The organism is Saccharopolyspora sp. NPDC045941 (assembly GCF_056431445.1).
In genome coordinates, this window is the sequence record NZ_JBWKKU010000047.1 from 1 (window position 1) to 56,314 (window position 56,314).

Annotated in this window: 57 protein-coding genes (1 of these 57 cut by a window edge); 33 read left to right on the forward strand and 24 right to left on the reverse strand. The window is 67.5% G+C overall.

The annotated features are described in order from the left end of the window. Positions 1-200: 200 nt before the first annotated feature. Positions 201-1,436 carry a CynX/NimT family MFS transporter gene (locus AC07FN_RS30910; RefSeq protein ID WP_478398775.1) on the reverse strand — a complete coding sequence of 412 codons (1,236 nt, stop codon included), beginning with the start codon at positions 1,434-1,436 and terminating at the stop codon, positions 201-203. Between the two features lie 284 nt (positions 1,437-1,720). Continuing rightward, entirely contained in the window at positions 1,721-2,428 is a 708-nt protein-coding gene (locus tag AC07FN_RS30915; protein WP_478398776.1) for a FadR/GntR family transcriptional regulator, read from the reverse strand. Between the two features lie 191 nt (positions 2,429-2,619). Here AC07FN_RS30915 and AC07FN_RS30920 point away from each other — a divergent pair, with 191 nt between their 5' ends. Further along, positions 2,620-3,324 (forward strand): GntR family transcriptional regulator, encoded by a 705-nt coding sequence (locus AC07FN_RS30920; protein ID WP_478398777.1) that lies wholly within the window; start codon positions 2,620-2,622, stop codon positions 3,322-3,324. Here AC07FN_RS30920 and AC07FN_RS30925 read toward each other — a convergent pair. Next, entirely contained in the window at positions 3,321-4,061 is a 741-nt protein-coding gene (locus AC07FN_RS30925) for a maleate cis-trans isomerase family protein (RefSeq protein ID WP_478398778.1), read from the reverse strand. The genes AC07FN_RS30920 and AC07FN_RS30925 overlap by 4 nt on opposite strands. Positions 4,062-4,118: 57 nt before the next feature. Here AC07FN_RS30925 and AC07FN_RS30930 point away from each other — a divergent pair, with 57 nt between their 5' ends. After that, complete coding sequence (locus AC07FN_RS30930) at positions 4,119-4,802, forward strand: GntR family transcriptional regulator (RefSeq protein ID WP_478398779.1); 684 nt, start codon at positions 4,119-4,121, stop codon at positions 4,800-4,802. Here AC07FN_RS30930 and AC07FN_RS30935 read toward each other — a convergent pair. The 5 genes from AC07FN_RS30935 to AC07FN_RS30955 are packed head-to-tail and all read right to left on the reverse strand — an operon-like array spanning position 4,750 to position 9,891. After that, positions 4,750-5,412 (reverse strand): SRPBCC family protein, encoded by a 663-nt coding sequence (locus tag AC07FN_RS30935; protein WP_478398780.1) that lies wholly within the window; start codon positions 5,410-5,412, stop codon positions 4,750-4,752. The two genes, AC07FN_RS30930 and AC07FN_RS30935, sit on opposite strands and share 53 nt — an antisense overlap. Positions 5,413-5,422: 10 nt before the next feature. Further along, positions 5,423-5,917: a (2Fe-2S)-binding protein gene (locus AC07FN_RS30940; protein WP_478398781.1), complete on the reverse strand. Its 495-nt coding sequence runs from the start codon at positions 5,915-5,917 to the stop codon at positions 5,423-5,425. Next, the gene (locus AC07FN_RS30945; RefSeq protein WP_452614891.1) at positions 5,910-6,743 is read right to left on the reverse strand and encodes an FAD binding domain-containing protein; all 834 of its coding nucleotides are present in this window, start codon (positions 6,741-6,743) and stop codon (positions 5,910-5,912) included. The genes AC07FN_RS30940 and AC07FN_RS30945 overlap by 8 nt, the downstream gene beginning before the upstream one ends. Then, entirely contained in the window at positions 6,740-9,109 is a 2,370-nt protein-coding gene (locus AC07FN_RS30950; RefSeq protein ID WP_478398782.1) for a xanthine dehydrogenase family protein molybdopterin-binding subunit, read from the reverse strand. Before AC07FN_RS30950 ends, AC07FN_RS30945 begins: the two co-directional genes overlap by 4 nt. A gap of 32 nt (positions 9,110-9,141) precedes the next feature. Beyond that, a complete protein-coding gene (locus AC07FN_RS30955; protein WP_478398783.1) occupies positions 9,142-9,891 on the reverse strand; it encodes an SDR family oxidoreductase in 750 nt (249 codons plus the stop codon). 304 nt (positions 9,892-10,195) lie between these two features. Between AC07FN_RS30955 and AC07FN_RS30960 the strand changes: the two genes are divergently transcribed. The 9 genes from AC07FN_RS30960 to AC07FN_RS31000 all read left to right on the forward strand — a co-directional run bounded on the left by AC07FN_RS30960 (position 10,196) and on the right by AC07FN_RS31000 (position 17,952). Next, positions 10,196-10,843, forward strand: a complete 648-nt coding sequence (locus AC07FN_RS30960; protein WP_478398784.1) for an isochorismatase family protein — start codon at positions 10,196-10,198, stop codon at positions 10,841-10,843. A 142-nt stretch (positions 10,844-10,985) separates the two neighbouring features. Next, positions 10,986-12,074, forward strand: coding sequence for a zinc-dependent alcohol dehydrogenase (locus tag AC07FN_RS30965; protein ID WP_478398785.1), 1,089 nt, complete (start codon positions 10,986-10,988; stop codon positions 12,072-12,074). Beyond that, positions 12,071-13,294, forward strand: a complete 1,224-nt coding sequence (locus tag AC07FN_RS30970; protein ID WP_478398786.1) for an aromatic ring-hydroxylating oxygenase subunit alpha — start codon at positions 12,071-12,073, stop codon at positions 13,292-13,294. Before AC07FN_RS30965 ends, AC07FN_RS30970 begins: the two co-directional genes overlap by 4 nt. Then, on the forward strand, positions 13,287-13,748 hold the full coding sequence (locus AC07FN_RS30975; protein ID WP_478398787.1) for an aromatic-ring-hydroxylating dioxygenase subunit beta: 462 nt from the start codon (positions 13,287-13,289) through the stop codon (positions 13,746-13,748). The genes AC07FN_RS30970 and AC07FN_RS30975 overlap by 8 nt, the downstream gene beginning before the upstream one ends. A gap of 160 nt (positions 13,749-13,908) precedes the next feature. Further along, a complete protein-coding gene (locus AC07FN_RS30980) occupies positions 13,909-14,775 on the forward strand; it encodes a DUF3891 family protein (protein WP_478398788.1) in 867 nt (288 codons plus the stop codon). Further along, positions 14,754-15,050, forward strand: coding sequence for a hypothetical protein (locus tag AC07FN_RS30985; RefSeq protein WP_478398789.1), 297 nt, complete (start codon positions 14,754-14,756; stop codon positions 15,048-15,050). The genes AC07FN_RS30980 and AC07FN_RS30985 overlap by 22 nt, the downstream gene beginning before the upstream one ends. A 10-nt stretch (positions 15,051-15,060) precedes the next feature. After that, positions 15,061-15,246 (forward strand): rubredoxin, encoded by a 186-nt coding sequence (gene rd, locus AC07FN_RS30990; RefSeq protein ID WP_478398790.1) that lies wholly within the window; start codon positions 15,061-15,063, stop codon positions 15,244-15,246. Position 15,247: 1 nt separating this feature from the next. After that, complete coding sequence (locus AC07FN_RS30995; protein ID WP_478398791.1) at positions 15,248-16,444, forward strand: NAD(P)/FAD-dependent oxidoreductase; 1,197 nt, start codon at positions 15,248-15,250, stop codon at positions 16,442-16,444. 191 nt (positions 16,445-16,635) lie between these two features. Next, positions 16,636-17,952 carry an MFS transporter gene (locus AC07FN_RS31000; RefSeq protein WP_478398846.1) on the forward strand — a complete coding sequence of 439 codons (1,317 nt, stop codon included), beginning with the start codon at positions 16,636-16,638 and terminating at the stop codon, positions 17,950-17,952. A 164-nt stretch (positions 17,953-18,116) separates the two neighbouring features. Here the strand turns inward: AC07FN_RS31000 and cuyA are convergent, their stop codons facing one another. The 4 genes from cuyA to AC07FN_RS31020 form a co-directional block, all read right to left on the reverse strand. Continuing rightward, positions 18,117-19,133: a D-cysteate sulfo-lyase gene (gene cuyA / locus AC07FN_RS31005; RefSeq protein ID WP_478398792.1), complete on the reverse strand. Its 1,017-nt coding sequence runs from the start codon at positions 19,131-19,133 to the stop codon at positions 18,117-18,119. Positions 19,134-19,555: 422 nt separating this feature from the next. Continuing rightward, positions 19,556-20,326: an amino acid ABC transporter ATP-binding protein gene (locus tag AC07FN_RS31010; RefSeq protein WP_478398793.1), complete on the reverse strand. Its 771-nt coding sequence runs from the start codon at positions 20,324-20,326 to the stop codon at positions 19,556-19,558. 74 nt (positions 20,327-20,400) lie between these two features. Continuing rightward, positions 20,401-21,255, reverse strand: a complete 855-nt coding sequence (locus tag AC07FN_RS31015; protein WP_478398794.1) for an amino acid ABC transporter permease — start codon at positions 21,253-21,255, stop codon at positions 20,401-20,403. After that, positions 21,252-22,055: an ABC transporter substrate-binding protein gene (locus tag AC07FN_RS31020; protein ID WP_478398795.1), complete on the reverse strand. Its 804-nt coding sequence runs from the start codon at positions 22,053-22,055 to the stop codon at positions 21,252-21,254. Before AC07FN_RS31020 ends, AC07FN_RS31015 begins: the two co-directional genes overlap by 4 nt. Positions 22,056-22,273: 218 nt before the next feature. Between AC07FN_RS31020 and AC07FN_RS31025 the strand changes: the two genes are divergently transcribed. The 5 genes from AC07FN_RS31025 to AC07FN_RS31045 all read left to right on the forward strand — a co-directional run bounded on the left by AC07FN_RS31025 (position 22,274) and on the right by AC07FN_RS31045 (position 26,765). Next, positions 22,274-23,185, forward strand: coding sequence for a LysR family transcriptional regulator (locus tag AC07FN_RS31025; RefSeq protein WP_478398796.1), 912 nt, complete (start codon positions 22,274-22,276; stop codon positions 23,183-23,185). A 101-nt stretch (positions 23,186-23,286) separates the two neighbouring features. Continuing rightward, complete coding sequence (locus AC07FN_RS31030; protein ID WP_478398797.1) at positions 23,287-24,438, forward strand: cystathionine gamma-synthase; 1,152 nt, start codon at positions 23,287-23,289, stop codon at positions 24,436-24,438. Positions 24,439-24,502: 64 nt separating this feature from the next. After that, positions 24,503-25,057: a cysteine dioxygenase family protein gene (locus AC07FN_RS31035; RefSeq protein WP_478398798.1), complete on the forward strand. Its 555-nt coding sequence runs from the start codon at positions 24,503-24,505 to the stop codon at positions 25,055-25,057. A gap of 82 nt (positions 25,058-25,139) precedes the next feature. After that, the gene (locus AC07FN_RS31040; RefSeq protein WP_478398799.1) at positions 25,140-26,393 is read left to right on the forward strand and encodes a pyridoxal phosphate-dependent aminotransferase; all 1,254 of its coding nucleotides are present in this window, start codon (positions 25,140-25,142) and stop codon (positions 26,391-26,393) included. A gap of 120 nt (positions 26,394-26,513) precedes the next feature. Continuing rightward, positions 26,514-26,765: a glutaredoxin domain-containing protein gene (locus tag AC07FN_RS31045; RefSeq protein WP_478398800.1), complete on the forward strand. Its 252-nt coding sequence runs from the start codon at positions 26,514-26,516 to the stop codon at positions 26,763-26,765. A 103-nt stretch (positions 26,766-26,868) separates the two neighbouring features. On the opposite strand, the gene AC07FN_RS31050 is transcribed toward AC07FN_RS31045, so the two are convergent. The 4 genes from AC07FN_RS31050 to AC07FN_RS31065 all read right to left on the reverse strand — a co-directional run bounded on the left by AC07FN_RS31050 (position 26,869) and on the right by AC07FN_RS31065 (position 29,447). Next, positions 26,869-27,000: a hypothetical protein gene (locus AC07FN_RS31050; protein ID WP_478398801.1), complete on the reverse strand. Its 132-nt coding sequence runs from the start codon at positions 26,998-27,000 to the stop codon at positions 26,869-26,871. A gap of 281 nt (positions 27,001-27,281) precedes the next feature. Further along, positions 27,282-27,743, reverse strand: a complete 462-nt coding sequence (locus AC07FN_RS31055) for a GreA/GreB family elongation factor (protein ID WP_478398802.1) — start codon at positions 27,741-27,743, stop codon at positions 27,282-27,284. A 333-nt stretch (positions 27,744-28,076) separates the two neighbouring features. After that, positions 28,077-28,259, reverse strand: a complete 183-nt coding sequence (locus AC07FN_RS31060; protein ID WP_478398803.1) for a hypothetical protein — start codon at positions 28,257-28,259, stop codon at positions 28,077-28,079. A gap of 369 nt (positions 28,260-28,628) precedes the next feature. Then, positions 28,629-29,447 (reverse strand): SAM-dependent methyltransferase, encoded by an 819-nt coding sequence (locus tag AC07FN_RS31065; RefSeq protein ID WP_478398804.1) that lies wholly within the window; start codon positions 29,445-29,447, stop codon positions 28,629-28,631. 452 nt (positions 29,448-29,899) lie between these two features. On the opposite strand from AC07FN_RS31065, the gene AC07FN_RS31070 reads away from it, so the two are divergent. Both AC07FN_RS31070 and AC07FN_RS31075 read left to right on the forward strand, forming a co-directional pair. Further along, the gene (locus AC07FN_RS31070) at positions 29,900-30,595 is read left to right on the forward strand and encodes a response regulator transcription factor (protein WP_478398805.1); all 696 of its coding nucleotides are present in this window, start codon (positions 29,900-29,902) and stop codon (positions 30,593-30,595) included. Further along, positions 30,588-31,679 carry a sensor histidine kinase gene (locus AC07FN_RS31075; RefSeq protein ID WP_478398806.1) on the forward strand — a complete coding sequence of 364 codons (1,092 nt, stop codon included), beginning with the start codon at positions 30,588-30,590 and terminating at the stop codon, positions 31,677-31,679. The genes AC07FN_RS31070 and AC07FN_RS31075 overlap by 8 nt, the downstream gene beginning before the upstream one ends. Here AC07FN_RS31075 and AC07FN_RS31080 read toward each other — a convergent pair. The 6 genes from AC07FN_RS31080 to AC07FN_RS31105 all read right to left on the reverse strand — a co-directional run bounded on the left by AC07FN_RS31080 (position 31,650) and on the right by AC07FN_RS31105 (position 36,573). Then, a complete protein-coding gene (locus AC07FN_RS31080) occupies positions 31,650-31,874 on the reverse strand; it encodes a GNAT family N-acetyltransferase (protein WP_478398847.1) in 225 nt (74 codons plus the stop codon). The two genes, AC07FN_RS31075 and AC07FN_RS31080, sit on opposite strands and share 30 nt — an antisense overlap. Positions 31,875-32,004: 130 nt before the next feature. After that, positions 32,005-32,589 carry a hypothetical protein gene (locus tag AC07FN_RS31085; RefSeq protein ID WP_478398807.1) on the reverse strand — a complete coding sequence of 195 codons (585 nt, stop codon included), beginning with the start codon at positions 32,587-32,589 and terminating at the stop codon, positions 32,005-32,007. 58 nt (positions 32,590-32,647) lie between these two features. Beyond that, entirely contained in the window at positions 32,648-33,256 is a 609-nt protein-coding gene (gene vanX / locus AC07FN_RS31090; RefSeq protein WP_478398808.1) for a D-Ala-D-Ala dipeptidase VanX, read from the reverse strand. Then, positions 33,253-34,293, reverse strand: coding sequence for a D-alanine--(R)-lactate ligase (gene vanA / locus AC07FN_RS31095; protein ID WP_478398809.1), 1,041 nt, complete (start codon positions 34,291-34,293; stop codon positions 33,253-33,255). The genes vanX and vanA overlap by 4 nt, the downstream gene beginning before the upstream one ends. Continuing rightward, positions 34,290-35,279, reverse strand: coding sequence for a D-lactate dehydrogenase VanH (gene vanH / locus AC07FN_RS31100; protein WP_478398848.1), 990 nt, complete (start codon positions 35,277-35,279; stop codon positions 34,290-34,292). The genes vanA and vanH overlap by 4 nt, the downstream gene beginning before the upstream one ends. A gap of 310 nt (positions 35,280-35,589) precedes the next feature. Further along, positions 35,590-36,573, reverse strand: coding sequence for a helix-turn-helix transcriptional regulator (locus AC07FN_RS31105; RefSeq protein WP_478398810.1), 984 nt, complete (start codon positions 36,571-36,573; stop codon positions 35,590-35,592). Between the two features lie 284 nt (positions 36,574-36,857). Between AC07FN_RS31105 and AC07FN_RS31110 the strand changes: the two genes are divergently transcribed. From AC07FN_RS31110 to AC07FN_RS31120, 3 genes are all read left to right on the forward strand, one after another. Then, the gene (locus AC07FN_RS31110) at positions 36,858-38,306 is read left to right on the forward strand and encodes an amidase (RefSeq protein ID WP_478398811.1); all 1,449 of its coding nucleotides are present in this window, start codon (positions 36,858-36,860) and stop codon (positions 38,304-38,306) included. Positions 38,307-38,394: 88 nt separating this feature from the next. Next, positions 38,395-40,050: an amidohydrolase gene (locus AC07FN_RS31115; RefSeq protein ID WP_478398812.1), complete on the forward strand. Its 1,656-nt coding sequence runs from the start codon at positions 38,395-38,397 to the stop codon at positions 40,048-40,050. Between the two features lie 349 nt (positions 40,051-40,399). Continuing rightward, positions 40,400-41,194, forward strand: coding sequence for an SAM-dependent methyltransferase (locus AC07FN_RS31120; RefSeq protein ID WP_478398813.1), 795 nt, complete (start codon positions 40,400-40,402; stop codon positions 41,192-41,194). A gap of 94 nt (positions 41,195-41,288) precedes the next feature. Here AC07FN_RS31120 and AC07FN_RS31125 read toward each other — a convergent pair whose 3' ends face one another. Continuing rightward, positions 41,289-41,738 (reverse strand): MarR family winged helix-turn-helix transcriptional regulator, encoded by a 450-nt coding sequence (locus AC07FN_RS31125; RefSeq protein WP_478398814.1) that lies wholly within the window; start codon positions 41,736-41,738, stop codon positions 41,289-41,291. Between the two features lie 121 nt (positions 41,739-41,859). On the opposite strand from AC07FN_RS31125, the gene AC07FN_RS31130 reads away from it, so the two are divergent. From AC07FN_RS31130 to AC07FN_RS31175, 10 genes are all read left to right on the forward strand, one after another. Next, positions 41,860-42,282, forward strand: coding sequence for an SPW repeat protein (locus AC07FN_RS31130; protein ID WP_478398815.1), 423 nt, complete (start codon positions 41,860-41,862; stop codon positions 42,280-42,282). A 164-nt stretch (positions 42,283-42,446) separates the two neighbouring features. Further along, positions 42,447-42,644, forward strand: coding sequence for an STAS domain-containing protein (locus AC07FN_RS31135; protein ID WP_478398849.1), 198 nt, complete (start codon positions 42,447-42,449; stop codon positions 42,642-42,644). A gap of 81 nt (positions 42,645-42,725) precedes the next feature. Continuing rightward, positions 42,726-44,522: a thiamine pyrophosphate-requiring protein gene (locus tag AC07FN_RS31140; protein WP_478398816.1), complete on the forward strand. Its 1,797-nt coding sequence runs from the start codon at positions 42,726-42,728 to the stop codon at positions 44,520-44,522. A gap of 47 nt (positions 44,523-44,569) precedes the next feature. Beyond that, positions 44,570-45,628: an enolase C-terminal domain-like protein gene (locus AC07FN_RS31145; RefSeq protein ID WP_478398817.1), complete on the forward strand. Its 1,059-nt coding sequence runs from the start codon at positions 44,570-44,572 to the stop codon at positions 45,626-45,628. A 13-nt stretch (positions 45,629-45,641) separates the two neighbouring features. After that, on the forward strand, positions 45,642-48,581 hold the full coding sequence (locus AC07FN_RS31150; protein WP_478398818.1) for an FAD-binding and (Fe-S)-binding domain-containing protein: 2,940 nt from the start codon (positions 45,642-45,644) through the stop codon (positions 48,579-48,581). Positions 48,582-48,586: 5 nt separating this feature from the next. After that, positions 48,587-49,609 (forward strand): SDR family oxidoreductase, encoded by a 1,023-nt coding sequence (locus AC07FN_RS31155; protein WP_478398819.1) that lies wholly within the window; start codon positions 48,587-48,589, stop codon positions 49,607-49,609. Then, positions 49,599-51,362 (forward strand): glycoside hydrolase family 15 protein, encoded by a 1,764-nt coding sequence (locus tag AC07FN_RS31160; protein ID WP_478398820.1) that lies wholly within the window; start codon positions 49,599-49,601, stop codon positions 51,360-51,362. The genes AC07FN_RS31155 and AC07FN_RS31160 overlap by 11 nt, the downstream gene beginning before the upstream one ends. Before the next feature lie 795 nt (positions 51,363-52,157). After that, the gene (locus AC07FN_RS31165) at positions 52,158-52,589 is read left to right on the forward strand and encodes an ATP-binding protein (protein WP_478398821.1); all 432 of its coding nucleotides are present in this window, start codon (positions 52,158-52,160) and stop codon (positions 52,587-52,589) included. After that, on the forward strand, positions 52,586-53,401 hold the full coding sequence (locus AC07FN_RS31170) for an RNA polymerase sigma factor SigF (protein ID WP_478398822.1): 816 nt from the start codon (positions 52,586-52,588) through the stop codon (positions 53,399-53,401). The genes AC07FN_RS31165 and AC07FN_RS31170 overlap by 4 nt, the downstream gene beginning before the upstream one ends. Before the next feature lie 162 nt (positions 53,402-53,563). After that, entirely contained in the window at positions 53,564-53,830 is a 267-nt protein-coding gene (locus AC07FN_RS31175) for a hypothetical protein (protein WP_478398823.1), read from the forward strand. A 134-nt stretch (positions 53,831-53,964) separates the two neighbouring features. Here the strand turns inward: AC07FN_RS31175 and AC07FN_RS31180 are convergent, their stop codons facing one another. Continuing rightward, the gene (locus AC07FN_RS31180) at positions 53,965-54,573 is read right to left on the reverse strand and encodes a DUF4383 domain-containing protein (protein ID WP_478398824.1); all 609 of its coding nucleotides are present in this window, start codon (positions 54,571-54,573) and stop codon (positions 53,965-53,967) included. A gap of 269 nt (positions 54,574-54,842) precedes the next feature. Here AC07FN_RS31180 and AC07FN_RS31185 point away from each other — a divergent pair, with 269 nt between their 5' ends. Together AC07FN_RS31185 and AC07FN_RS31190 are read left to right on the forward strand one after the other, a co-directional pair. Further along, positions 54,843-55,817 carry a TIGR03557 family F420-dependent LLM class oxidoreductase gene (locus AC07FN_RS31185; protein WP_478398850.1) on the forward strand — a complete coding sequence of 325 codons (975 nt, stop codon included), beginning with the start codon at positions 54,843-54,845 and terminating at the stop codon, positions 55,815-55,817. Positions 55,818-55,976: 159 nt separating this feature from the next. Further along, positions 55,977-56,314 carry the 5' portion of a hypothetical protein gene (locus tag AC07FN_RS31190; protein ID WP_478398825.1) on the forward strand. 130 nt of this gene lie beyond the right edge of the window, so 338 of the gene's 468 nt are visible here — the first part of the coding sequence; its start codon is at positions 55,977-55,979; the stop codon falls past the right edge of the window.

Genomic DNA, 56,314 nt, shown 5'->3' on the forward strand with positions numbered 1-56,314 from the left:
ATCCACGGCGGCTGCTCACCCTTCCTCACCCAACCATGATCCACGATCAAGGAAACCCAGACACAACCAGTGGTCCTTTTGCTAGGAACTCTAAGAAGCGCCGCGACTCGAAGTGCCCGCCCAACTCCCCGGCCACGTTGCGAGCGTGTTGCACGGTCCGCTGCGCGGTCGGATCTTCTCGTCGTCCTAGGGGGATTGTGTCAGTCAAGGAGGCGTGGTCGGGCTGCGTTCCAGGAGGATATGAGCTGAACGAACTGGAGGGCGAGGAGCAGGATCAGGGGTGCTGTCCACCCGTTGCTGCTGCTGTGGACGGCGCCGATGGCAGCGGGCCCGAGAGCCGCGAGTAGGTAGCCGATGGATTGCGCCATACCGGAAAGCGCTGCGGCTTGACCGTGGTGGTGGGTGCGGATCCCGAAGATCGCGAGCGCGAAGACGATCATGCCGCCGGTGCTGAGGCCGAGGAGGATGCTCCAGATCAGGGCCAGGTTTGGGAGCAGCAGCATGCCGCTGATCCCGACGATGTTGCTCGGGACGAGGACGGCGATCAGGCCGCGCTGGTCGTGGTGCCATTTCTGGATGATGGCGGCGGTGATCAGGTTTCCGGCGATTCCGCAGAACTGCAGGATGCTCAGGTGCAATCCGGCGGTGGCCGTGGTGATGCCGTTGGCCGCTTCGATCGCAGGCCACCAGGTGATGATGGTGTAGAACAGGGCGCTTTGCGCGGCCATGGAGATGGTGATCATCCAAGCCAACCCGGATCGCCACGGGGAGCGATACTGCTCGGGGTGCGGGTCGAGCGCGGGAGCGACGCTGTGGCGGGGCATGGTGGCGCGGCGTAGCTGTGGGCTGAACACTGCGAAGGCGATCAGTGCGAGGCCTGCCCAGACCCCGAACGAGATCCGCCAACCGGCGTCGGTGGCTCCTGCGAGTGGGACGGCGAGACCTGATGCGAGCGCCGCGAACGCGGACTGCGTAGCGGAGTAGGCACCGGTGACTCTGCCGCCGTCATGCGGGAAGTCGCGTTTGATCAGCGCGGGTAGGAGAACGTTGGCGATCGCCAATGCGAATCCGAGGGCCGCGGTTCCGAGCCACAGGGCTGGCAGCCATGGGACGGAGCGGAAGATGATGCCCGCAGCGAGGATGATCAGTGCGCCACCGAGGGTTCGTTCGAGGCCCAGTCTGGCGGCCAGCGGCGCCGCGGCTGGGGAGAAGATCGCGAAGCAGAGCAGCGGAAGGCTGATCAGTGCCGATGCCAGGACTGGTGGCAGTCCGAGATCGTCGCGGACGGTTTCGAGGAGTGGGCCGACGACCGTGATGCCGGCGCGGAGGTTCGCGCCGATGAGCAGGAGTCCGATTAGTACTAGTCCCGTTCGCAGCGGGCGAGCCGTCGAGGCACGGCGCCGCGCGAGCCGGTCAGGTGTGCCGGTGAGGTTCATCTTCGATTGCCTTCATGAGGGGCGACAACAAATGCGCAGCCCGGCGGCCGCGTGAACGGGCTTGCCGACTTCGCGCGGTGAAGAACCGGGAATGGAACGCGGGTGGAGGCTGTGTTCCCTTGCGTGCCGACCGGTCAAGCGCAGCCATCCGGTCGTTACCGGTCGGGCTGTATCCGAGAGGCGGCCGCAACCCGCGCTCATGTAAATGTATGACAGCTGCACGAAGGAGGCAAGTTGACCTGAATCACGGCGGCTCTGCTTGCTTCGGGAGGGAGTGACTCCCGTCAGCGGTCTGCCTGGGCGCGCAGGAATGCTTCTCGGGCGTGCAGGAGCAGACGAGCGGCTGCTTCCGCTGCTGCGTCTGCGTCGCGCAGTTCCAGCGCTGCCAGGAGGGCGTGGTGTTCGTCCTCGTCCTCCCACTCGCCGACGAGGAACTTCCGGTGCTCGCGCTCGGTGAGCCCTTCCGGGGCGTAGGTTGCGGCGCGGTCCAGGCTCTGATGCATTTCCGCGAGCAGCGGGTTCCCGGTCGCGGTGACCAGGGCGTCGTGGAACTGGAGATCTCGTTCGAGGCGGGCTTTGAGGTCCGGCGCGGCGTCCCGGGAGGCGAGGATCTTGGCCAATGCTGCGAGCTCTTCTCGGGTTGCGCGGGTCGCGGCCAGCCGGGCGGCGTGAATTTCCAGCGCTTCCCTCAGCTCGAACACGTCGTCAACCGTTTTCGGGGAAACTCGGCGTTGCAGCACGGCGTCGAGTTCGCTCGACGCCCGAACGTAGGTGCCGTCGCCAGGGCGAGCCTCCAGCAGTCCGGCGTGGATCAGGCCTCGCAGTGCTTCGCGAACAGTGGCGCGGCTGGCGCCGAATGTCTCCACGAGGGCATGCTCGCCCGGCAGTCGCATCCCGACCGGCCACTCGCCGGACGTGATTCGCGCCCGTACTTGCTCGCCGATCTGGACTGACATCGGAACGTTGCGCACCGCGGGCTGGAACGACGACATGCGCCAACTGTATGACATCTACAGGGGGTTTGCGGCTGCCAGGAGGCGAACCGTTTGGCTCGACTCGTCCCGCTGGGCTGTCGCCAGGAGTTCCTGCCGAAGGTGAAGCCAACTCCCCGTCGGCCTGCAGCGGTCAGTTGAAAGAAAACTGTATACTATTTTGGCTGGTGTGGCGTGGGAAGGAGGCGTACGTGTCAGGTCGTTCTGCGATGGCGCAGCCGAACCAGACGCCCGGGACGATCACCGACTTCGTCGCCGAGCAGCTTCGCAACCGGATCGTGCTGGGGGTCCTGCGGCCGGGGCGGAAAGTGCCGGTTTACGAGTTGGCGGATGAGTTGGGGGTCAGCCGGGTTCCGCTGCGCGAGGCGGTCCGGCAGCTCGAGGCGGAGTCGCTTGTGGACAATCTGCCGAGGCGGGGGACCGTGGTGCGCGAGCTGAGCGTGCGCGACCTGCGGGATTCGTTCGCGATCTTGCAGGCGGTCGAGCCCGTAGCTGCGCACCGGGCCGCGAAATCCGGTGATCCGACGATTCTGCGGGACATGGAGTATTGGCTCGGTCAGATGCAGGAACTCACCGACCGGCGGGTGCCGGAGGTGTCGGAGGAGATGCTGCACGCGCACCGCGCGTTCCACTTCGCGCTGTTCCGCGCGGCTGGAGAAGGGGTCTTGCACCGGCATCTGTGCATGCTGTGGAACACCTGCGAGCGGTACGTGATGAACAGCCTGCCGAATTCCGAGCGGCAGGCGGCAGCGGCGGTCGAACACGCGGAGCTGGTGAAGCGGATCCGGGCCGGCGACCTCGACGGCATCGACGAGGTCCTGCGCGGGCACTTGGAAGCCAGCCTCACCAGCTCACTGCGTTACCTGGAGGACAGCGGCGTCGCCGCCGATTCCTAGGCCAGCGCGGCCCCAGCCCCGCGCACCGCTGGCTGGAGGCCGATCGCGCGCAGCAGTTCGCGTGTTGTCGACGTGGCCGCGGTGAGCACCGGCAGTCCGACCTTCCGTTCGACTGGGTCGACCGCTGGCAGCGAGGGCATCTGCACGCACGCGGAGAGGACCAGGCCCTCGGCGCGGCTGAGGTCCAGCCGTTCGACGTGCCCGGGCAGGTCTGCGGGGTCGAGGTTGCCGACGGCGATGTTGTTCGGGACTCCGAGGCTCACCGAGTCGACGACCTCCACGTCGTAGGCACCGAGGTACCGGATGACCATGTCGGTCAGCTCGGGCAGGTAGGGGGTCACGATCGCGACCCGGGACAGCCCGAGTTCGAGGATCGTTCGGACGAGCGCACCCGCGCTGCTCACCACCGGCGCCGGGCTGTTGTTGCCAGCCGTGACCTCGGCCAGGTGGGGTTCGATGCGTTCGTGGGCGCGCGGCCCCTCGGCCATCAGTGCGATCAGGCAGGCGTAACCGATCGCGGCGACGTGTGCGTCGGCCAGCTCCGCGGCACAGCGGTCGCCTTCCCCGACCATCCGGTGCAGGGACTCCGGGTCGACGGTGTGCAGCACGGCGCGGCTGGCGTGGGTGGTGAACCGCTCACCGCTGGTCGCGGCATGGCGGGTGAGCAGTTCGGGGATTTCGGTTTCCATCGTTGTGTTGGAACTGGGCACGATGAGGCCGAGGCGGTGCAGGGACATCTTCGCTCCTTCGGATAGAACTGGCCGGAGTAGGCTCAGCTGACTGGGAGGTGCGGCATGGCCAACCGCGAGCAGGCCGCGGATTCGGGATCTTCAGCCGTCCAGCGGGCGTACGCGGAGATCGTCGATCGAATGGCCTCCGGCGAGCTGGCTCCGGGCAGCTGGCTGCGCGAGGGCGCGCTGGCCGACTCCATGGGAATCAGCCGCACACCCGTGCGCGAAGCGCTGAACAAGCTCAGCTCGGAAGGTCTGGTTCGGCTGGAGCGCAACCGCGGTGCGCAGGTGGTGGCCTGGACGCATCAGCAGATCACCGAGATCTTCGGCGTACGCGCGCTCGTCGAGGGCTACGTGGCTGCTCTCGCGGCGCAGAAGGTCGACGAGGAGACCCTCGGCAAGCTCGAGGACAACCTCGCCGAGTACGAGCAGACGATCAAGGCGAGTGGATCAGGTGCTTTGCAGCGGGCCGCCGCGTTGAACAACGAGTTCCACGCGATGATCCTGGATGCCACCGAGAACGACAGCCTGGTGTTCCTGCTTTCCGGTGTGATGGGGCTGCCGTTGGTGCGCCGGACCTTCCTCCGGTACACCGAACGAGACTTGGCGCGCAGTGTCGAGCACCACCGGGAACTCGTGGAAGCGTTCCGGCGCCGCGATTCCGAGACTGCCGAGATGATCATGAAGGTGCACATCAGGACGGCTCAACACGCCGTGCTGCAGCACGAGGACCTCGAAGCCGGCTGATCAGCGCAGTGAGGATCGCGCCGAGAAGGAACGCCGCGACGGTCGGCGCGTAGCGCTTGGCGACGGGGATAAGCAGTGACAGCGCGTCGAGCCCGGCATCGTCCTGTGCCTGAGGTTGCGCTGGTGCCCTGCGGGTGGTCGTTTCGGAGGTGTGCGTTGCGCCGTCGGCGGACAGCAGGGCCTCGAGGTTCGTGGCGAACTGACCGATCAGGCGCGTACCGATGTCGGCCATGGCGTTCCGCCCGAATTGCGCGACCTTGCCGGTGACCTGGAGTTCGGTGCGCACCTGCACCTCGGTCTTGTCCGGCCCCGCGCTGTGCAGCTCGACGGTGACGATCGCGCCGGCGGCTCCCTTGCCGCTGTCCTCCTTGCCCTGGGCGTCGAGCACCATGCGGTGGTTGGTGGAATCGAGCTCGCGGAAGTGCGCGGTGCCCTGGTAGGACAGCTTGATCGGCCCCACCTTGACCGTCACGGCGCCTGCGTACTCGCCGTTGTCACCCGGCTGGACGGTCGCGCCCGGCAAACAGGGGGCGATCCGTGGAACGTCGGTGAGCAGGGTCCACGCTTCGTCGAGCGCGGCGGGGACGATGAAGTCGTTGGTGAATTGCACAGCTTTCTCCTCAACTCGCGGGTGTGTGGGTTTCGGCTTCGATGCCCTCGCCGATGGCCGACTGCACTGCGCGGACGATGCCGTTGTATCCGGTGCAGCGGCAGATGTTGCCGGACATCGCGACGCACACCTGGTTCCTGGAAAGTTCTTCGCGGCGGCGCACCAGGTCGAAGGCGGACAGCAGCATCCCCGGAGTGCAGAAGCCGCACTGCAGTGCGCCTTCCCGGGAGAAGCACGCTCGAAGCCGGTCGGCGTCGGGACCGGTCAGTCCTTCGACGGTGATGACCTCAGATCCGTCGCATGCTGCGGCGAGGGTGAGGCAGGCCCGGGTGGGCAGTTCGTCGACCAGGACGGTGCACGCACCGCACACGCCCTGTTCGCATCCGAGGTGCGTGCCGGTGAGGCCCAGGTGGTCGCGGAGCAGGTCGGCCAGCGAGGTGCGCGCCGGAACGGCGACCTCGACGTCCCGCCCGTTGACGGTGAGCCGAATCGTGTTGTCAGGCATGAGTTTCCTCCCGTTCTGCGGCGCGCAGTGCCCGTTGCACCGTTACGGCGTGCAGTTGCAGCGCGTGTCCTTCGCAGTCGGTGTCGGCGGCGACCGCCTCGACGAGCTCGGCGAGCGGGATGTCAGCGGCCGGTCGGGTGTGCACAGCGGTTTCGGTCGTGCCGAGCCGCACCGGCGTGTCGCGGGCCGCGCCGAGCCACAGCTCGCTACCGGTCGGACGGCGGAGCACAACGGCCATGGATTCGGCGAACTCGCCCGGTTTGCGAGCGGTTTTGTGCAAGGCCCAGCGCACGTCGGAGGAGAAGGCGGGCACTTCTACCGAGGTGATCAGCTCATCCGGTTCCAGGGCAGTGGTGAAGAATCCGAACAGCAGTTTCCGGACCGGAATCCGGCGGGTGCCCCGGACCGACGCCGCGGTCACCACGGCGTCCACTGCGGACATGACGGTCGGCCATTCGGCACTGGAGTCGGCGTGCGCGAGGCTTCCGCCCAGCGTGCCACGCGTCCTGATGGCCCGATAGCCGATGCCGCCGGCCGCATGCGCGAGCAGACCGCCCGTGACATCGGGAACGAGTCCGTCCTCCACCATCATGTGCGTCGTGGCCGCACCGTAGTGCCCGGCGGATCCGGTGACTTCGGATCCGCGGAGCTCGGGGATGCCGGTGATGTCGACCAGATGGCTCGGCTCCGCCAGGCGGAGGTTCATGATCGGCAGCAAGCTCTGCCCGCCCGCGATGACCTTGGCACCGTCGCCGAGTTCGTGCAGCAACCGCACGGCATCGGCCACCGCCACCGGCTTGTGGTATTGGAATTCGGCGGGCTTCATCGGGCCACCCCCGCGGGCTGTGCGGCCGAGGCGTGCTGCAGCGCGTTCCACACCCGCGCGGGTGTTATCGGGGTTTCGCCGATCCGGACGTTGAATTCGCGCAGTGCATCTGTGATGGCGTTGCCGATCGCGGCAGGTGGGGCGATCGCACCGCCCTCACCGGCTCCCTTCATGCCGAAGGCGGTGTAGGGCGACGGCGTCTCCAGGTGGCCGATCTTGATCTCCGGGACTTCGGTGGCGCCGGGCAGCAGGTAGTCCAGGAAGCTGGTGGACTTCGGCTGTCCGTCGGCGTCGTACACCAGCTCTTCGAGCAGCGCGGTGCCGATGCCCTGGGCGATGCCGCCGATGATCTGGCCCTCGACGATCTGCGGGTTCACCACGGTTCCGCAGTCCTCGACGATGGCGTAGTCGAGCAGCCGGACGTCGCCGGTGTCCAGGTCGACCTCCGCCACGACGGCGTGCGTGGCGTAGGTGAACGCGCCGGTCTGCACTTCCGGCCGGTAGTAGTAGGTGGCCTCGAGACCAGCTTCGACACCTGGTACGTGGTCCGGGGTGAACAAGAACTCCTTGGCCAGTTCGGCGAGGCCCACCGAGCCGCGCGAGCCGTGCACAGTGCCGTCGCGAAGCTCCAGCTGCTCGGCCGGTTCGTCGAGCAGCACCGAGCCGATGCGCAGCACCTTCTCGGCGAGCGCGCGGGCTGCGCCGAGTGTCGCGCCACCCGACATGACCATTGACCGGGACGCGAATGTGCCGTCGCCGCGCGGGGTCAGCGCAGTGTCGCCGTGCACGACCGTCACCCGTGCGGGATGCACGTCGAAGACCTCGCTGACCACCTGCGCGAGCGTCGTCTCCGAGCCTTGGCCGTGGCTCTTGATCCCCACCGACAGGGTGAGGCTGCCGGTGGCGTCCATCGCCAGCCGGGCGCCCTCGGTGCCGATGGTGATGGCCAAGCCTCGCGAGGCCCATTCGATGCAGCCGTGTGCGGTCTGCTCGGTGAACGAGCCGTAACCGATCCCGATGCGCCGCCGCGACGTCGGATCCATTGCGCGCTGCTTGGCTCGCCACTCGGCATGTCCGATGAGGACGGTCGCCTGGCGGACCGCCTCCTCGTAGTCACCGCTGTCGTAGACCTTGTTCGTCACCGACGTGTAGGGCATGTCCGAGGGACGGACCATGTTGGTGACGCGCATCTGCCAGGGTTCGATGCCGAGTTCGTGGGCGAGGTCGTCGAGGGTGCGCTCGATCGCGAAGCATGCCCCGGGCCGGGCGACGCCGCGGTACGGGCCGGATGGCGTCTTGTTGCTGGCGACGCTGCGGGTGCGGAACCGGTAGTTGCGCAGTCGGTACGGGCCGGGGATCATCGCGGCGGCCATGGTGGCGTCCATCGTCGCGGTCCACGGGTGGACCGAGTAGGCGCCGCCGTCGACCACGATGTCGGCCTCGACGCCGAGCAGCGTGCCGTCCACGGCGGCGTGCGCCGTGATCCGGTAGTGGTGGTCGCGGGACTGGGTGGACGAGACCATCGACTCCCAGCGGTCCTCCACCCAGCGGACTGGGTGGTCCAGCCGCAGGGCGATGGCGGCGAGGGTGATCTCCTCCGGGTAGACCGAGCACTTCGCGCCGAACCCACCACCCATGTCCGGCGCGATCACCCGCACCCGCCTTGCCTCGATGCCCAACTGGAGGGCGATCATGTCGCGGATCATGTGCGGGGTCTGCGTCGACGACCACACGACGAGCTGGTCGGCGGCGCGGTCGAAGTAGGCGATCACGCCCCGGGTCTCCAGCGGTACCACGGCCTGGCGGCGCATGGTGTATTCGCGGGTGATCGACACAGCGGCGTCCCGGGTGGCCGAGTCGATGTCGCCGGCCTCGCCGGAGGTGGTGGCGAAGATGTTGTCCGGCCAGTCGTCGTGCACCAGGCTCCCGGCGGCTAGCGCCGCGTGGTGGTCCGCGACCGCAGGCAGCGGCTCGATGTCAACGGTCACCGTGGCGGCGAGGTCTTCGGCCTCGGCGCGGGTGCCGGCAATCGCCAGCGCCACGGGCTCGCCGACGTAGCGCACCTTGCCGAACGCCAGATTGGGCATCGGAGCGGCCCGGAAACCATCCAGTGTGGACGTCGCAGTCAGCGGATCGGCCAACGGGGCGAGATCCTCGGCAGTCCACACCGAGCCGGGCGGTGCCCCCTCGGGGGCGGTCACCGAGGACAGTCGGCCGTGGGCGACCTGGCTGCGGACGAAGGCGACCTCGCGCAGGCCCGGCATGGCCAGGTCTGCGATGAAGGACCCGCGTCCGGACAGGTGACGTTCGTCTTCCCGGCGGGGCGTTCTCGCTCCGACCCCGTGCCGTCGTGGTGCCGTTTGCATGGTTTCTCCTTGCCTGCTGCGGTTTCGGCGGCTCATCCGGCCAGCCACCCCCCGTCGACCGGGATGGAGGTCCCGGTGGTGTGCCGGGCGGACCCCGAGCACAGGTGGGCGACCAGGTCGGCGATCTCCTCCGGTGCGACGAGTTCCTTGATCGCGGCTCCACCGAGCATCACGTCGGTGAGGATCTGGTCGGGTGTCGTGCCGTGGATGTCGGCCTGCCGCTGCGCGAGTTCGCGCGTGAGCGGTGTTTCCACCCAGGCCGGGCTGATGCAGTTCGAGGTCACGCCGTTCTCGGCGCCTTCCAACGCGATCGTCTTGGACAGGCCCTCCACGGCGTGCTTCGCGGCGACGTAGGCGGCCTTGCGACGGTCGCCGCGCACCCCGCGGATCGACGTGATGTGCACGAACCGGCCCCAGCGCCGCGCATACATCCCGGGCAGCGTCGCGCGTGCGATGCGGAATGGAGCCTCGACCATGACGTCGAGCAGCCGGGTGAACTCCTTGCGCGGGAACTCGTGGAGCAGCGCCAGGTGCTGGATCCCGGCGTTGTTCACCACGACGTCGACCTCGCAGCCGACCAGCGCCTCCTCCACGGCTGCTAGGTCGGCGAGGTCGACGATCACAGCCTGACCGCCGATGTCGCTGGCGACCTCGCGCGCGGCTTCCCCGTTGTTGTCGAGGACGAGCACATGGGCGCCGTCCTGGGCGAGTCGGTGGGCGCAGCTCGCGCCGATCCCGCTCGCGGCCCCGGTCACCAAGGCCGTCCGGCCGGCGAGTGTCATCGCGTCCTCCTCGGAGCAGATGAAGAATTGTATGCAACTTCCCGTGACTGGCCAAGCTGTGTGGAGATTCGGATCGAGGCCTCGCAGCCGACTGCCGCTCTGTCAATGCGGCCTTGATTGTCGGCTATGTCGACTTACTGGCAGGTAACTCGCCTTCCTGTGCTTGACATCCGAGCCGAAGCGCCGCACGATCGGAATATAGAATTCTATCTGCTGCCGCCGCAAGTGCTGGCTTCTGCTTGTTTCCTGTCTCGCACTGTCGAGAAGTTGTATACGACTTACGTCTTCCATGGAAGGAGTGAACGTGTCGGCCAGCGCTGTCGAGCTCTACCGCGAACGCGGCATCGGAGCCGCCCAACGCCCGATCCGGCGACCCGCCCTGATCGTCGTCGACTTCACCCTCGGATTCACCGATCGAAGCTGTGCTCTCGGTTGTGATGCAGACGAAGCGGTCGAGGAGACCGCGCGGCTGCTCGCGGCTGCCCGAGCGGTCGGGGTTCCCCGGGTGTTCACCAAGATCGAATACGACGAGGCGACGGAGGCGATCGCCGAGCCCTTCCTGGAGAAGATCCCCGCGTTGCGGGAGTGCACGGTCGGCAGCCGCTGGTCGCAGCTCGACAAGCGGGTGGCTCCGGAGGCCGGCGAGCCGGTCCTGCGGAAGCTGTTCGCGTCCGGGTTCTTCGGCACCGATCTGGCGGCATTCCTCGCCGGGCAGCGGTGCGATGGCGTGATCGTTACCGGTGCCACGACGTCGGGGTGCGTGCGCGCCACGGTCGTGGACGCGATGCAGCACGGCTACCGCGTGCTGGTGCCGCGCACGGCCGTAGCCGACCGGGCAGTCGATCCCCACGAGGCGGCGTTGTTCGACATCCAGGCCAAGTACGGAGAAGTCATCGCCGCGGCTGCGGCGGAGGCGGTCATCCGCGGCGCTGATCAGGAGGTTCGGGCATGACACGTCAACTTCAGTCCTCCCCCACCGCACCCCAGGGGACCGTGATGCAAACCAACCACAAGAAACCGCGAAACGCGGGATTCGAGCCGGACGCAACCACCACTGCAAATCGCGGAGAGGCGGAACTGGAGGCGGACGAGACATGACCACCAGCAGAGCTGTCGTACTGCACGGGAAGCGGCAGCTGACCATCGAAGAGCTGCCGCTGCCGCGGATCGGGGCAGATGACGGACTGTTGAAGGTGGAGGCTACCGGGGTCTGCGGCACCGACATGGCCGCCTACCACGGGGTCAATCCGCTGTACGAGCTGCCGTGCGTGCTCGGACATGAGCTCGTCGGGACGATCGTCGACATCGGACCGCAGGCCGCCGCGCGCTGGGGCGTCGAGGCAGGGGACAGGATCGTCCTCGAGGAGTACCTGCCCTGCGGCACCTGCCGGTCCTGTCTGGCCGGTTCGTACCAGATGTGCCGAGTGCCGCGCTACGGCGGCAAGTCCATCCACAGCGGACCCGGGCTGTACGGCGGTTACAGCGACTTTCTCTACCTGCACCCGCAGGCCATCGTGCACAAGGTCGCCGCCGACGTGCCGGCAGAGCTCGTGCAGCTGTACATCCCGATCTCCAACGGCCTGGATTGGGTCGCCGGCGTAGGCGGGCTGCGGCCGGGCGGCACCGTTGTGATCGTCGGGCCGGGGCCGCACGGGCTGGCGTGCGTGATCGGCGCCAAGGAGGCCGGTGCGGGAACGGTGATCGTGATCGGCCAGGAGGCCGACGCCACCAGACTCGAGGTGGCCAAGGCCCTCGGCGCCGACCGTACGCTGACCACAGACGCCATCGAGCAGGTCACCGAGCTGACCGGGGGAGCGCTGGCCGACACCGTCATCAACGCGGCGGACTCGGCCGCCGCGCTTGACACCGCGATGGCCGTGGCCGGGAACCGGGCGACCGTGGTGCAGGTCGGGCTGGCCAAGGGCGGCGGCGGATCGGCGGAAACCGTGGTGGACGCCATGATCCGGAAGGTGCTCACGCTGCGCGCCGTGCGAGGCCGTCCGAGCAGCCTCGTCCCGCCGGCCCTGCGGCTCATCGAGTCGGGCCGTTACCCGCTGGAGCGGATGTGCACCGGACGGTTCCCGATCGAACGCACCGAGGACGCACTGGCCGGCCTCGCCGACCCGACGGCGATCCGGTCCTGCGTCATCCCAGATCTGTCCGAGTACGGGAGGAACGAATGACAACAGCGGAACGGGCCAAGGAGCCGCTCATCACCGACGACTGGCGGGTGAGCAGCCGGATCTATCGCGACCCGACCATTTTCGCCCGCGAGCTCAGCCGGGTCTTCGGCAGGACTTGGGTCTTCGTGGCGCACGAGAGCGAGATTCCCACCGGCGGCGACTACAAGACCGCCTACATCGGGCGGCAGCCGTTGATCGTGAACCGTTCGGCAGACGATGGCGCGATCAACGTGATGTTCAACCGCTGTCGCCACCGCGGTTCGGCGGTGTGCCAACGCGAATTCGGGAACGCCAACTTCTTCCGGTGCGCTTACCACGGCTGGACCTACAACTCTGCCGGCGAGTTGGTCGGCGTGCCCTTCGACGACGGCTACGGGCCGGACTTCGACAAGGCCGCGATGGGGCTGGTGCACGTCCCCCGTGCCGAGTCCTACCGCGGATTCGTCTTCGCCAGCCTGGATCCGGGCATCGAGCCGCTCGCCGACTACCTCGGCAACGCGCGCCGCTACCTGGACTTCATCGCCGACATCGGTGTCTCCGGGCCGGAACTGGTCTCGCACGCGCACAAGCTCGTCTACCGCGGGAACTGGAAGCTGCAGATCGAGAACACCATCGACCCGTACCACTTCTCCTTCACGCACAAGAGCTGGCTGGACATCCTCAAGGACCGCACCGGAAAGAGCAGCCCGTGGGTGAAGAACGTCCGTACCAACCCCGACTGGCGCGGTATCGACCTGGGCGGCGGGCACGCCGTGCACGAGTACGGTCGCTTGGAACAGGCTGGTGAGAACGCGCACGCGATCGGCATCGGCGAGCTGATCCCGTTCAACCTCAACATCTTCCCCAGCCTGGCGTTCGTCGGTGCGCACCTGCGGCTGGTGGTGCCGCGCTCGGTCGACGAGACCTGGGTGTACCTCTACCCGCTGTTGCCCAAGGACGCCGACGAACAGGTCCGCGACCGGATCCTGCGAGACCACGAAATCTTCTACGGGCCGGCCGGATTCGGATCGACTGACGACATCGAGGTCGGCTTCGACCGGGTGATGCGGGGTATCGAAGGCTCGGCCAGCCCGGCCGACTGGACGCTGATGAGCCGCGGCCTGGACCGCGAGGTGGTCGACGAAGCAGCCGGGATCCGCATCGGACGCTCGTCGGACGAGGTCCCGCAGCGCGCTTACTTGCGGCGATGGCTCGGATTGATGGAGGACGGCGATGAGTGAGATCGAAGACTTCCTCCACGCGGAGGCGGCGTTGCTGGACGCCCGCGACTTCCCCGGCTGGCTGAAGCTGTTCGCCCCGGACGGGATCTACTGGATCCCGGCCATCGCCGACGACATCGACCCGCGCCGCGAAGTGTCCATCGTCTACGACAACATGCAGCACCTCGCCGAACGCGTCTGGCGGCTGGACAGCGGCCTGGCCTACGCGCAGGAACCCACATCCCGCACCGTGCACCTTGTTGGCAACATCCGCATCATCGCCGACGATGGCGATGAACTCGACGTGGAATCGTCCTTCCTGGTCGCCGAGTACCGCGCCGGGGTGCAGCACGTTCATGCGGGGCAGTACCGCCACCGGCTGCGCCGGGCGGGCGGGGAACTGCAGATCGCCAGGAAGAAGGTCGAGCTGATCAACAACGACGGACAGCTCGGCAACCTCAGCTTGCTGCTTTAACAGCGAGTTCGCTCAGCCCACGCACGGCTCGTACTGCCGTGCGCTCTCGGAACGGCAGTGCAAGCGTGCTGCTCCAGTCTCCGGCGGTTGCGCTGCGAGCCCTCCGCGCCGCTGTGTGCCGCGCGTGTGTGACCGACACCCCTGGAAAGGAAACGACACGATGCTCATCACTCGACGAAACGGGAACTTGGTGCTGGTCGACCAGAACGAACACGGTCGGCTGGCCGGAGACCTGACCCTCCGTTGGGGCAACGCCGACTTCGAGGCACCGACCCGCCGCGAGCAGGTCAGCATCGGCACCGCCCGACACGATGACGGCTGGCGGGAAGCCGACGCCGAGCCGCTGTTCAACGCCGAAGCCCAGCGTCCCCTGCACTTCCTGGAGATCCCGCTGGAGGACCACCTGCCGCTCTACCAGCGCGGCGTCGACCGGATCTACGACGAGGACGCCTACGCCGGGCTGCTGGTCAGCATGCACTGGACCGGGCTGTACCGGAACCGCTGGGGCATGCAGGACGGCGGCGTGGGCATCAAACCGACCGCCACACCGCTGGACGAGATCCGCGAGAAGCACGTCGCCGAGGAGGAACGACGCTGGGCGGAGACCAAGAAGGAGCTCACCGCGGACGGCATCCGCAGCGACTTCGAAGCCCGCCTGTGGTACCACTACGACCTGCTGCAGGTGTGGGACCTGTTCTCGCTGTACGTCTCGCTGGCCGACATCGCCCCGGCCGACACCCCTGCCGTCCCGCTGGCCACCACGCTCAAGAGCATCGACCAACAGCCCGGACCGCGGACCATCCAGCTCGCCCCGACCCGGGTGGCGGGGGAGCGTGCGGATCTGGTGCTGACCCCGGTCAAGCCTGGTGTGGTCACCGTCGACCCGTTCCCGTTCGACGCCGAGATCACCGTGTCGCTGGCGGCTCGGTCGATCGCCGACCGCGCCTACACCGGCCAGGACGACGTCAACGAAGCGCTGGCCGCCGCCGAGAAGGTGACGTTGGAATGCCGGTTCACGAAGGCCTGACCAGCAGCGAGGGGATGCCGCTGGAGGACATCCTCGCCGCGCTCGAACCCGACCCCGATCGGATCGTCGTCCGCAACGAATTCGCGATCGTCGGAATCAGCGTGCGCGAGCAGGACTCCGGTCGGCCACGGCTGCGCATCGAGGATCTGCGCACCCGTCAAACCGTCGAGCTCGACGCACTCGAACTCGAATCGCTGGCCTGGGCCAGGCACCGCGACCTGCGCCCACTGCTGGACCCCAGCCGAACCCGGTGGGCCGGCGGGCAAGACGACTAGGGAGGAAGACATGTCCACGGCAGTCGTGGCGCAGAAGTGGATCTGCGTGTCGTGCGGGGACATCTACGACCCCGCGGAAGGGGATCCGGAGGGCGGCATCCCGCCGGGCACCGCGTTCGAAGACATCCCCGACGACTGGGTGTGCCCGGTCTGCGGGGCCCGCAAGAGCGACTTCGAACCCTACGACGGAGACTGACATGACCGAGTCCGATGTAGACGTTCTGCTCGTCGGCGGTGGGGTGGCCTCTGCCGCCGCGGCGGCAGAACTGCGCAAGCAGGGCTTCGACGGCTCGATCACTCTGGTGACGCGCGAGCTCCTAGGCCCGTACCACCGGCCGCCGATCACCAAGGCACTGCTCGGGCCGGATGCTGACGTCCACGACATCGCCGTGCACCCCGCAAGCTGGTGGGAGGACAACCACGTCGGGCTTCTGACACGCTCCGCAGTGGTGTCACTGGATACCGCAGGACGGACCGCGACCCTGGCGAACAAGTCCGTGCTGCACTACCAGCGTGCCCTGCTCGCCACCGGCGCGATGGTGCGACGGCTCAACGTTGACGGGGCCGCGCTGGACGGGATCCACTACCTTCGGGCACCGGGCAACGCGCAAAAACTGCGCTCCCACGCCGCGCAGGCCAGGCGAGCCGTGCTGGTCGGAGGATCGTTCATCGCCACCGAGGTCGCCGCGTCGCTGACTGCGTTCGGGGTGCACTGCACGATGGTGATGCCAGAACGGGCACCGCTGGAGACCGCCTTCGGCGCCACCGTCGCCGACCACGTCAGCGGCCTGCTGCGCAGCCGCGGGGTCGAGCTGGTCTGTGGCGAGCAGGTCGCTGCCTTCTCCGGAGAAGGCCAGGTAGATGGCGTGCGAACCACTTCCGGACGACACATCCCGGCAGATCTGGTCGTCGTGGGGATCGGTGCCGTGCCGGACACCAAGCTAGCGAAAGCCGCGGGATTGACGATCGGCCCCACCGGCGGAATCGCCTGCGACGCAACGCTTCGGACCAGCGCCGAACACGTCTACGCCGCAGGCGACGCGTGCGAGTACGACAGCACGGTGCACCGGCGCCGGCTACGCCTCGAACACGAAGAGCACGCCATCGCACAGGGGATCACCGCCGCCCGCAACATGCTCGGAGCCGCCGTCGAGCACCGCGAAATCCCGTACTTCTGGACAGACCTGGCTGACCTGGCGCGGCTGGAGTACGTCGGCCCAGCCGACGAGTGGGACTCCGAACGAGTCGCCGGATCGGTCGGCAGCGGGGACTTCACGGTCTGGTACCTGCAGGACGATCGAGTGGTGGCGGCGCTGACCTCGGGCCGCAAACAAGATCTGGACCTGGCTCGTCAGCTGATCGCGACCGGCCTGCCGGACGTGGCGGGAGAGTAGCCGGTCTGAGCAACGACACCGACGGCGGGCGGGCCCCGGACGATCCCGGGGCCCGCCCGCACAAGAGGAATCACCACAACCAACAAGACCACCTTCCGAATCACGGTGCCTTCCCGAGAGGAGCGCCCACAATGGATCACGCCTCAACACCCGTGCGCACGGAGAGACCACCGGGCGGCAAGCCGGCTCCGATGCCGGTGCCCGCCAAGCGCGCGGCCCGCGCTGCGTTCTTCGGTTTCGCGGTCGACTACTTCGACATCTACCTGCCCGTGGTGGCGCTGGCCCCGGCGATCCACTACTTCCAGCCGGAGAACATCTCAGCCACGCTGGAAATCACCCTGTTCTACCTGACCTTCGCCGTGACGCTCATCGGCCGCCCGATCGGCTCGATCCTCTTCGGCCACCTCAGCGACAAGATCGGCCGACGCCGATCCACCCTGATCGCCGTAGCCGGATTCACCGTCGCTACCTTTCTGATGGCACTGCTACCCGGATACCAGGCTTGGGGCTACGGCGCTCTGTTCTCCCTCATGTTCCTGAGGCTCGTCGGCGGCATATTCATGGGCGGCGAATACACCAGCGCCAACCCGCTGGCCATGGAAGCTTGCCCCAAGCCCCGGCGCGGGCTGGTCGGGGCGTTCATCGCATCCGCCTACCCGGTGGGCTACATCGCGATCTCGGTGGTCACCCTACCGCTGCTGGCATTGCTTCCACATGACGACCTCAACTCCCCCTACGTCCAGTGGGGGTGGCGAATCCCGTTCCTCATCGGCGGCGCCCTGGGCATCCTCTTCTTCATCTACTTCTACCGCTCCATCGAGGAATCCGAGGTGTGGAAGGCGGAGGCGAAGTCCGCGGGTGCGCAGGTGTCGAAGCCTCCGTTGCGGCAATTGTTCGCAGGCGACAACGCGCGGCGGCTCGTCCAGGCGCTGTTGTTGATGAGCGGACTGTGGTTCGCTGTCCAGTCGATCATCACTCCGGTCACAGGACTGCTGATCTCGCAGCTCAAGCAGGACGCCAACGCAGTGACCCTCGCGCTGTTGCTCGCCAACGTCGCGCTGTTCGCCGGCTATCTGGTGTACGGGCATCTCGGACAGCGCTTCGGCAGGCGCCGCGTGCTGATGCTGACCGGGGCCGGCACTGCAACCGTCGCGGCCATCACGTTCTTCACGATGGTGAGCCTGCTCCAGGGCGGGGGGAACTTCACGCTCGCGATGGTGATCTACACACTCGGCCTGGTTGTTGCGGTCGGGCCGTACGGGGTGGCGACCGTGTATCTCCTGGAAGCGTTCCCGACGAACGTGCGCGCCTCCGGCTATGGATTCGCCTACAGCGTGTCGCTCATCATTCCGTCGTTCTACAGCGTTTACATGGTCGGGCTGTCCACGGTGCTGCCCTACGCCTACACGCCGGTGGTGCTGATCGTACTCAGCGGCGTGCTGACCTGGATCGGCGCGAAGCTCGGCCCGGAAACCAAGGACGTCGAGTTCGCTCCGGCACGAACCTGACTGAACGGCCGGGGTGGTCTCCGAACCATCCCGGCCGAAAGCCATGGACGGGCGGGGTCGTGCTGCAGCGGCACGGGCAGCTGGGAAGACCACTCGCCGGCGAACACGTCGACGGCGTTCTGCGGTGAGGGCAGAACGGGGCGATCTTTTGCCGCGGGGGTCGATCAGGTCGTCGACGGCGCGAACGTCGAACGGTACGCGAAGAGGCCGACGCTGCCCCCGGTGTGAAGGAAGACGACGTTCTCCTCCGGTTTGAATCGCCCCTCCGCGATGTTGCCGAGCAACCCTGCCAATGCCTTTCCGGAGTACACCGGGTCCAGCAGGATGCCCTCGGTGGTGGCCAGCAACCGGACCGCCTCCACCATCCCATCCGTCGGCACTCCGTAGCCGCCGCCCACCCACCGATCGTCGACCAGCACGGCGTCTTCGGGGAGATGGATGTCCGCGCCGCACTTTGCGGCAGTGTCCTGCGCGAGCTGATGCACCAAGGAACGCTGCAGATCTTCATTCCGTGAAACGCAGACACCCAGCACCTTGGCGTCGTGGCGGAGCAGTCTGAGACCGGCGACCAATCCTGCCTGGGTGCCGGCGCTGCCCGTGGCGTGCACAACCCAGTCGATCGGGATCGGGGCCGCGTCGAGCTCCTCGGCGCAGGCGACGTAGCCAAGCGCCCCGGTCGGGTTGGACCCGCCGACAGGAATGACGAACGGGCGCCGGCCCTCGCCCCGCAATCGCTCCGCCAGTTCTTCCATCGCAGCCTGCATATCAGTGCCAGTCGGAAGACGGTCCACGATCTGGGCCCGAAGGATTTCGTCGAGCAGCACGTTGCCTGATCGCTCGTAGTCCTCGTCACTTTCCTGCCGGCACTCCAGCAACAGGCTGCAGTGCATTCCCGCCAGGACCGCCGCGGCCGCGGTCTGCCGCGCGTGGTTCGACTGGAGGGCACCCTGGGTGATAAGCGTGTCGGCGCCCTGTTGAAGCGCCTCGCCCACCAGGAATTCCAACTTCCGCGTTTTGTTACCGCCGGTGGCCAGCCCTGTACAGTCGTCCCGCTTGATCCACAGCGACGGAACGCTGCGATACGTGTCGCGCAGCCGGTCAGTCAGCCGTGTCAATGGTTCCAGAGGCGTCGGGAAGTGCCCCAACGGATACCGCGGATAACGCGCCAGCGCAACCATCATACCCTTTCCTCGATCAACATCATGTTGGTACCACCTGATTCCATTGAGCGTTTTTCATCTTGGCTGGTGACCCTGGATACCTGCCGGAAGCCACCCTTGACACTACGCCGACGATGTCCGGCGCAGGCACCGCTGCGCGGCCGGTGATCCTGACGCCGGACACCTTGCGATCTCCCGCTCCTCCTGGTGTCGTGGCAAGAATGATTCCTGCTCCCGGTGGAGACCGCCTGGTCGGCGTCAGCAAATTTGCTGACCGGTCGACCACCGCGTCCCCGGCTTGACAGGGGGCCGGTGAAGCAGCACTTGAGTCCGATCCACCAGTACCGCGTACGCGATTTCCGCGGCTTGCGATCAGGTTTCTGCGCGTACCGATCAAGATATGTCTCGGTGTGCAAAAAACCTTGGACGACCGGCATTGAATCCTAGGCAGTGTTTTCCGTGGCGGTGTTCATCTTCTCCGCCTGGATAACCCTGGACAAGAACGACCGAGTCCGTTCGTGCCGAGGACTGCCCAGGACCTCGTGCGGTGGGCCCTCCTCGACGACGACGCCGCCGTCCATGAAGACGACGCGGTCAGCGACGTCGCGTGCGAAGCCCATCTCGTGGGTCACGACCATCATCGTCATCCCGTCGCCGGCGAGGCCGCGCATCACCCGCAGCACCTCGCCGACGAGTTCGGGGTCGAGTGCGCTGGTCGGTTCGTCGAACAACATCAGCTCTGGCCCCATGGCGAGCGCCCTCGCGATGGCGACTCGCTGTTGCTGGCCGCCGGACAGTTGTGCGGGATAGCTGAGTTCCTTTTCCGCCAGGCCGACCCGGGCCAGGTTCTCCCGAGCGATGCGAACCGATTCGGCCTCCCCGCGCTTGAGCACCTTGCGCTGGGCGATGGTCAGGTTCTTCAGTACGTTCAGGTGCGGGAAGAGGTTGAACTGCTGGTACACCATGCCGATCCGGCGGCGCACCCGGTCGATGTCCACGTCGGGATCGGTGATGTCGACGCCGCCGACGAGAACCCGCCCGCTGCTCGGCTCCTCCAGCAGGTTGGCACACCGCAGCAGTGTGGACTTGCCTGAACCGGAGGGCCCGATGACGCACACCACCTCCCCAGGCGTGATGCTGAAGTCAATGCCGCGCAACACGTCCAGGGGGCCGAAGGACTTGTGCAGACGCTGAATCTCGATCGCGGCGGTCATGTCGGCGTCCCTGCCTCTTCCGATGCTGGTTATCCGGGTCGGTCCTGCTGGCTCGGTCACGGAGGACATCGGCGTCACCTGGCCGTCGCGTGCCGGGCTTCGAGGCGGCGCACCACGTAGCCGAGCGGGATGGTGATCAGCAGGTAGCACAGGCCTGCTACGAAGATCGGTGTCGTGTTCGCCTGCTGGCTGGCTAGGTCGCGCCCGAACTTGGTGAGTTCCCGCTGTCCTAGCGTGACTCCGAGGAAGAGCACGAGTGAGGAGTCCTTGAACAGCAGGACGAGTTCGTTCGTCAGCGGCGGCACGATGATCCGGAATGCCTGGGGCAGCACGATCGTCCGCATCGCCATGCCGTGCGACATGCCCAGGGTGCGGGAGGCTTCCAGCTGTCCGGGTGGGACGGCTTGGATGCCGGCCCGGATGGTTTCAGCCATGTACGCGGCGGAGACCAGTCCGAGGGCGCAGGCGACCTGACCGTATGCGCCACCGGGGAAGGTGAGTCCGGGGAAGGCCAGGGGTACGCCGACCCCGACGAAGATGAAGATGAGCAGGGCGGGCAGTCCGCGGAACAGTTCGATGTAGGCCATTGCGACCCATCGGTACGGTCCGACCGAGGACAGCCGCATCAATGCGATCAGCAGACCCAGCACGAGGCCTACGGCGAATCCGGCGACCGTGTAGGTGATCGTGTTGAACAGGGCCACCGTGATCAGGTCCGGGAAGAGCAGCAGCGCTACGGACGGTTCCAGGAATTGCTGACCAAGCCGTTGCCAGTCCGCGAGGACACCGACGAGGACCAGGGCTACGACGAATACCGCGTACTGCGCGTTGCGGACCAGCAGCCGCCTGCGGCGTGGTGACCGCCAGCGACGCGCGCCAGACAGGGGTTGCGGTGACTCGGGGGCCACTTCCGGGGCCTGGGTAGTCATGGTCCCTCCACTCCGGCCGGCATCGGCCCGATCCACTGCTCGTAGAACTTCTTGTAGGTCCCGTCCTGCTTCGCCTGCTGGATCGCCTTGTTGATCATCTGTAGCAGTTGCGGGTTTCCGTCCTTCTTCACGGCGAAGCCGTAACGTTCGCCGGTTTCCAGGTTGGCCGCGAGCTGGAACTTCTCGGCGTTCGCCGGGTCCTTGAGCCAGTTCTGCACTACCGGGTAGTCCTGGATCACCGCGTCGACCTGGCCGGTGCGCAGGCCGTTCAGCTCTGCGTCGGAGCTTTCGAAGGACTGCGAATCCACATCGTGGCCGTGTGCGTAGTCCTCGCCGGTGGTCGAGGACTGCGAACCCAGCTTGAGGTGGTGGGCCTTGATGTCGTCCATCGAGGTTGCCGCGACGCCTTTGCGGACCAGTAGCGCCTGCGTGGCGTTGAAGTAGGGATACGAGAAGTCCAGGTTCTTCTTGCGCGCGTCGATGATCGTCATGCCCGCCGCCGCGATGTCGCATACCCCTGCGTTGAGGTCGGCGCCGGTCTTGATGGTCTCGAAGGGCTTGTCGACGATGACCTGCTGGACGCCGAGCTGCCCGGCGACGAGATCGATCATCGCCACGTCGAACCCGACGACCTCGTTGTCCTTTTCGAACTGGAACGGCGGGTAGGGCAGATGGGTGCACGTTGTGAGCTGGCCTGCCTTGACCAGCTTGACGCCGTTGGCGGTGGTGATACCGGCATTACCGGATGCGCATGCGGGCACCAGCAGGGTGAGCGCGGTGACGAGCGTGGCCAGGACCATGCGAGAGGTCGGTCTACGTGATGGATTCATCAAGTCGCCTTGTGTTCTCAGGGAGCGCGAACCGCTCCTGACCGGTATACGGCGAAGGAGATGCAGCGGCGGGAGGGATGGGCGCCGCCTATCGGTACGAGTGGGTTGCGCAACGATCGCCCAGGATCCCGATCGAAGTCCAGACATGACTTATTTACACCTCCCAAAGAAATGCTTATTGTTCGGAGATGTTCGACTCAAGGCATGTATGGGTGTTCGACGAGGTCGTGCGCACCGGCTCCTTCGCCGCAGCGGCAAGGAATCTCGGTTACACGCAGCCGGCGATCAGTCAGCAGATGAAGGGACTTGAGCGCTCGGTGGGCACACCGCTGTTCGTGCGGGCGGGCCGGGGGCTTCGGCTCACCGAGGCCGGCGAGGTTCTCGCACGCCACGCCGAAGGCATCCTCGGATCGATCTCCTCCGCGCAGAACCAGATGACCGCGATCACCCGCTTGAAGGCCGGCCGCATCCGGATCTGTGCGTTCCCCAGCGCGAGTGCGACGCTGATCCCGCCGACCGTGGCGTCGATCAAGGCTCGGCATCCTGGAATCCGGATCGAGCTGCTGGAGGGCGAGCCACCGGCGTCGGTCGACGCCTTGCGGCGCGGCGACTGCGACATCGCCCTGGCGTTCACCTACGAGGCCGCGAGCGAGCAACCCGACCCGGACGAGCTGTTCATGCTCGAACTGCTCGACGACCCGCTGATCGTCCTGCTGCCGCGGAGCCATCCGCTGGCCCGGCGGCGATCGGTCGAGCTGGCCCAGCTCGCCGAGGAACGCTGGATCGCCGGTTGCGTGCGCTGCCGGAGCCACTTCGTCCAGTCCTGCGCGGCGGCCGGTTTCGAACCGGATATCGACTTCACCACCGACGACAACCTCGCCGTGCAGAGTCTGGTGGCCGCCGGGTTGGGCATCGCCGTGATGCCGAGCATGGTGCAGTCGTTCATCCGTCACCCGAAGATCGTCAGCCGGCCGGTGATCCCTGCGGACTCCCGAACCGTTGCGGCGTACACGCTGGCTGGTCACCAGAACGTCCCGGTCACCAGGCTGATGCTGGAGGCGTTGCAGCAAGCCGCCGATGGGATGCACGGGGATGGGTGAACGCTTGGACACAGCTCGTGCGTTCCGCCAGCCATAAGCGATAGCCGCTACGACGGCAAGAATCTCGAAGTAGACCGCATGGGTCGTTGCCCGGCAGGCTCATGCCCATGACACAGCTGCACGGGTTCGAAACCCTCGCGATCCACGCCGGACAGGAGCCGGACTCGGGCACCGGCGCGGTGGTTCCGCCGATCTACCAGACCTCGACCTACAAGCAGGACGGTGTGGGGGCGCTGCGCGGCGGTTACGAGTACAGCAGAGCGGCCAACCCGACGCGTTCCGCGCTCGAGGAATGCCTTGCGGCGCTGGAAAGCGGTACGCATGCCAGCGCATTCGCCAGTGGGCTGGCGGCCGAGGACGCCGTGGTCCGTGCGGTATGCGCGCCGGGAGACCATGTGATCATCCCGGATGACGCCTACGGCGGATCGCTCCGCCTGTTCACCCGGGTGCTCGCCCGTTGGGGCCTGACCACGACCCCGGCCCCGCTGGCTGATCTCGCCGCCGTCCGCGCGGCTATCCGTCCGGAGACCCGGCTGATCTGGTGCGAGACACCAACAAACCCACTGCTGGGCATCACCGACATCGCCGGCCTGGCGAGCATCGCCGCGGACGCGAACGCGCTCCTCGCCGTGGACAACACCTTCGCTTCGCCGTACCTGCAGCAGCCGCTGACCCTCGGCGCGGACATCGTCGTGCACTCCACCACCAAGTACATCGGAGGCCACTCCGACGTGGTGGGCGGCGCCGTGATCGTCCAGGACGCCGAGCTGGCCGAGCGTATTCACTTCCACCAGTTCGCCGCCGGGGCCATCGCCGGGCCCTTCGACTCGTGGCTGACCCTCCGTGGTGTGAAGACCTTGGGCGTGCGGATGGACCGCCACTGCGACAACGCCGAACGGATCGCCGCGGCGCTCGACACGCACCCCGCCGTGCACGAGGTCCTCTATCCGGGCCTGCCCCACCACGACGGCCACGACCTCGCTCGCAAACAGATGCGGCGGTTCGGCGGCATGATCTCCTTCCGGCTGGCCGGTGGCGAGCAGGCCGCACTCTCTGTCTGCAACAAGACGCGGATTTTCACCCTCGCCGAATCCCTGGGCGGTGTCGAGTCGCTGATCGAGCACCCGGCGCGGATGACGCATGCCTCCGCTGTAGGCACCCCGCTCGAGGTGCCCGGCGATCTCGTCCGGATTTCGGTGGGGATCGAGAACGTCGACGACCTGATCACCGACCTGCTCGACGGCCTCGACTGACGCTCCTCGTTGGCCTCGGCGCAGCCCCTCGTTACGTCCATCGCACCTATTGATCGGAGTCCACATGAGCCCCGTCCCTGTCGTGCACCGCACGCCGCTTCTCGCCGAACTCGTCTCCGCGGTGCGCGACGTCGTGTGTCTCGAACGGCCACCCGCCGAGTCGGCGCGACTCGTGGCCAGACAGCTCGAACCCTTCCTGTCACGACCGAATCTGCTACCGGCCGAGTACCGCGCGGGCGACTCGGAGCGGTACCGACAGCACATCGTGCACGCCGAGCCGGACGGCAGCTTCTCCCTCGTAGCACTGGTCTGGCAACCCGGACAGCAGACCCCCATCCACGATCACGTCGCCTGGTGCGTCACCGGCGTCTACGAGGGCGCGGAGACCGAGCGGCGATACGAACTGCGCGGGGAGGGCACCACCGCCCGTCTCGTCCCGGCCGCCGACGTCGTCAACGGACCCGGCACCGCATGCGGCTTCGCCCCGCCCGGCGATATCCACCTAGTGCGCAACGCCGAGGAGACGACGGTGATCTCGGTCCACGTTTACGGCGCCGACATCAGCAAGCTGGGCACGAGCGTGCGCCGGCTGTACGACCTTCCCGTGGCGGAGAGCTGATCCGACGCCCCGGCGAATCGGGCACCGCCGCCCGGTCGAACCCCACCACACCCGCATTTTCCCTTGGATTCCAGGAGAACCCGTGGTTTCGCGCTCAGCGACCCTCGCCCTCAATGACGCGATCAGCGCGCGTCGCGCGGCGGGCGAGGACATCATCCACCTCGGCTTCGGTGAAGCCGGTCTGCCCGTACTCCCCGAAGCAGCCGCCGCGCTGGCGAAGGGAGCCGATGAGAACTCCTACACGCCCGTCGCCGGGACGGTCCGGGCTCGCGAATCCGTCGCCGGATACCTCTCGCGCGGGGGTCTGCCCACCGCCGCCGACCAGATCCTGCTTGCCCCGGGCAGCAAACCACTGCTGTATGCCGCACTCGCCGCGCTGCCCGGCGACGTCGTGTTGGCTGCCCCGTCATGGGTCACCTATGCGGCGCAGATCCGGCTGACCGGCAAACGCGCGATCCCAGTGCCGATCCCGGTCGCCGCGGGCGGTGTCCCCGATCCCGACCTACTTGAGCCCGCGCTCACCACCGCCCGCGTCGACGGCGCCGATCCACGGATCATGATCCTCACCCTCCCGGACAACCCCACCGGAACCGTGGCGAGCGCCGAGCTGATCCGCCGCATCTGCGAGCTCGCCGACCGGCATGACCTGACCATCATCAGCGACGAGATCTACCGCGACCTCGCCTATGACCCCACCACGACGCACAGCCCGGCGACGCTGGTACCGGACCGGACAATCGTCACCGGCGGCCTGAGCAAGACCATGTCGCTTGGTGGCTGGCGCGTCGGTTACCTGCGCACCCCACCTGGACCGACCGGACAGCGCATCGCTGATCGGATCGCCGGAATCGGCAGCGAGCTGTGGTCCTGCCTCGCCGGTCCCATGCAGGCGGCGGCTGCCTACATCTATGACGCACCACCCGCTGTCACCGGGCACATCGCCGAAAGCCGACGGCTGCACGCGGCGGTGGCCCGCGCGACTCATGCGGTGTTCACGAAGGCGGGTGCCGCCTGCCGGGAGCCGCAGGCCGCCTTTTACCTGTATCCCGACCTCGAAGCCCTGCGCCCGGTGCTGGCGGCCCGCGGCATCGAGACGGGAGTCGCGCTCGCTGATCACCTCCTCGACGAACACGGCATCGGCGTGCTCGCCGGCGAACACTTCGGTGACGCACCGGAGAGCCTGCGCTTCCGGGTAGCGACGAGTCTCCTCTACGGGCGAACCACCGAGCAGCGCTGGACAGCGCTGCACAGCGACGATCCGGTGTCGCTGCCGTGGATCTCAGGCGCCCTGGACCGGTTGGCCGGCGCCCTCAAAACGCTCGGCGCCCACCGCTGATCCGCCGGTCAGGTCTCAACGGCCCCTAGCGCATCAGGCCAACCGGGTCGGCCAGTGAGCGTCGCTGGCCCGTCCGACGCACAGCGATTCGAACACCGCACAATGACAGGAGAGCCAGATATGACGACGCAAACCGACCAGAGCGCCATTCGTGTCTATGGTCGCCCGGGCTGCCCTGACACCCAGCTTGCACTGCGCGTCCTCGATGACATGAGACGCACATACGAGTGGATCGACCTTGACCAGGATCCCGGGCGGTGGGACGAGGCCCTCGCCGCGAACGGCAACGTCCGCAAGGTTCCGACGGTGGTCTTCCACGACGGGAGCGTCCTCGTCGAGCCAGACGAGAGGACCTTGCGCTCCGTCCGGTGATCCGTCGATCAGGTGCGGGCGTCGGCAGGAATTCGGGCGGGGACCGGGGCAGACCCGTTGACGGTCGTCGCTGCCGGCAATCGGACACGCTCGTTACGAGCTGTTAGCCAGAACCTGCGGCGGCGTCGGCTTTCTCGTCGTCGAGGGCTTCGGTGCAGGCCAGCCGGGAGTGGTCGTCGGCGGCGTGCACCACGTCCCCGGCGTGGTCGTGTTCGTAGCGGACGACGACGCGCATCGAAGCAGCTCCAAGCCGTCGATCCCGAGCAACGGGCGAACACCAACAACGCCCCGATCGAAGGCATCCGGGTACTGACCGCGACACCTGCGCACCAGCGACTACGTCGTAGGCAGCGATCGAGAACGTACCCACGTGCCCGGCGCACCCCTTGTGGTAAGTCGACGGTTCACATCTGGACACGGACGAGCGGATCATGTGTCACACCTGCCACGCCGCCCCCAGGACCACGGCCGCCCGTCACGTGTCGGTGGCGCGGTCCCGTGCTGTTTTTCGGGCGTCTACGGACGGTGGTGCCCGTGGGGTACCGCTCGCAGGAGCGTTACTTGCGCCGTCCCACCATTGGGAACGCTGTACGTCCGTTGCTCGCCCTGTCTGGCCCCGGACAGGGCGGCCCCGAGGGGTGACTCGGGCGAGTAGACCGCAAGCCCGCCGAGGTCGGCTCCATCACGCGTACCGAGCAGGAACGTTTCGGTCTCGCCGTCGTCGAAGCGGACGGTGAGGACCATGCCGGGCTCGGCGACCCCGTCGTCTGGTGGTGCTTCACCGACCACCGCGTCGTACAGCAACCCCTGGATCTCGCGGATGCGGGCGCGCCGACGCCCCTCATCCACGAACTCGCTGTCGACCGTGCCATCGCCACGTTCAGAACCAGCGGAACGGTGGGCGAGCAGTTCTCCGAGCTCGTCCCGCAACCGGTCGTAAGCATCCTGGGTCAACCAGCGGCGTTGAGTAGTGGTCATGGTATTCCTCTGTGTCGATCGATTGGTTTGGTCGCGGATCTCTAACCACCGAAATGTCTTCGGCGGTTAGAGAGGTGGCGGTGGCTTGCCCGAGCGAGGCCGGTGTTGATCAGCGAGGTCCCGGGTGTGTGGCGGCGCGTGCATCGCAGCCCGTGTCCGCTTCGTTGATCAACGTTCCGCGACGCGGATGATGCCGGAACATGTCTCGGTGCGGTAGCGCGTGCAGGCGCGCAGTGCCGGAGCCGGCGGTCCGTTCAGGGCTCGCTGATCTTGGTAATACGCAGACTGCGTACTACCGAAGAGCCGCGGTGCTGTATCGGCCGAGAGGGGCGGTCACCGCCGGTTGCGCGCCTGTTCGAACCAGTTGGTCGCATGGTTGGCCGGGCGTGCGCCGGTCACGAACGCGATCCGCGGACCACGACGGGCGTTTTCGATATCGCCGACCATGACCAGCCCTCCCGTGATTCGACGCAACCGCTCCATGCCGAGGATGGCCGAGGCTTGCGCCGTGCCCATTGTCGTGAGCGAACAAATATCCGATCGATCTTGTCTGTTTTCTCCACTCGTCAGAGCCGGGGGATGTGCTCTTCGCACGCCTTAAGCACCCCGCAACGCTGGAGAGGGCCCAGGCATCAGCTCGAGCGCTGGGAACTACCGGATGCCGTTCTCGGCCAGTCAGCCAGCCAGTTCGCGTCGGCCGGGGTGAGTCGCGGATCCGGTTGTGGCCAGGACTGTCCAGTCAGAACATTCGCTGAGCAGGTCGACGGCCTGACCGCCTGCCAGCGACCGGTGGCATTTTTGGTGGCGTACTGGTTGAGCTGACTCTGGTTCAGGTCCGTGTGCCTGGATAGCCCCCCGGGGCTATCCAGGCACAGCGGGCTTGGCTCAGGGCTTGCGGGAGATGGCGCCGTACATGGCGATGTCGGCCTCCGGGACGGCGAGGCCGGCGTCGGAGTCCGGGCGCCACTTGTGCATCTGGACGATCCCGGGCTCGACCAGTTCGAGGCCGTCGAAGAATCGGGCGGCCTGGGCCTGGGAGCGCCAGCGCAGGGTCTCGCCGTGCGCGTGGTAGGTCCGGCGGACCTCCGCCAGCATCTCCGGGGCGAAGTCGTCGGTGGCGATCGTGGCGGCCATGTAGCTGCCGGAGGGCAGCACGTCGATGATCCGCCGCACGACGTCCAGTGCCTCGTCGTCGTCTTCGATGAAGTGCACGACCGCGATGAGCATCAGCCCGATCGGCCGGCTCGGGTCCAAGGTCTCGCGGAACTCCTGGGAGGCCAGGATCGTGTCCGGGTCGCGTAGGTCGGCGTCCACGTAAGCAGTGCAGCCCTGCTTGGTGCTGGACATCAGCGCGCGGGCGTGCACGAGCACGATGGGGTCGTTGTCGGTGTAGACGACGCGGGCCTCCGGCCGCACCTCCTGCACGACCTCGTGCAAGTTCGGCGAGGTGGGAATGCCGGTACCGATGTCCAGGAACTGGTCGATGCCGCACTCGGTGGCCAGGTAGCGGCCGGCGCGGTGCATGAATTCGCGGTTGGCGCGCATATGCACTGGAAGCGCGGGCCAGACCTGCTTGGTGGCCTCCGCGGCAGCCCGGTCGACGGCGTAGTTGTCCTTGCCGCCCAGGATGTAGTCGTAGATCCGCGCGCCGTGCGCCCGGTCGGTCCGCAGGTCGACGCTGGCGTGCCGAATCTCGTCGCTCATCGTGTTCCTCCCGATCGCAACCTCTACGCTTCCAGCGATCAACATTGTCGTCCACGGATCCGATGGAGAGGTGTGCTCGCCTGAGCAGCAACTCTACCGGCGCGGTCTTTCACTCGTCGCAGCCTGCGATCAGGTATGCGAAGGACGGTCAAAGGGACGTTCCTCCTCTTCCGCGGAGTTGCCTCTGCCGAGAACCTCATCCGCCCTGGTCATGCGGCATGCCGGTACTCGTGGAGGATGCCGCCGAGGCGATCGTGCCTTCGTATGTCGAGTCGGTTGATCTGTTCAGGGTCGATGATCGGTTGGGGGAGTGGGCATGGTGGGCGGGCGTTGGCGATGCCTTGATGGGGCCGGTTACTCATGTCGCCAGCCAAGGCGGCACCGTGTTGCCACCAGCTTGCACGCGGTTTTCGATACGTCGGCGATATCCGCCCGCTCCTACGATTGAGAGCATGCGTGTGCTGGTTGTCGAGGATGAGCCCTACATGGCCGAGGCCATCCGCGATGGACTGCGCCTGGAAGCGATCGCGGCCGACATCGCCGGAGACGGCGACACCGCTCTGGAGATGCTGAGCATCAACGCCTACGACATCGCCGTCCTCGACCGCGACATCCCCGGGCCCTCCGGCGACGAGGTTGCCGAACGCATCGTCGCTTCAGGCAGCGGCATGCCGATCCTGATGCTCACCGCTGCGGACCGGCTGGACGACAAGGCTTCCGGGTTCGAGCTCGGCGCCGATGACTACCTCACCAAGCCGTTCGCGCTGCAGGAACTCGTGCTCCGTCTCAGAGCCCTCGACCGCAGGCGTGCCCACAACAGGCCGCCAGTGCGGGAGCTCGCCGGCCTGCGGCTGGACCCGTTCCGCCGCGAGGTCTACCGGGACGGCCGGTACGTCGCGCTCACCCGGAAGCAGTTCGCGGTGCTCGAAGTCCTCGTGGCCGCCGAAGGCGGTGTCATCAGCGCCGAAGAGCTCCTGGAACGGGCTTGGGATGAGAATGCCGACCCGTTCACCAACGCCGTGCGCATCACGGTATCCGCACTGCGCAAGCGGCTCGGCGAACCCTGGCTGATCGCCACGGTGCCTGGCGTCGGCTACCGCATCGACACGGGACCGGACGCCGGGAGCGAGGGAGGCGAATGTGGATAGGGCGCCTGGGTTGAGCGTTCGTCTCAAGCTCACCTTCAGCTATGCCGGCTTCCTCATGCTGGCCGGCGCCGTGCTGCTCGGGGCGTTTGCGGGGTTCCTGGCCGACTACCGGGAGAGGGCACAGGACGCTGGCGAGGTTGTGATCGCGCCTTCGGGCACCGAGCTGCTGCGTGACTTCGCGCCGGCGGCCGCCGGCGCGATCGTGTTCCTCCTGGTGTTCGGTCTCGCCGGAGGGTGGATTCTCGCTGGGCGGATGCTGGCCCCGCTGACCCGCCTCGCCGATGCTACGCGCACGGCTGCGAAGGGTTCGCTCTCTCACCGGATCGAGTTGGAGGGGCGCCAGGACGAGTTCCGGGAGCTCGCTGACGCCTTCGACGGCATGCTCGCACGGCTCGAAGCGCATGTCGCCGAACAGCAGCGCTTCGCAGCCAACGCTTCCCACGAGCTGCGTACTCCACTTGCGATCACGCAGGCCCTGCTCGACGTCGCTCGCAACGATCCGAACCGGGAAAGCAGCGAGCTCGATGAACGCCTCCGCGTCGTCAACGCCCGAGCGATCGACCTCACCGAAGCACTGCTGCTGCTCAGCCGCACCGACCAGCGCTCCTTCGCCCGAGGTGACGTTGATTTGTCGCTCATCGCGGAAGAAGCCACCGAAACACTCCTCCCGCTTGCCGAGAAGCACGGCGTCGTCATTGAAACCTCCGGGGACATTACCCCGACCATCGGGTCCCATGCGCTCCTGCTGCAGTTGACCACGAACCTCCTGCACAACGCGATCGTCCACAACCTGCCCGAATACGGCACCGTTCAGGTCAGCACCGCTGTCGGTCCAGAGGGCGCCGTGCTCACGGTCGAGAACACCGGCGACAAGCTCAGCCCGCACGTGGTCTCCACCCTCACCGAGCCGTTCCAGCGCGGCACCGATCGCGTCCGCAGCGACCACATAGGTGCCGGCCTCGGTCTGGCGATCGCCAAGAGCATCACCCAAGCGCACGACGGAACGCTCTCGCTCGGCCCGCGCGCCGACGGCGGGCTCTGCGTCACGGTGCGACTACCCGCGACAGCTCGGCAGGTCACGTAGGAAGCCGGACGAGATTCCAGCTTGGCCGGTGTACCCGCGTCGCGCGTAGAACCTGTGCGCGTCCGGCCGGCGATCATTGCTGGTGACCTCCATCCGAACGCATCCGTGGCCAGCGGCGAAAGACTCGGCGGCCTCGACGAGCCGGGAGTCGCCGCCGTATCCGCGTGCTCGGTCGGAGACGACCAGTGCGGTGATTCGGCCCCAGGCGCGATCTCGGCAGTGGGCTCCAGACGGCGCAGCGCGTCGGCGAAGTTCATCGCGGGCTCGATGTGCCCTGCCGAATGACCACCAGCGACGACGACGCGCGGTGGCGGCTCGCCTGGCATCACGATGTCCTCCTGATCAAGATTCCTCGGTTCGCGTGGAACCGCTCGAATGCATGCACGGGTAGCGATGCAGAGTCTGAATTGTGGGAGTAGCCCGACGGATTGTGGAACCGCACTACACCGTCATCGACCGCATAGACCAGCACGAGGTGGCCTCCACGTTGGGGCTCATGGGTGTTCGGGTCGCGAATCTCAGGTGATACGGACGCGATCATGACCTGTCCGGGTCGCACCTCTCGGCTGGATACGTGAATGGGCGTGTGCTCGACCAGTTCGCAGTGAAATCCGAACTGCGAGCTGACCCAGGCCATGAACGGCCGGTAGATGAGTCCTTGGACCTTGCCGGAGGGCTCCACCACGTAGCAGCCCCAGTCGAGGGCCAGCGCGAGGAGTTCGCCCATCGGCAGCCGGATGTCGGTCCATCCCCGGAGCAGCGACTGCAGGCACGCTAGACCGCAGACCTTGCGGGACCAGAACAGGTATTCCTCGCTTGAGCGGTATCCGTCGGAGGCCCAGTCGTGCAGTCGCGAAGGATCGGTGCCACCCAAGAAGACCTCCAGCCCCGATGGGTCGGTGCGCCGCATGACGACCTCGTCGTTGCGTTCCAAATGTCCCCACTGCGAGACGCAATGGAGACTCCGGTCACGTGATGGGAAAGTCGAAGTAGACATCAGGATGAGGCTCGTTCCTCAGCGTGTAGTGCCACCATTCGCGGTCGTACCGATCGAATCCGCAGTCCTCCATGATGGAACGGAGGTGCTCGCGGTTCTGGGCCTCGGTCGGCGTGATTCCCCGGGCTCGATGACGTGAGATCGGGTCCATGAGGTCGTGGCCGCCACCCATGGGAGCAAGCTCGCCGGTGGCGAGGTGATAGAGGGTCAGGTCGACGGCGCTGCCCCTGCTGTGGCCCGACTTCGCGGCCACATATCCGTTCTTGAACATCTGGGGCCGGTCGATGTTCGGGTAGTGCCGCAGTTTGGTCCGGCCATCCTCGGGCTGTTCCGACCAGCGTAGGAAGCAGTCGACGGCGCGTTGGGGGCGATACCCGTCCCAGAGAAGCAGCCCGAAGCCAAGGGAGGCGGCCTTCTCGCGTGCTTGCTCCAGGGCCGCGCACAGGGACCGGGTGCCGACGATGCGATTCGCGAGATAGCCGTCTACGGGTTTGCCGGTGAAGTTGTCCCAGGTGGCGTACTTGGCATCCCAGCGGACGCCCGGCACCCGATCGTCAACGTAGACGAAGTCGTCGTTCATCGCTTCTTCCCGTGCAGTGTCATCGAGATGAGCCGGTCGATCAGATCGGACAGCGGCACCCCTGCGGCGGCCATCATCCGCGGGTATCGGCTGTAAGACGTCATGCCGGGCATGGTGTTGACCTCGTTGAGGACCACCCGCCCGTCGTCGGTGAGGAACATGTCGACGCGGGCAAGTCCCTTGCAGCCCAGGGTGCGGTAGATGGTCTTGGCGGTCTCCTGGACGAGCTGGCGCGATTCGTCGGAGATGTCGGCGGGAACGATGAAGGTCGAGTTCTCCGATCCGGTCTCGGGTGAGTCCTCCTGGTGGATTCTGAAGAATCCGTGCGAGAGGTCAACGCGGTCCACCTCGCCCACGATCAGGCCGAACAGTTCCCCGAGGACCGCGCAGCCGATCTCGCCGCCGGCCACCGCCTCCTCGATCAGAACCCTCGAGTCGTACTGTCGCGCTGCGCTCAGCGCGCTCGGCAACTCGTCTTTGCCGGTGACTTTGCTGACGCCGAACGATGAACCTGATCGAGCCGGCTTCACGAAGACGGGATAGGGGAGGCGGTCGGGGTCGACCTCCTCGTTCTCCTCGACGACCCAGAAGTTCGGCGTGGCGATTCCTGCGCTCTTGGCGACGGTGTAAGCCAGGGACTTGTCCATGCACACGGCCGAGCTCTGGACGTCGCAGCCGACGTAGGGGATGCCGGAGAGGTCCAGCAAGCCCTGGATCGCGCCGTCCTCGCCGAGCTTGCCGTGAAGCACGGGAAAGACGACGTCGAGGCGTCTCGCCTCATAGCCCTCCTGCCCCATGACCAGCAGGCCGTGCACACTCCGGGCGGGTGACAGCATGGCTGGACGAGCGCTGCCGTTCTCCCAATCCGCGCCAGGGCCGTCGCAGAGCTTCCAATCGCCGCCAGTGGTGATGCCGATCCAGAACGGTTCGTACTTTTCGGTGTCGAGGTTCCTGGCGACCTCTTGCGCCGATTTGACGGAGACGGGATGCTCTTCGGACGCGCCACCGAAGATGATTCCGACCTTCAACCTGCTCATGTTGTTTTCCCGCTCTCGAAGTTCAGGCAGTTGATGAGACTGTTCTCGACGGTGTCTTTCAGGGCGTGGTCCGTGTAATAGGCGGAGTGCGGACTGATCAGCACATTCGGCAGGCGCTGCAGCCGCACCAAGGCCTCGTTCTCGATATGCCTGGTCCGGCAGTCGGCGTAGAAGATGCCTTCCTCGCCTTCGAGGACATCCAGCGCCGCACCGCCCAACCTGCCGCTCTCCAACGCCGACAGGAGAGCCTCGGTATCGAGCAGCGGGCCGCGCCCTGTGTTGACGACGTACGCGCCGGGCTTCATCCGCTCGATGCGATGACGATCGAGGAGATGATGGGTGTCCGCGGTGAGCGGGGTATGGAGCGTGACGATGTCGCTCTGCTCGATCAGTTCATCGAGCGGTACGCAGTCGACCGAGGCTTGATGCCGGCTGTCGTGGGCCAGCACGCGGCAGCCGAAGCCTCGCAGCCGGTCGATAACCGCTGTGCCGATGCGGCCTGTTCCGATCACCCCGACGGTCAGGTCCCGCAGCTCCTTGCCGCGAGCGTCGCTCAGCCGATAGTCATGAGCGTCGGTGCGGCGGATGGTGGATTTCGCGTGGCGCACGGCCATCAGCATCAACATCAACGTGCAGTCGGCCACGCTGTCCGGTGAGTAGGCGACGTTGCCCACCGAGATGCCGACGCGCTCGGCGTACTCCAGGTCGATGTGGTTGTAGCCGATGCTTCTGGTGGAGATGTATTCCACACCGGCCTTGCTGAGCGCCAGAAGCGTCGGATTGGTGATCTGAGTCTTGTGGTTCACGCTGATGCATCGGTTGCCACGTGCCAGTTCAGCGTTGGTCTCGCAGACGGCGGCCTCGGTGATGGTGGGCGACAATCCGAGGCGTGGCCCTATCTCCTGGAACAAGGCGGCTTCGTCCTGGCCGCATCCGAAGACCGCGAGTCCTGTCGTCGGGATGGACGAGGGAGATGGCTCGGCCATCGTTCGGGCGCGACGGTCCGTGGTCGCTTCGCTGTAGATCGAACCCAATTCGCCGGAGGCCATGTCTCAAGTCAAGACAGCGCCGTGTTGTCAGCACGTATGCGATTTTCGATACGCGGACGATATGCCGCCCCAAGCCGCCGGGTCACGTGAGCGCGGCGGCGATCTCGTCGAGGCGCGCCGCGCAGGAAGCCTTGACGAGCACCATATCGCAACCGTCCTATGTGGAACCGGTAGGCTTTCCGGTGCGTAGAAACGAGGGCCCGGATTCATCCCGCAACGGGAACGAAACCGGGCGCTGCCCCCGCAGTCAGTGATTCGCGACCCGCAGGGCGTCAACAGTGTCGAGCTCGTGCTCGAAGGCGGTGCGGGCGAGCGTGGTGCGATTGGGGCAATCGAGCTTGATGAGCAACGACTCGACGTGGCTTCGTACGGTGCGGACCGCGATGCCCAGCGCCTGGGAGATCCGTTCGTTGGACCATCCCCGGGCGACCAGGCCGACCACGTCGAGTTCACGGCTGGTGAGGCAACCGAACGCCGTAACTCGGCCGAACCGGACGAGAACCGCGCCGGGGTGGCGCGCCGCTCGGACGTGCCACCAGGTGCCGTCAGCGGCACGGTGGTGAAAGCCGACGTGGCCCGCCGCACTGGCGACGGCGGATCGCACGGCGAGGTGAAGCTCGGCACTGGTGAGCGGCACATCTCCAAGTTCTCCGGCCCGGACCTCGACCAGGTCGTGCGTGATCCGGAGGACCACGTCGGCCACGGTGTCACCGGCTTCGGCGCCGGGGTCGATGAGCCCGGCGAGATCGTGCGACAGCATCATCAGCGCCAGCCGTGACTCGTCGTCGAGCGGTGTGGCGTGTGTCGAGCTCATCGCGACGAAGCCCGGAATCGCCGCACCGGTAGCCGGCGGCGCCAACGGCAGGGTCATCCCTTCGCGAAACCGGTTGGGCAGTATCGCTTCTCGGTACGTACGGGTCTCGCGGAGGTCGAACGGCACGTCCACGAATCGCAGGGGAGTGCCCCGTCGCACCGCGAGCCGGTGGACCGGGCACGTCCGGCTGTACGTCGTCGTGATGTAGGCGAGGGTCTCCGCCGTATAGCCGAGGTTGATGAGGGCGGTGTGCGTGGTGCCACCGGCACGCGGAAGTCCACAGGCGACCAGCGCGACGCAGTCGAAACCGAGCTTGTCACGCACGGCGCGGAGGGGGACCTCGATGGACAGGTCACCGCGGCTTGCGGCGCGGATCTCCCCGGCGAGCTGAGCCCACCACCGTACGTCCGCGGCCATTCCGAACCTCCGTTACCGGTCGGATCCTGACGGCGGACACACGGCGGTGTCAAGCGTAGGGAACGTGTTGTAGAGCGATATCGGCACTCGATCGACGTCGGACTCGACGCGGTCGTGTCCCTACTCGACGAGCCTGCCCCCTGCCCGGTGCCCCCTGCCGGAAGCACATCCGAGGCGCGGGAGGAACGGCTTTTCGGCCGATGTACGGCACCTCACAGCCTCGTAGCTTTCCGGGGGCTTGGCCGGTCGACGAGCCACACCCGGCACGGCAGAGGGAGAGCTTGATGTACATCGACGAATACACCGCCCTCGACGCGACGGCCCTGGCCGCGGTCATCGCATCCGGGGAGATCAGCGCCGACGAGGTCACCGCACTGGCCACTGCGGCTATCAACCGGGTGGACGAGGAAGTGAACGCGGTCGCCGAAGGACCCTTCGACCGTCCGCTCGACTACGCCGCCGACGGCCGGTTCGCCGGCGTTCCGTTCGCGATCAAGGACATCGTCTGCCACGCGGCAGGAGTGCCGACGCGCATGGGGACGCGCCTGCTCGGCGAGGGTTTCGTGCCTCCGGCGGACACGCATCTGATGGCACGCTTCCGTGCAGCCGGCCTGGCGACGCTGGCCGTGACGACGACCCCGGAGTTGGGATTCAACGGCAACTCCGAGGCACTGGCCTACGGTTCGACGCGCAATCCGTGGAACACCGCCCACAGCGCCGGCGGGTCCAGCGGCGGCGCGGCGGTGCTCGTCGCCGCGGGGGCGATCCCGATCGCGCACGCCAACGACGGCGGCGGATCCATCCGGGTGCCCGCCGCCTGCAACGGACTGGTCGGGCTGAAGCCCGGCCGAGGTCGGGTGCCCGTGGGGCCGGACTCGGCCGAGGCGCTCTACGGGATGGGCGCCGAGCTCGCGGTGACCCGCACGGTCCGGGACACCGCCGCACTGCTCGACGAGGTGGCCGTGAGCTATCCGGGCGATCCGTACGTCATCGCCCCGCCCGCGCGCCCATGGGTCGAGGAGGTGGGCGCCGACCCGGGGCGGCTGCGGATCGCCGTGCACACCGAGTCCTGGGCGGGCAGCTACGTGGACCCGGAGGTGGCCGGGGCGGTCGATGCCGTCGCCAGGGTGCTCGAAGCGGCAGGACACGACGTCGAACGCCGGACGCCGGACATCGAGTGGGAGTCGTTCCTGAACGCGAACCACGTTCTGTGGTCGTCCTTCCTGGCCGGATCCGTCGCCAGGATCGAGGCAATGACCGGCACAACGGCCGGCCCGGAGAACCTCGAACGCACCACGTGGGCCTGCGTCGAATACGGCCGCACGGTCAGCGGGATCGACCTCGGCAACGCCCTGGCGGCTGTCAACACCGTCTCACGCGAGGTCGGCCGGTTCTTCACGGAGTACGACCTCCTGCTGACGCCCACCATGAACACCCCCGCACCGCTGCTGGGCCACCTCGACGCGAACGCGGACCTCAGCGCGTTCGAGTGGACCACGCGGATCTTCGACGCCTGCTCCTTCACCCCCCTGTTCAACCAGACCGGCACTCCCGCGATCAGCCTGCCGCTCGCCCAGTCCGCGCAGGGTCTGCCCATCGGTGTCCAGCTGGCCGGTCCGGCCTGTTCGGAAGCAATGCTGTTGCGGGTCGCCGCCCAGCTGGAGGACGCGATGCCGTGGGCGGACCGGCGTCCCGCCGTCCACGCGGCCACCCTCATGTCCCCCGCCACGTAGGCACCCGATCACCAAATCACCGGCAACACCCCCTACTCCTGCGAGAGACGAGCATCCCGACACGCTGTCGGGTTGCGTGGAGGACGCTATGACCAACACACCCGATCTGATCATCGTCAATGCCAACGTGTTCACCGGCGATGCGGCGGGAACCACGGCCGAGGCACTCGCCGTCGCCGACGGCGTGTTCACCGCCGTCGGAAGCACCGAGGAAATCATGCGCCTGGCCGGTCCGGAAACGGCCGTCCTCGACGCGGGTTGCAAGATGCTCATGCCGGGAATCTGCGACGTCCACATCCATCTCGGCCTGGGTGGGGCGGCCGCGGCGTGGGAGCTGCGGATTCCGCCGCACTACGGACCCGACGAGATCTGCGAAGCGATCGCGGCATGGGCGGCGGAACTGGGACCGGACGAGTGGATCGTCGGCGGGATCGTCGGTTCGTTGACGATGGAGAAGCTCGCGAACGTCGACATGCTCGCCAAACTCGATGAGGCGGCCGGCGGGCGTCCCGTGGTGCTCAAGGACGACACGATGCACAACAGGTGGGTCAACAGCGCCACACTCGAGGCGATGGGAGTCAAGGACGATTCCCCCGATCCCGAGGACGGTACGTGTGTTCGCGACGAAGCGGGCCGCCTCACCGGCGTCCTGTGGGAACAGGCGTCCCGGCTGGCGGAAGAGGCGTTCGTCGCGAGCATCAAGAACCCGGAGGAGCGGTACCGCGGCACGTTCGCGACCGCCGCGAAGCTGTGCAACCAGTACGGGGTCACTACCGTCTGCGAAGCCGCGACGATGGAGCCCGCACTGCGCACGCTGTCGAAGCTGGAGGCCGAGGGCGAACTCACCCTCCGGGTCATGGCATCCACAGTGGCGCGACCGCTGCTCGCGGAACCCGGAATCACCGGCAAGGAGCTGCTTTCGGTATCCGAGCAGTTCGGTTCCGAACTGCTCCACGTGGGATTCATCAAAGTGTTCCTCGACGGCGTTCCCATGACGCGGACCGCCTCGATGCTGGATCCCTACCTCCCGCTCGGGTGCAACCACGGGCAGAGTTCCGGGGAATGCCTGTACGACCTGGACGGGCTCGTCGAGGAACTCGAGGAAGCGGTCTCCGCGGGACGCGGGGTGAAGATCCACGCGGCCGGGGACGGGTCGACGAGGATGGCTCTGGACGCGATCGCGATCATGCGCCGGCGGCACGGATCGCGGCCGATCTTCCACATCGCGCACAATCTCTTCATCGACCAGTCCGACGTGCAGAGGTTCGGCGAGCTGGGCGTCGTCGCGGACGCGTCGCCGTACCTGTGGTACCCGAGCATCATCCAGGACAGCCTGGCGACCTGCGTGTCGGCCGAGACCATGAAGAAATCCTGGCCGCTGAGGGACCTCGTGGATTCCGGGGCCACTGTCGCGGCCGGTTCCGACTGGCCGGTCGCCCTTCCCGTTCCGCACCCCTGGACCGGGATCGAAACGATGGTCACCCGTGAAGCGCCGGGAGGAAGCGAGGAGGCGGTCAACCCCGAGCAGCGGCTCACCCTCCATGAAGCGCTGATCAGCTTCACCCGGCACGCGGCCGAAGCGATGGGTCTCGGTGAGCGCGTTGGCAGCATCGAAGTGGGGAAGTCCGCGGATTTCATCCTCCTCTCCCAGAACCTGTTCGACATCGACACCCGCAGGATCCACGAGACGGACGTGCTGGCGACCTACCTGCGCGGCACGCTGGTCTACGACGCGAACTCGTGACCGGTCCCTGACCGCTCGCCCCACGTGCCCGGGCGATCGACACTGGCCGGTGCGGCGACTCGCCGATCCCGGAGGTCGAAGAAGCGCAAACTACCGGCATGCTGAATCCAGCCATGAGCGGAAGGCGGCGAGTGCGGATGTGCTCCGATGAGCGCTGGCCGGTCCGCACCCCCCCAGCGACACTCAAGCATCGGCGGGGCCCCGGCCCGCTTGAGCCGGGCTTCCAGGCGAAAGGCGGGGACCGCCGGGATACGAGCGAGAGGGGTGATGAGCAGCTGGCCGCTGAGGCGATACTGACGAGTGCCCATCGGAACCATGAGGGAGCCGCACCGTGTCGATCTTGGACCCTGTGCCCGACTTACCAGCGACCGTGGACACCAACCAGCCGAGCGCGGCCCGCGCCTACGACTACTTCCTCGGCGGCTCGCACAACTTCGCCGCCGACCGCGAGTTCGCCGACCAAGTGCTGGCCATCGCGCCGAGCATCCCGGCCGTGACCCGGCTGAACCGGTCGTTCCTGCGTCGCGCCGTGCGCTACTGCCTCGACCGGGGCATCCGCCAGTTCCTCGACCTCGGCTCCGGCATCCCCACGGTCGGCAACACCCACCAGGTCGCCGACGCCGCCGGCGTCCTGGCCCGCGTGGTCTACGTCGACAACGAGCCGGTGGCCTACCACCACGCCCAGCACGTGCTGGGAGGGTCGGAGACGACGACGATCATCCAGGCCGACATGCGCGACCTGTCCGCAGTGCTCGACCATCCGGACACCCGCCGGCTGCTCGACTTCAGCCAGCCGGTCGGGCTTCTCGTCGTCGGCGTGCTGCTGTACTTCAAGGACCCGCAACCAGCCGAGCTGATCCGCGCCTACCAGCAACGCCTCGCGCCCGGCTCGCTGGTCGCCGTGTCCACCCTGACCGCCGAACACGCCTCGCCGGCGCTGCGTGCCGAGATGGAACTGCTGCGCGGCGCGTACGAGGCAGCCGGCGAACCCGTGTACCCGCGCGACCACGCCGAGATCCTGTCCTGGTTCGACGGCCTCGACCTGGTCGACCCGGGTCTGGTCACTCTGCCGGAGTGGCACACCCAGGACTCGAAGGAACTGGACGACGTGGCCAGGCCGCTCGGCTACGGCGCGGTCGCGTGAGTGCCCTGACGGTCTGCGAACCAGTCGTCCGCCGCGGCGGGGTCGACTTTCTGATGCACCTCGAAGCAATGGTTTCCGGTGGTGGATGGCTGGATCAGCCGTGTGGATAGGGCATCAGGTCGGCGAGTTCGCTGTCGGTGGCGGCGAGCGTGGCCAGCTTTGTCAGTGTGTTGGCCGCCGTGGCGACTTCGTCGGGGTCGAGTTTCTGGAGCAGCCGGGTCAGGGCTGTGCGTCGCCACGCCAGCACCTGGTGGACGAGTCTTCTGCCTTCGGTGGTGAGCGCCAGCGTGACCACGCTGCGGTTGTCGCGTTCGCGCGTCCGGGTCACGAAACCGGCCGTCTCCAGCCGGTCGGCGAGGCGGGTTACCGACGACGCGTTGAGTCCGAGGGCCGCGGCGGTCTTGGACGACGCGAGCGGCCCTTGCTCGTCGAGGACCGACAGCACGCGGAACTGTGCGACCGAGATCGTCTCGTCCTCGACCTGGGCCAGGCTTCGGGTGGCCAGGCCGACCAGCATGCGCGTGACCTTCTCGAACGCATCCACGGGATCGGCCGCGACGGTGCGGCTCCCGGCTCCGGAAGCTTTCACATGCGCAAGTCTTGCATAGTGCAAAACTGCATGTCAACCTGGTAATAGCACCTGGAGCACGAAGAGGGGGTGCATCATGACGAGTCAACAAATTCCTCTCGCCCGGCGGACGGATCTCGCGGGGTTGCGGCATCGCTACGAGGAAGCCGCGGCAACGTCGACCGCCCAGATCGTGGACGGTCTGATCGTGCTGGCCGGGTTGTACGTCGCCCTGTCGCCGTGGATCGTCGGGTTCGCGGGCTCGGCGGCACTCGCCGTCAACAACCTGGTGATCGGGCTGACGGTGGCCGGGCTGGGTCTTGGGTACGCCTCGGCCTTCGGCCGGCTGCACGGCATGTCCTGGCTGTGCCCGCTGCTCGGCATTTGGATGATCATCTCGCAGTGGGTCATGAACGGCGCCGTCTCCACCGCCCCGGTCGTGATCAGCAACGTGATCAGCGGTGCGATCGTGGTCGTGCTCGGAGCCGTCGGCGTGACCATGGCCGTGCAGCGAGGCTGAACGGCTCATGTCGGCCAGCGGCCGCGAACCCTTCCGCGTGACGACCACACGGCCCTGCCGTGACGTGGTGGTGCTGCGCTTCACGGGGGATCTCAGCGAGACCGAGATCCCCCGCCTCTGGGACTTGGTCAAAGTATCGGCTGCGTTCCTGCGTGCGGACCGTGGTGCTCGACCTCAGCGACGTGTCGTCGATGAGCGAGTCCGGGGTGAGGCTGCTGGGTACGGCCAGGAAACACGCCGCTGTCAACGACACGCGGCTCATCGTGCGGGGCAACGCTGTCGTGCGCCAAGCGCTCTGTGCGGTGAGCCGCGCGGTCGGCGCGAACTCCGTCGATGTGCGCCCAGGCGGCTCACCGCGTTAGCCGGGGCGCGCTTCTGGGTAGGGCCAGGCAAGCCGCCGCCAACAGGTTTTGGCGGCGCGGCGGATGCGAGGAGGTGCGGTAGTGTCGGAACTGGTGGCGGATTTCGTCCTTCGCCGACTGCGGGAATGGGGCGTCGAACACGTCTTTTCCTATGCCGGTGACGGGATCAACGGTTTGCTGGCGGCGTGGGAGCGGGCGGAGAACCGGCCTCGCTTCGTGCAGTCGCGGCACGAGGAGCTGGCCGCGTTCGAGGCGGTCGGTTACGCGAAGTTCTCCGGTCGTGTCGGGGTGTGCGTGGCCACGTCCGGTCCGGGCGCGATCCATCTGCTCAACGGTCTCTACGACGCCAAGCTCGATGGGGTGCCGGTGGTCGCGCTGATCGGCCAGACGGCGCGCAGCGCCATGGGTGGGTCCTACCAGCAGGAAATCGACCTGATGGCGCTCTACAAGGACGTCGCTTCCGAGTACCTCGAGATGGTGATGGTGCCCGAACAGCTGCCCAACGTGCTGGACCGGGCCATGCGCACCGCCCAGGCGCGGCAGACGGTCACCGCGGTCATCATCCCCGGTGACGTGCAGACGCTGGAGTACTCACCGCCCCGGCACGAGTTCAAGATGGTCCCCTCCAGCAAGGGGATCTCCGGGGCCTCCGTGCTGCCGGATGAGGACGGGTTGCGTGCCGCGGCCGAGATCCTCAACGCCGGCGAACGGGTCGCGATCATGATCGGCCAGGGTGCGCGGGACGCCGCAGACGAGGTGATCGCGGTCGCCGACCAGCTCGGTGCCGGGGTCGCCAAAGCACTGCTGGGCAAGGACGTGCTGCCCGACGACCTGCCGTTCGTCACCGGCGCCGCGGGCCTGCTCGGGACCAAGCCGTCGTATCAGCTCATGCGTGATTGCGACACGCTGTTGATGATCGGGTCCAGTTTCCCGTACAGCCAGTTCCTGCCGGAATTCGGCCAGGCGCGCGGGGTGCAGATCGACATCGACGCGAACCGCATCGGCATGCGCTACCCGTTCGAGGTCAACCTCCTCGGCGACGCCCGGCATACGCTGCAGGCGCTGGCACCGCTGCTGAGCCGCAAGGAGGACCGCTCCTGGCGGGAGACCGTCGAGCAGAACGTGCGCGACTGGTGGGAGGTCATGGACCGCCGCGCCCACGTGGACGCCGAACCCCTCAACCCCGAACGGGTCTTCCACGAGCTCTCCCCGCAACTGCCCGACAACGTCATCCTGACCTCGGACTCCGGCTCGGCGGCCAACTGGTACGCCCGCCACCTCAAGATCCGCCGTGGGATGCGGGCCTCGCTGTCGGGCACGCTGGCGACGATGGGCCCGGGTGCGCCGTATGCCACCGGGGCCAAGTTCGCCCACCCGGACCGGCCGGTCATCGCGCTCGTCGGTGACGGCGCGATGCAGATGAACGGCCTCAACGAGCTGATCACCATCGGGCACTACTGGCAGGAGTGGGCGGACCCGCGGGTCATCATCGCGGTGCTCAACAACGGCGACCTCAACCAGGTCACCTGGGAGCTGCGTGCGATGAGCGGTGCCCCGCAGTTCGTCCCGTCCCAGCGGTTGCCCGACATCGGCTACGCCGCCGTGGCCGAAGATCTCGGTCTGCGCAGTACCAAGATCGACGATCCCGGCCAGGTGGCCGACGCGTGGCGGCAGGCGTTGGCGGCCGACCGTCCCCATGTCTTGGAGTTCGTCACGGACCCGTCGGTCCCGCCGATTCCGCCGCGGGCCGACCTGGACCAGATGGAGAAGGTCACCAGCTCGCTGCTCAAGGGCGATCCGGAGGCATGGTCGGTGGTCCGGGAGGGCGTGAAGGCCAAGGTGCAGGAGTTCCTGCCGGGAAAGCGTGACCGCAGGTGAGCACCTCAGGTGCGCGAATCGGACGGTTGCGGGCGAGTGCGTATCGAGTGCCGACCGACCGCCCGGAAGCAGATGGAACGCTGGCGTGGTCGGGGACGACCCTCGTCGTGGTGCGCGCCGACGTCGGCGGTGAGGTCGGGCTGGGGTGGACCTACGCCGACGCCGCGTGCGTCGACCTGGTGCACGGTGTGCTCGCTGCCGCGGTCGAAGGCGGTGACGGGCTCGACGTGCCGGCGGCGTGGCAGTCGATGCAGCGCGCGATCCGCAACCTCGGGCGCCCTGGTCTGGTGTCGTGCGCGATGTCCGCAGTGGACATCGCGCTGTGGGACGCCGCCGCACGTACGGTGGGGCTCCCGCTGTGCCGGCTGCTCGGGCGAGCGCGGGAATTCGTTGCCGTCTACGGCAGCGGCGGCTTCACCACCTACGACGACCGCCAGCTTTCCGAACAGCTGGAACGCTGGGTAGGCCACCTCGGCCTGCCGGCGGTGAAGATCAAGATCGGGGAGCGGTGGGGTTGCGCGGTCGATCGCGACCTCGACCGGATCGACCTGGCCCGCAAGGTAATCGGGTCGCAGGTCGAGCTGTACGCCGACGCCAACGGTGCCTACACGCCGGCTCAGGCGGTGCGGGTGGGACACGAGCTCGATGCACGTCGTGTGGTGTGGTTCGAGGAGCCGGTGTCCAGCGACGACCTCAGTGGGCTGCGCCGGGTGCGGGATGCGGTCGGTGCGGATGTGACCGCGGGCGAGTACGGCTACCAGCTGCCGTATTTCGCCGCGATGCTCGACGCGGAGGCGGTGGACTGCCTGCAGGTCGACATGACGCGCTGCGGTGGTGTCGGGGAATGGCTGCGCGTCGCGGCGCTGGCCGCCGCGCGCAACCGGGAGATCTCCGGGCACTGCGCCCCGAACCTCAGCGCCCACGTCGCGCTGGCCACGCCGAACATCCGGCACCTGGAATGGTTCCACGACCACGAGCGCATCGAAACGCTGCTGTTCGACGGGGGACTGGACCCCGGCGGAGGCGAGGTCCGAGCCGATCTCTCCTGTGCGGGACACGGCATGACCTTCAAGGACGCCGACGCAGAACGTTTCCGGGTCGGGTGAAAGGAGCCGGACGATGACGACGACGGACCTACGACGGTCTCGTGCCTCCCACGCGGCTCTCCAGGCGGATCTGCGTCGGGAGGTCGACGGTGAGGTCCGGTTCGACGCCGGCAGCCGCGGGGCGTATTCGACGGACGCCTCGAACTACCGCCAGGTCCCCATCGGAGTGGTCCTGCCGCGCAGCATCGAGGCCGGGGTGCGCGCGGTCGCCGTATGCCGGGAGCATGACGTGCCCGTGCTCTCCCGCGGTGGCGGCACCAGCCTCGGCGGCCAGTGCACGAACACCGCGGTCGTGCTCGACTGGAGCAAGTACTGCAACCGGCTGGCGTCCGTCGACCCCCGGGCACGTACCTGCGTCGTCGAACCCGGTATCGCCCTGGACGACCTCAACCGGCAACTCGCCGAACACGGTCTCACCTTCGGCCCGAAACCGGCCACCCACAGCCATTGCACGCTCGGCGGGATGATCGGCAACAACTCCTGCGGGGCCAGCGCCCAACGCTACGGAAAGACCGTCGACAACGTGTCGCAGCTGGAGATCCTGACCTACGAGGGCTGCCGCACGTGGGTCGGCAAGTCCACTGAGGACGAGATCAGTGCCCGGATCGACGAAGGCGGCGCGCTGGGTAGCTTGTATGCGCGGTTGCGGGATGTCCGCGACCGCTACGGCGACGAGATCCGCGCACGATTTCCCGATATCCCACGGCGGGTCTCGGGCTACAACCTCGACTGCCTCCTCGGCGAGCACGTCGACCTGGCAGGACTGCTCGTGGGCAGCGAGGGCACCCTGGCCACCGTGCTGCACGCCGAGATCGACCTGGTCCCGGTGGTTCCCGCGTTCGCCATGCTCGCACTCGGCTACCCGGACATCACCGCGGCCGCCGACGCCGTCCCCGACATCCTCGCGCACTGCCGGCCGATGCAGCTGGAGGCCATCGGCGGCGAACTGGTGCACTTCATGAAGGAGGAAGGGCAGTTCCTCGACTCCGTGGCGATGCTGCCTGAAGGCAACAGCTGGCTGATGGTCCAGTTCGGCGGCGACACCACCGAGGACGCCGACGGCCAGCTGCGCTCGTTGCTGCGCGCCCTGGGCAAATCCGAGTCCGACGACGACGTCGCGATCTCCGAGGAACCCGAGAAGGAACAGCAGATGCTCAAGGCACGCGAGGCGGGGCTGGGTGTCACTGCCCACCCGCCGGACATGCCCGAAAGCTGGGAAGGCTGGGAGGACTCGGCCGTGCCGCCGCATCGGTTGGGCGATTACCTGCGCGACCTGCTGGCGTTGTTCGCCGAGTACGGATATGAGCGTCCCGCGCTGTATGGCCACTTCGGACACGGGTGCGTGCACATCCGGATGCCCTTCCGCCTCAAAACCGGACCCGGTGTGCGCACCTTCCGGGAATTCCTCCACAGCGCCGCTGACCTCGTCACCTCCTACGGCGGATCACTCTCCGGCGAGCACGGAGACGGCCAGGCCCGGGGCGAACTGCTTCAGCGCATGTTCGGCCCGACGATCGTGACCGCGTTCGAGGAGGTCAAAGAAGCCTTCGACCCTCGCAACCGGATGAACCCGGGCAAGATCGTGCACCCGTACCGCGTCGACCAGAACCTCCGGCTGGGGGCCGACTTCCACCCGGCGGCGCCCGCCACGTTCCTCGGTTTTCCCGACGACGGCGGCAGCTTCGCGCAGGCGGCGTCCCGCTGCGTCGGGGTCGGCAACTGCCGCCGCAGCACGGGTGGCGTGATGTGCCCGTCCTACATGGTGACGGGGGAGGAGGAGCATTCCACGCGCGGCCGCGCCCGGCTGCTGTTCGAGATGCTGCAGGGTCACCAGGACACCCCGGTTCGTCACGGCTGGCGCTCCACCGCCGTCCGCGACGCGCTGGATCTGTGCCTGGCCTGCAAGGGCTGCAAGTCCGACTGCCCGGTCGGTGTCGACATGGCCACCTACAAGGCGGAATTCCTCGCTCACCACTACCGCCACCGCCTACGCCCGGCCTCCCACTACTCCCTGGGCTGGCTCCCGGTGGCAGCCCAGTTCGCGCAGCTGGCGCCGCGTGCGGTCAACGCCGCACTGCGGGCACCGGTACTCGGCCCGGCAGCCAAATGGCTCGGCGGCATCACGCCGCAGCGCACACCGCCGCGTTTCGCCCCCGTCAGCTTCCAACGCCAGTACCGCCACCGCGGCGGCTCAGCCTCTCCGCAGCCAGGCGACCGGGACACGGTGCTGCTGTGGCCGGACACGTTCACCAACCACTTCGACCCGCGCATCGCCCGTGCCGCTGTGGACGTCCTGGAGGCCGCGGGAATGCGGGTCGCGGTGCCGACGCAACCGCTGTGCTGCGGGCTGACCTGGATATCGACCGGTCAGCTCGGCGTGGCGAAACGGGTCCTGCAACGCACGCTGCGCGTGCTGCGCCCGTGGCTGGAGGCCGGCACACCGATCGTGGGACTTGAACCCTCGTGCGGCGCGGTGTTGCGGGCCGACAGCCGGGAGCTGCTCCCGCACGACGAGGACGCACAGCGGTTGCGGAACCAGTTCCTCACCCTCGCCGAGGCGTTGCGGCAACACGCCGCCGCGGACTGGCGGCCACCGCAGGTCGGCGGTCAGGTCATCGTTCAGGAACACTGCCACCAGCACGCGATCCTCGGATATGACGCCGACACCGAGATCCTGCGCCAGGCCGGCGCCGACATCGACGTCCTCGACTCCGGATGTTGCGGCCTCGCCGGGAACTTCGGGTTCGAACGGGGCCACTACGACGTGTCGATGGCCTGTGCCGAACGAGTCCTGCTCCCCGCCGTCCGGGCGGCGGACCCGACCACCGCGGTCGTCGCCGACGGGTTCAGCTGCCGCACCCAGATCACGCACGCCGAACCGACTCGGCAGCCCCTGCACCTCGCCGAGCTGCTGCGGTCCGGAATGCCACCGTCATCGCAGGCGGGGAGGTGACGGGCGTGTCGCAGGTCGTGGTGGTCACCGGCGCCAGCGGCGGGGTCGGCCGTGCACTCGCGCGTGCCTACGGGCGGCGTGGGGCCAAGGTGGCGCTTCTCGCCCGAGGGCGCGCAGGTCTGGACGCCGCCGCGCGCGAGGTGCGCGACGGTGGAGGCACACCGTTGGTGTTGCCCTGCGACGTCGCCGATCACGAGCAGGTCGACGCGGCTGCCGAGCGCATCGAGGCAGAGCTGGGGCCGATCGACACGTGGATCAACACCGCGTTCAGCACCGTGTTCGCCCGGTTCGACGACATCGGCCCCGAGGAGTTCCGCAGGGTCACCGAGGTCACCTACCTCGGCTTCGTCCACGGGACCATGGCCGCGTTGCGCCGGATGAGACCACGCGACCGGGGCGTCATCGTCCACGTCGGTTCCGCCCTGGCCTACCGGGGTGTGCCGCTGCAGTCGGCCTACTGCGGCGCCAAGCACGCCATCCAGGGTTTCCACGAGTCGCTGCGCAGCGAGCTGATGCACGACCGCAGCAACGTCCGGGTCACGATGGTGCAGCTGCCCGCGGTCAACACCCCGCAGTTCTCGTGGGTGCGGTCCCGGCTGCCGCAGCACCCCCAACCGATGCCGCCGATCTACCAGCCGGAAGTCGCCGCCAGCGCCGTGGTCCACGCGGCCGACCACCCACGACGCCGCGAGTACTGGGTAGGCGGCAGCACCGTCGGCACGCTGATCGCCAACGCGATCGCCCCCGGCGTCCTGGACCGCTACCTCGCCCGCAGCGGCTACGCCGCCCAGCAGAACGAGCGCGTGCACGACCCCCACCGGGCGGACAACCTGTGGGAGCCCGCCGACGAAGCAGGCCAACGGGACTTCGGTGCCCACGGCGTTTTCGAGCAGCAAGCGCACCCGCGCAGCGCTCAACTCTGGGCATCGCAACACCACGGCGTGCTCGCCGCCGTGACCACTGCGCTGGCGGCGACCGCCGCAGGTGTGCTGGCGCGCCGCAGGAAGCAGATCACCGGTGGCCGGTAAGGCGTCCTTCCAGCCCCACGTGCTCCGCGAGTACGCCGTTCTCGCTGACGGCTACCGCGGCGCGGTGTGCGGGCCCCGCGGCGACATCGCGTGGATGTGCGCGCCGCTGTGGCACGACGACGCCGTGTTCTCAACATTGCTGGGTGGCGCGGGTCAGTACGTGGTCGAGCCCGTGGACCCCTTCGTGTGGGGTGGCTGCTACGAGCCCCGTTCGCTGATCTGGCGCAACCGGTGGGTGACCACGTCGACGATAGTCGAATGCCGGGAGGCCCTGGCCCGGCCTGGCGACCGGGACCGGGCGGTGTTGTTGAGGCGGGTCGAGGCCGTCGATCGCGCGGCCCGACTGCGGGTCGAACTCGACGTCCGCGCCGGGTTCGGCGAGCATCCCGCCCGGGATCTCGCGCTGGATGACTCCGGCCGCTGGACCATGCGCAGCGGCGGGCTGTGGGTGCGTTGGTCCGGTGCCACCGAGGCGGTGGTCGGCGACGACGGGGTACTGCGGTTTGATCTCGCGGTACCCGCCGGGGGCCAACACGATCTCGCGCTCGAAATCTCCCGCGCACAGCTCGGAAACCCCGTCGAACCCACACGCGCGTGGCGCGACACCGAAGCCACGTGGAACCAGGAGATCCCCGAATTCAGCGACCTCGTCGCACCTCGGGACGCGCAGCACGCCTATACCGTGTTGCGCGGGTTGACCATGCCCGGCGGCGGAATGGTCGCCGCAGCCACGATGTCGCTACCCGAACGCGCCGAGCAGGGCCGCAACTACGACTACCGCTACACGTGGATCCGCGATCAATGCTACGCCGGGATCGCAGCGGCAACCGCCGGCGAGATCGGCATCCTCGACGATGCGGTGTCGTTCACCACCGCGCGCATCCTGGCCGATGGCGACAAGCTCCGCCCCGCCTACACCATCGACGGCGGGGTGATCCCCGACGAACAGCACCTGCCCTTGACAGGCTACCCGGGTGGGCAGACCGTCGTCCGCGGGAACTGGGTGACCCGCCAGTTCCAGCTCGACTCGTTCGGCGAAGCGCTCCAGCTCCTCTCCGAAGCCGCCCGTCTCCACCGTCTCGACGAAAACGGATACCACGCCCTGCAAGTGGCCGTCTCCGCGGTGGAACACTGCTGGCAGCAGCCCGAAGCAGGCTTGTGGGAGCTGCACGACGACTGGTGGACGCATTCGAGGCTGGCCTGCGTCGCCGGCCTGCGCGCGGCGGCTCTGGTCGCCCCACGCAGCAGTGACGCAGCCGCGAAGCTGAGCCTCGCCGATGCGATCCTCGCCGAAACGTCACGACGCTGCCTGCACCGCAACGGCTACTGGCAGCGCAGCCCAAGCCTCACCGGACCGGACGCGGCCCTCCTGCTGCCACCGGTACGCGGCGCACTTGCACACCACGACCCACGGACCGCAGCGACCCTCGACGCGGTGCGCGAGGACCTCACCGAGGACGGCTACGTCTACCGCTTCCGCCACGCCGCGCGCCCGCTGGGTGAAGACGAAGGCGCGTTCCTGCTGTGCGGATTCATCATGGCCATCGCCGAACATCACCAAGGCAACGACATCGCCGCACTGCGCTGGTTCGAACGCAACCGAGCCGCCTGCGGGCCTCCCGGCCTGTTCTCCGAGGAGTACGACGTCAGCCAACGGCAACTCCGCGGCAACCTACCCCAAGCCTTCGTGCACGCCCTGCTCCTCGAAGCCAGCGTGCGCCTGCGCACAGCCACGCCACGCGCCCACCAGTGACGCGAGCACGCATTCGCGGCGGCGATATCTGATCCTCCAGCGCCCACTGACCAGCGAAAGGAAAGTGTCGCGAGGGACTTGTGGGCCCGGTGGTTGAGTTCCGTCCCGTGGAGCAGCAGCGTTGGCCCTGTTCCAGGAGTGAGCACGGTGCTGGCTGGGAGGGTGTGCGGACGTTAGGGTTGGAGGCCTCGGCTGGGACTGCTGGCCGAGAGGAGACCGCACGAGGAAATGCGACAGCCAGTTGGAGTGTTCGCGTTGGTTCCTTCGGGGTCTGCCTGTTGGAGTGACAGGCATCGATGTCGTTGCGCCGGATCAGCCTTGTTCTTCTTCGCTGGCTGCCCTCATCAGGAGGTGCAGCGGCATGACCACGACTTTCCCCGTCCCTGAGCAGGCGATGACCGCCGGTCTTGGCGACACGGCCGCTCCGGCCCGCACAGAGCCGACGACGCGTTTCTGGGTGCGGCGTCCCAGCCGCCACATCGTCGTGGTCGGTGCGACCGGCGACCTGGATACCGTGACCACCCCACGATTCGCCGAGCTGGATCTGGGCTTGCGGCGACGGTGTGCTTGTCGCTGTCCCTGCCGGCGAGGTCGAATTTCCCGTTGCTGCGCTTGTACTTCCGTTGGTGTTGGTGGTCCCGGGCGTGTGCAAGCCGCTTCGCGCCGGATTGCGGGACGGCCTTGAGCCGGCCACCTGCCGGCCTCGGGTGGGCGAATGTCGTTTGTTTGGTGGTGGGCGGCGCTGGGTAGGGCAGCGGCTGTGAACAACATGTGGAACCCGATGGAGCGTGCCAGATGAGCGTGTCATGGCAGCCCGTCCATTCGGGCGGGACCGCGACGACCTCCAGTGTGGTGGAGGTGCGGGCTGCGGCCCGGCCGGGCTCGTTGACGGTGATGCGAGTGGTGGCCGCCGATATCGCGATGCGTGCGGATTTCGACGTGGACGCGATCGCTGACGTCCGTTTGGCGGTGGAAGAGGCCTGCGCGTCGCTGGTCAAGCTCGCGGATCCCGAAGAACCGTTGGTGTGCCGATTCAGCAGTGATGACTGCCGGATGGCGGTCACCGCCGAGGTGACCAGTGCACATCCGGTCGGGCCGAGCACCGCAACGTTGAGTTGGCGGCTGCTCACCGCGCTTGCGGACTCGGTGACCAGCGAGGTCTTGCGGCCTGCGCATTGCAGGCCGCTCGTGCGCATCGAGATGACCAAGGAGGTGGACACCGGGTGAGCGATACCAAGCCCGAGGCCGGCCGAGGTGAGTACGACGCGCTGTTCCCGCTATTCATCAAAATGTCCACATTGGACAGAAATGATCCGGGGTACGCTGCGGTGCGCGACGAGTTGGTTACCGGTCACCTGCCGGTCGCCGAGCACATCGCTCAGAGGTTTCGTCAGCGAGGCGAGTCCTACGAAGATCTCGTCCAGGTCGCCACCGTCGGTCTGATCCATGCCGTCGACCGATTCGACCCCGGCCGCGGGATCAGCTTCCTTTCCTTCGCGGTGCCCACGATCACCGGCGAGGTACGACGGCACTTCCGCGACACCGGGTGGTCGGTGCGCATGCCGCGCAGGCTGCAGGAACTGCACCTGGCTGTCTCGGGCGGGATATCCGCGTTGACCCAGGAGCTGGGGCGGGCCCCAACGCCCAGCGAGTTGGCCCGCCATCTCGACCTCGGTCTCGATGAGGTCCTTGAAGGCCTGGAAGCCGGTAATGCCTACCGCAGTTCCTCGCTGGACGAGCTGATCACCGACGACATCCCGCTGGCCGATGCTGTGGGCGTCGACGACGAGGAACTCGCCGAGGTCGACGACCGCGAAACGCTACGTCCATTGCTGGCCCAACTCCCCGAGCGCGAGCAGCGCATCCTGCTCATGCGATTTTTCAAGGGCATGACTCAAACCCAGATCGCCCAGCAGATCGGCATCTCCCAGATGCACGTCTCCAGGCTCCTTGCCGGCACCTTGGCCCGACTGCGTCGACAGGCCGCCCCGGCCGAACCCGTCGATGCCGCGCCGGCCGCCAGGGCTGCGAGCGCCTGACCGCAAGCCCCGGTGGAGGCCACGATGTTCGCGCCGACTCGGCATCCGCAATCAGCGGTGACGCTGTCGTCATGGCTCGTTCCCCCACGCGCGGGCTCAAGTAGGGGCGGCCTCACTGCCGATGGGACAGGTATGAGGCATGGCAGGCAACCACGCGGGACGGTGCCGGATCCGGAACTGCTGGCGCAGGTCCGCAACCTGGCGGAGGTGGCGGCCGGCCTCGCTCCGGCCGCGGCCGCAGCCGCGTTCGAGGTGCTGCTGGACGTTCACGGAAGGGCGGACGTCGAGGCGGCCGTGCGCCAGGTGGCCGGCCTCGATCGCGCCGATCCGGCCGCGTCGGCCGGTGAGGTGGTGGAGGGCTGCGTAGTGGCCAGCACGGACATTTCCCGTGCCTCCGCTGCCCCTGGTCAGCGGCGCGTAGGCCGGTGAGCCCGCACGCGGGGTCGAAGCGACGTTGGTGCCGCAGATCGTGACGTTCGTTCTGGTTGTTCCCGCTGCGGCTTCCGGGTTCCCACAAGCTGACCGGTGATCCCGCAGCGGGGTCGAGCCAAGTGGGTGCCGGGCTACTGGCTGTCGTCGCCGCGGCGCGTCCGGTGCTGGTCTTGGGCTTGCTTGCGGGCTCGTTCCTGCTGGACTGCCCGGGCTTGTTCCGGGCTGGCGGTGCCTTCTGCCACGGAGACTTCAGCGTCGATCAGTCGCTGTTCTCGCTCATCGGCTCGATCAGCTCTGAGTTGCTCGTCGGGATCGGGGCGGTCGGTGCGGACCGGATGTTCCCGGCGGTACGGGTTGTCCGGCGGGAGCCCGCCCGAAACGCGCCCGTAGAACCCGAGCAGAAGCATCAGCAATCCAGCGATAATGCAGAACAGGGCGGTGGAGAGCGCGAAGTCGAGCACGTTCCAAGATGTGTGCAACAAGGCCAGGTGGATGATGCCGCCGAGGAGGAACACGGCACCGAGGACCGTGCTGACCGACGAGGCGACCCGGCTTCCCCACAGGGCTGAGCTGATCAGGATCAAACCCGCAACAAACGTGCTCAGCGAAACCGCGCTGCTCATTGTCAGCCCAGGAATGGCGTATCCAGGCGTCCACGGAAGCTGCAACACTCCGACTACCAAGAGCGCGGCGCCGAGCACGGCGGCGCCGAGCCGGTGCGTCAGGTGGACCCGGTTCAACGAGATACTCACGGCTCGCCTTCTCTTAGTGGGGAAACGACTTTCATCTCTTGACTTTCCCGTTCGGGAAGTTGTGAAACTCGTGCCGAACGTGAGCTCCGGCCAGCCAACCCGCCACCTCAAGCTCGACCTCGATGAGGCAGGTCCAGGACGACCTGGCGGCCTGCAACGCATACCGCACTTCATCACGGCCGAAAATCTCTTATCCACAGTGGATGAATGTGGTCGACACGCACATACCGGGGTGGCGTGCCAGCCTGGGTGGCATGGTGCGATTCGGATGCACGCTGTTGACCGAGCAGTCCGGGCCTCGGGAACTGGTTGCGCATTCCGCGGCGGCTGAGCGCGCGGGCTTCGACTTCGAGGTGATCAGCGACCACTACTTCCCCTGGCTGGACGAGCAGGGCCATTCGCCGTACGCCTGGAGCGTTCTCGGGGCGATCACGCAGGCCACCGAGCGGGTCGAGTTGATGACCTTCGTGACCGCGCCGATCATCCGCTACCACCCGGCGGTAGTCGCGCAGAAGAGCGCCACCGTCGGATTGTTGTCCGACAACCGGTTCACGCTCGGCGTCGGCGCGGGGGAGAACCTCAACGAGCACATCGTCGGCCGCGGCTGGCCACCGGCCAACGTGCGGCACGAGATGCTCGCCGAGGCACTGCACATCATCGGCGCACTCTTCGACGGCGGTTACGTCAACCACGCCGGTACGCACTACCGGGTCGATTCGGCCAAGCTGTGGGACCTGCCGTCGCAGCGGGTTCCGGTGGCCACCGCGATCTCGGGTACGCAGTCGATCCAGCAGTTCGCGCCGCTGTCCGATGCGATGATCGCCGTCGAACCGAGCAGCCGGCTGTGCCAGGAATGGGATTCCGCCGCACCGAACGGAGCGTCCCGCAAGATCGGGCAGGTCCCGGTCGCGTGGGGGCCCGACCGCGATGCCGCCGCCGCGCGCGCCTGGGAGCAGTTCCGCTGGTTCGCCGGGGGGTGGAAGGTCAACGCCGAGCTGCCCGGCCCGGCCGCGTTCGCCGCCGCCACCCAGTTCGTGCGCCCCGAGGACATCACGGCCAGCATCCCGTGCGGTCCCGAGGTCGCTCCGATCGTCGAGTCCGCGGCGGCTTTCTGGGAGGCCGGCTTCACCGACATCGCGCTGGTCCAGATCGACATCGATGCCGACCCGTCCGGGTTCTTCGACTTCGCGCAGCGCCAACTCCTCCCCGCGCTGCGTGCAGCCGCACCTTGATCACCGGCACGATTCGACCATCCTCATGGGACACATCAACCTCGTCTCGTGCGCAGGGATTGGCGCTCGTGGTTGCCGGGTAGCCGGTGCGGACAACGCATTCGGCCCGGGCGCGGAAGCCGGTGTCGGCAGCTCGGGCTCGACCGAGCGAGGTGGGCGATGTTGGACGCTACGGTTGAGGTCCTGGCTTGGTGGGCGGTGCTGCTGGCGTTGTGGGTGACCACCTTGACCACGCTCACGGCTTGGGAGGTCGTGGCCGGTGCGGTCGTGGCGCTGCCCTGCGCTGTGGTGGCCCGCGCGGTGCGGGTCGTCCTCGGGTGCCGGTGGTCCGTCCGGTTGCGCTGGGTGGCGTGGCTCGGCCCGTTGATCGTCGCGGCCATCACCGACGCTGGCGAGCTGGTGGCCAAGATGATTCGAAACACCACGCCGCGCAGTCGTTTCCGAGCCATTCGGCTGCCGGCTGGCGCGTCGGCTGCGGAGCGCCTGGGGCGGCATGC

Coding starts and splice junctions, on each gene's coding strand:
- AC07FN_RS30910 (WP_478398775.1), bottom strand. CDS start 1,436: ATGAACCTCACCGGCACACCTGACCGGCTCGCGCGGCGCCGTGCCTCG.
- AC07FN_RS30915 (WP_478398776.1), bottom strand. CDS start 2,428: ATGTCGTCGTTCCAGCCCGCGGTGCGCAACGTTCCGATGTCAGTCCAG.
- AC07FN_RS30925 (WP_478398778.1), bottom strand. CDS start 4,061: ATGTCCCTGCACCGCCTCGGCCTCATCGTGCCCAGTTCCAACACAACG.
- AC07FN_RS30930 (WP_478398779.1), top strand. CDS start 4,119: ATGGCCAACCGCGAGCAGGCCGCGGATTCGGGATCTTCAGCCGTCCAG.
- AC07FN_RS30940 (WP_478398781.1), bottom strand. CDS start 5,917: ATGCCTGACAACACGATTCGGCTCACCGTCAACGGGCGGGACGTCGAG.
- AC07FN_RS30945 (WP_452614891.1), bottom strand. CDS start 6,743: ATGAAGCCCGCCGAATTCCAATACCACAAGCCGGTGGCGGTGGCCGAT.
- AC07FN_RS30950 (WP_478398782.1), bottom strand. CDS start 9,109: ATGCAAACGGCACCACGACGGCACGGGGTCGGAGCGAGAACGCCCCGC.
- AC07FN_RS30955 (WP_478398783.1), bottom strand. CDS start 9,891: ATGACACTCGCCGGCCGGACGGCCTTGGTGACCGGGGCCGCGAGCGGG.
- AC07FN_RS30965 (WP_478398785.1), top strand. CDS start 10,986: ATGACCACCAGCAGAGCTGTCGTACTGCACGGGAAGCGGCAGCTGACC.
- AC07FN_RS30970 (WP_478398786.1), top strand. CDS start 12,071: ATGACAACAGCGGAACGGGCCAAGGAGCCGCTCATCACCGACGACTGG.
- AC07FN_RS30975 (WP_478398787.1), top strand. CDS start 13,287: ATGAGTGAGATCGAAGACTTCCTCCACGCGGAGGCGGCGTTGCTGGAC.
- AC07FN_RS30980 (WP_478398788.1), top strand. CDS start 13,909: ATGCTCATCACTCGACGAAACGGGAACTTGGTGCTGGTCGACCAGAAC.
- AC07FN_RS30985 (WP_478398789.1), top strand. CDS start 14,754: ATGCCGGTTCACGAAGGCCTGACCAGCAGCGAGGGGATGCCGCTGGAG.
- rd (WP_478398790.1), top strand. CDS start 15,061: ATGTCCACGGCAGTCGTGGCGCAGAAGTGGATCTGCGTGTCGTGCGGG.
- AC07FN_RS30995 (WP_478398791.1), top strand. CDS start 15,248: ATGACCGAGTCCGATGTAGACGTTCTGCTCGTCGGCGGTGGGGTGGCC.
- AC07FN_RS31000 (WP_478398846.1), top strand. CDS start 16,636: ATGCCGGTGCCCGCCAAGCGCGCGGCCCGCGCTGCGTTCTTCGGTTTC.
- cuyA (WP_478398792.1), bottom strand. CDS start 19,133: ATGATGGTTGCGCTGGCGCGTTATCCGCGGTATCCGTTGGGGCACTTC.
- AC07FN_RS31010 (WP_478398793.1), bottom strand. CDS start 20,326: ATGACCGCCGCGATCGAGATTCAGCGTCTGCACAAGTCCTTCGGCCCC.
- AC07FN_RS31015 (WP_478398794.1), bottom strand. CDS start 21,255: ATGACTACCCAGGCCCCGGAAGTGGCCCCCGAGTCACCGCAACCCCTG.
- AC07FN_RS31020 (WP_478398795.1), bottom strand. CDS start 22,055: ATGGTCCTGGCCACGCTCGTCACCGCGCTCACCCTGCTGGTGCCCGCA.
- AC07FN_RS31025 (WP_478398796.1), top strand. CDS start 22,274: ATGTTCGACTCAAGGCATGTATGGGTGTTCGACGAGGTCGTGCGCACC.
- AC07FN_RS31030 (WP_478398797.1), top strand. CDS start 23,287: ATGCCCATGACACAGCTGCACGGGTTCGAAACCCTCGCGATCCACGCC.
- AC07FN_RS31035 (WP_478398798.1), top strand. CDS start 24,503: ATGAGCCCCGTCCCTGTCGTGCACCGCACGCCGCTTCTCGCCGAACTC.
- AC07FN_RS31045 (WP_478398800.1), top strand. CDS start 26,514: ATGACGACGCAAACCGACCAGAGCGCCATTCGTGTCTATGGTCGCCCG.
- AC07FN_RS31050 (WP_478398801.1), bottom strand. CDS start 27,000: ATGCGCGTCGTCGTCCGCTACGAACACGACCACGCCGGGGACGTGGTG.
- AC07FN_RS31055 (WP_478398802.1), bottom strand. CDS start 27,743: ATGACCACTACTCAACGCCGCTGGTTGACCCAGGATGCTTACGACCGG.
- AC07FN_RS31060 (WP_478398803.1), bottom strand. CDS start 28,259: ATGGGCACGGCGCAAGCCTCGGCCATCCTCGGCATGGAGCGGTTGCGT.
- AC07FN_RS31065 (WP_478398804.1), bottom strand. CDS start 29,447: ATGAGCGACGAGATTCGGCACGCCAGCGTCGACCTGCGGACCGACCGG.
- AC07FN_RS31070 (WP_478398805.1), top strand. CDS start 29,900: ATGCGTGTGCTGGTTGTCGAGGATGAGCCCTACATGGCCGAGGCCATC.
- AC07FN_RS31085 (WP_478398807.1), bottom strand. CDS start 32,589: ATGCGGCGCACCGACCCATCGGGGCTGGAGGTCTTCTTGGGTGGCACC.
- vanX (WP_478398808.1), bottom strand. CDS start 33,256: ATGAACGACGACTTCGTCTACGTTGACGATCGGGTGCCGGGCGTCCGC.
- vanA (WP_478398809.1), bottom strand. CDS start 34,293: ATGAGCAGGTTGAAGGTCGGAATCATCTTCGGTGGCGCGTCCGAAGAG.
- vanH (WP_478398848.1), bottom strand. CDS start 35,279: ATGGCCGAGCCATCTCCCTCGTCCATCCCGACGACAGGACTCGCGGTC.
- AC07FN_RS31105 (WP_478398810.1), bottom strand. CDS start 36,573: ATGGCCGCGGACGTACGGTGGTGGGCTCAGCTCGCCGGGGAGATCCGC.
- AC07FN_RS31110 (WP_478398811.1), top strand. CDS start 36,858: ATGTACATCGACGAATACACCGCCCTCGACGCGACGGCCCTGGCCGCG.
- AC07FN_RS31115 (WP_478398812.1), top strand. CDS start 38,395: ATGACCAACACACCCGATCTGATCATCGTCAATGCCAACGTGTTCACC.
- AC07FN_RS31130 (WP_478398815.1), top strand. CDS start 41,860: ATGACGAGTCAACAAATTCCTCTCGCCCGGCGGACGGATCTCGCGGGG.
- AC07FN_RS31150 (WP_478398818.1), top strand. CDS start 45,642: ATGACGACGACGGACCTACGACGGTCTCGTGCCTCCCACGCGGCTCTC.
- AC07FN_RS31165 (WP_478398821.1), top strand. CDS start 52,158: ATGAGCGTGTCATGGCAGCCCGTCCATTCGGGCGGGACCGCGACGACC.